Here is a 55,694-nt window from a genome sequence, read left to right on the forward strand (position 1 = left end):
GGCGGCGTTCAGGCGGTAAATGCGTGGGCGCTTGGCGTACAGCTGTTGTTCCTGGGCCAGTTCGGCTTCCAGGCTGGAGATTTCGTCGGACAGTGTCGAACTGTCGAACGTCGGTGCCGGCTTCACGGGCTCGGGTTGCGGCTCGGTCTTGGTTTTCTCGCGCTGGACGGGGGCTTTTTGTGGCTTGGGTGCGACGGTGGTCACCGTGGGCTTGGGCGTGGCCTGTTTGACTTCAGGCTTGGGCGCCGGCGGCGGTGTGACCTTATTGACCTTGTTGTCCTGGAAGGGCGCCACTTCGGTGGTCTTGGGGATCGCTTTCTTGTCCAGGGTGCCACTGCCCTGCTGGTTGTCCTGGGCGAGAAAGTCGGCCTTCTCGGGCTTCTTTTCGCTCTTGAACGTGGCGAGCGTGATTTCCAGGGTCTTGGTGATCTGCTTGGGCTCGACCATGGTGAAACCCACGCCGAGGATCAAGGCCAGGTGAATCAATGCCGCGAGAAACAGGGTAAATCCGAGCCGATCAGCCGGGCGCACGCCGCTGTGGGAGAGTTCGGAGGGCAGATCGGACGGGAGTGTCATGACAGGAAAACCAACATCGCGCGTTTCACAGGTCGGGCATGATAGCGCAATGTTGGTGTGTGTCCGGCTGTTCTATATCACTTGGCCTGCAGCTTGCGTTCGATGGCGGCCATCAACATTTCGCCGATGTTCGTGCCAAATGCGTTGTCGATCTCGCGAATGCAGGTCGGGCTGGTGACGTTGATTTCGGTGAGGTTTTCACCAATCACGTCAAGGCCGACAAACAGCAAACCCTTTTCCCGCAGGGTCGGGCCAACTTGGCTGGCGATCCAGCGGTCCTTGTCGGACAACGGCCGCGCTTCGCCACGACCACCGGCTGCCAGGTTGCCACGGGTCTCGCCCGCCGCCGGAATACGCGCCAGGCAGTAATCCACCGGCTCGCCGTCGATCATCAGGATGCGTTTGTCGCCGTCCTTGATCGCCGGCAGGTAGGCCTGGCCCATGATCTGCTGGGTGCCCAGGGCGGTCAGGGTTTCGAGGATCACCGACAGGTTCGGGTCGCCGGCGCGGTGACGGAAGATCGAGGTGCCACCCATGCCGTCCAGCGGCTTGAGGATCACATCACCGTGTTTGGCGGCAAATTCACGCAGCACGTCGGCACGACGGCTGACCACGGTGGGCGGTGTGCACTGCGGGAACAACGTGGCGAACAGCTTTTCATTGCAGTCACGCAGGCTTTGCGGCTTGTTGACGATCAGCACGCCGGCACGCTCGGCCTGCTCCAACAGGTAGGTGGAGTAGACGAACTCCATGTCGAACGGCGGGTCCTTGCGCATCAGGATCACGTCGAGGTCGCTCAGGGGGCTGTCGATTTCGTCCTGCAGTTCGAACCACTTCTCGGGGTTGGCAAACACCTGCAGCGGGCGCATGCGTGCACGGGCCTCGCCGTCGCCCTGGTAAAGGTCGCGCTGTTCCATATAGAACAGGCTCCAGCCGCGGGCCTGGGCGGCCAGGAGCATGGCCAGCGAGCTGTCCTTTTTATAGGAAATGCTGGCGATAGGGTCCATGACAATGCCGACGCGAACGCTCATGGGGGATTTCCTCTAGCAAAATTGGGGCGCATAAAAGTGGCGTCAGAGTGGCGCTGCGGCTGTTGTGGGTCAAGGAAAAACCACCGGGCGGGTGCCTCGATAGATTGCTCCCCGAGACTGTGCTAAAAAGACTGCCACGGCGCAGCAGCCCTTGAATTCCAAGGCCTGCGGCGCTCATCCTGTGCAACATCAGGCAGTACACACCGAAAACCGATTCGCTGTGGCGATGGTAGAGCAGATATGGAACAGCATTCCAACGCCTTGAGAGTGATGGTGATCGACGACTCGAAGACGATCCGCCGCACCGCCGAGACGCTGTTGAAGAACGTGGGCTGCGATGTCATCACGGCCATCGACGGTTTCGATGCCCTGGCCCGGATTGTGGATCATCACCCACACATTATCTTTGTCGACATCATGATGCCGCGCCTGGATGGCTATCAGACCTGCGCCCTGGTGAAGAACAACCCGGTGTTCAAGTCGATCCCGGTGATCATGCTGTCCTCCAAGGACGGCCTGTTCGACAAGGCCAAGGGGCGCATCGTGGGTGTCGATCAGTTTTTGACCAAGCCTTTCAGCAAGGAAGAACTGCTGAGTGCGATCAAGGCCTATGTGCCCGGGTTCGCCGCAGTGGAACAAGCACACTGACGCCGCCTCACAAGGGCCGGTGCCGACCAATGTAGTGGGGAAAACCATGGCACGTGTTCTGATCGTCGACGATTCGCCGACCGAAATGTACAAACTGACCGGCATGCTGGAAAAGCACGGCCATCAGGTCCTCAAGGCCGAGAACGGCGCCGACGGCGTGGCCCTGGCTCGCCAGGAAAAGCCTGACGCCGTGCTGATGGACATCGTGATGCCGGGCCTCAATGGCTTCCAGGCCACCCGACAGCTGTCCAAGGAGCCGGAAACCAACGGCATCCCGATCATCATCATCACCACCAAGGATCAGGAGACCGACAAGATCTGGGGCGCACGCCAGGGTGCCAAGGATTACCTGACCAAGCCTGTGGACGAGGAAACCCTGATCGCCACCCTGAACAAGGTGCTGGCCGGCTGACGGCACGCCATCATGACCGAGTCGCAAACCGCCTTCGAGTTGCTGCTGGACATCGACCGCCGCTGCCGCCTGCTGGCCGCCGACCTGCCATCCCAGGAAACCCGCCTGCAACGCTGGAGCGGGATTGGCTTTCGCCTGGGGCAGCATTGGTATGTCGCGCCCATGGGCGAAGTCGCCGAAGTCCTGCATGAGCCGCGCTGCACTTTAATGCCTGGGGTCAAGGCCTGGGTCAAGGGTGTTGCTAACCTGCGCGGGCGTTTGCTGCCGGTGATGGACCTCGGCGGCTTCCTTGGCCTTGAGCTGTCCAAGGCGCGCAAGCAACGGCGGGTGCTGGTGGTGGAATACAACGATCTGTTTGTCGGGCTGCTGGTAGACGAGGTGGTGGGGATGCAGCATTTTGCGCAAGACGCCTTGCTGGCGAGCCCCAGCCCCGGCGCGCCATTTATCCAGGGCCAGTTCGACGGCGAGCCGCTGTGGCAGGTCTTCAGCCCCTTCGCCCTGGCCCAGGCCCCTGGCTTCATGGATGTCGCCGCATGACCACCGCTACTACGCCCAAACCCCAGGCCGGCTCACGTAGCCGTTCACAGATCATCGTGCTGTTTATCGCGCTGATCGTGTTCATCATGCTGCTGTTCGCCAACTTCGCTTACCTCAACACCCAGTCCACCTACGACAAACAGTACATCGGCCACGCCGGTGAACTGCGCGTGCTGTCCCAACGCATTGCCAAGAATGCTACCGAGGCCGCCGCCGGCAAGGCCGCCGCATTCAAGCTGTTGGGCGATGCGCGCAACGACTTTGCCCGACGCTGGGGCTACCTGAAAAAAGGCGACCCGGAAACCGGCCTGCCTGCTGCGCCCAGTGCGGTCCGCGCCGAAATGCGCGCGGTGCAGACGGACTGGGAAGCGCTGTTGAAAAACACCGACGCGATCCTCGCCAGCGAACAGACCGTGCTGTCCCTGCACCAAGTGGCCGCGACCCTCGCCGAAACCGTACCGCAATTGCAGATGGAGTCGGAAAAGGTCGTCGACATCCTGCTGCAACGCGGCGCGCCGGCCAGCCAGGTGGCCTTGGCCCAGCGCCAGTCGCTGCTGGCCGAGCGTATCCTGGGCGCGGTCAACACGGTGCTGGCCGGTGACGAAACCGCCGTCCAGGCCGCCGACACCTTTGGCCGCGATGCCAATCGCTTCGGGCAGGTGCTCAATGGCATGCTCAACGGCAACCCCGGGCTGCGCATCACCCAGGTCGAAGACCGCGATGCCCGCGCGCGGCTGGCGGAAATCGCCGAGCTGTTCGAGTTTGTCTCCGGCTCCGTGGATGAAATTCTCGAAACCTCACCGCAGTTGTTCCAGGTCCGCGCCTCGGCGAGCAATATTTTCAACCTGTCGCAAACCCTGCTCGATGAAGCCTCGCACCTGGCCACCGGTTTTGAAAACCTCGCCAGCGGACGCAGCTTCGACACCATCGGCGGCTATGTGCTGGGCCTGTTGGCGCTGGCCTCGATCATCCTGATCGGCCTGGTGATGGTGCGCGAAACCAACCGCCAACTGCACGAGACCGCCGAGAAGAACGAGCGCAACCAGAACGCGATCATGCGCCTGCTCGATGAAATCGAAGACCTGGCCGACGGCGACCTCACCGTGACCGCCTCGGTGACTGAAGACTTCACCGGCACCATCGCCGACTCCATCAACTATTCCGTGGACCAGCTGCGCGACCTGGTGGCCACCATCAACCTCACCGCCGGGCAAGTGGCGGGCGCCGTGCAAGAGACCCAGGCCACCGCCATGCACCTGGCCCAGGCCTCCGAGCATCAGGCCCAGCAGATCGCCGAAGCGTCCACCGCGATCAACCAGATGGCCCAGTCCATCGACCAGGTGTCGGCCAACGCGGCCGAATCCTCGGCGGTGGCGGAACGTTCGGTGGAAATCGCCAACAAAGGCAACGAGGTGGTGCACAACACCATCCACGGCATGGACAACATTCGCGAACAGATCCAGGACACCGCCAAGCGCATCAAGCGCCTGGGCGAGTCGTCCCAGGAGATTGGCGACATCGTCAGCCTGATCGACGACATTGCCGACCAGACCAACATCCTCGCCCTCAACGCCGCGATCCAGGCGAGCATGGCCGGGGATGCCGGGCGCGGCTTTGCGGTGGTGGCCGATGAAGTGCAACGGCTGGCCGAGCGTTCGTCGGCGGCCACCCGGCAGATTGAAACCCTGGTGCGCGCGATCCAGGCCGACACCAACGAAGCCGTCATCTCCATGGAACAGACCACCACCGAAGTGGTGCGCGGTGCACGGCTGGCCCAGGACGCCGGGGTGGCGCTGGAAGAGATCGAAGGCGTATCGAAAACCCTGGCCGCGCTGATCCAGAGCATCTCCAACGCGGCACAGCAACAGACCTCATCGGCGGGGCAGATCTCCCTGACCATGAACGTGATCCAGCAGATCACCACGCAGACGTCATCGGGCTCCACTGCTACCGCCGAAAGCATCGGCAACTTGGCGAAGATGGCCAGCCAGTTGCGCAGGTCGGTGTCGGGTTTCACCCTGCCTGCGGCCAAACAGGTTGATGATTGAAATGCGATCCAAATGTGGGAGGGCTTGCCACCTCCCACACTAGATCTCCATTGGCTTTGAGATCCAGGCAACCCACGAATTCTAAGCGGAGCAGTTATGGTTGATCGGCACGACTACGTGGCCCTCGAATGGGTCAAGGGCGACATTGCCGAAACCCTGAAACAGGCCCGTTCGGCGCTGGATGCATTTGTCGAGACCCACGACGATGGCGTGATCAGCCAGTGCCTGGACGCTATCCACCAGGTGCATGGCGCGCTGCAAATGGTCGAGTTCTACGGCGCGGCGCTGCTGGCCGAGGAGATCGAGGAGCTGGCCCTGGCGCTCCAGGCCGGGCATGTCGGCCAGCGCGAGGAAAGTATCCGCCTGCTGCAACAGGCCCTGGGCCAACTGCCGTTGTACCTTGACCGGGTGCACAGCGCCCGCCGTGATTTACCGCTGGTGGTGCTGCCGCTGCTCAACGACCTGCGCAGTGCCCACGGCGAAAGCCTGCTGTCGGAAACCAGCTTGTTCAGCCCGCCGCTGCTGTCGATTGCGCCGCTTGCCGATGACACCCTGGCCCAACGCGCGCCGGCCGACCTTCAGGCGCAACTGCGCCAGTGGCATCAACTGTTGCAGCAAGCCCTCGCCGGGCTGCTGCGTGAAGACCACGGGCCGAGCAACCTGGAAGACATGGCGCGGGTGTTCGCGCGCCTCGAGGCGCTGTGCCAGGGCGCGCCGCTGTTACCGCTGTGGCAAGTTACGTCGGCGCTGGTCGAGGGCATGCTCACTGGCGTGGTCGCCAACAGCCCGGCACTGCGCAGCCTGCTCAAGGCCAGTGACAAACAACTCAAGCGCCTGCTGGCGCAGGGCATCGGCGGGATCAACCAACCCGCACCGGATGAACTGCTCAAGAGCCTGTTGTTTTACGTCGCCAAAGTCACCCGACCGACCCCGCGCATGCAGAGTCTGAAAGAGCGCTACAGCCTGGATGAGGCCTTGCCCGACAGCGCAGTGGTGGACGCCGAACGCGCGCGCCTTGCCGGGCCGGATCGCAACGCCATGGGCTCGGTGCTCGGTGCGTTGTGTGAAGAGTTGGTGCGGGTCAAAGAGCGCCTCGACCTGTTCGTGCGCAGCGACCGCCAGCACACGAGCGACCTTGACGCGTTGCTGGCGCCCCTGCGACAGATTGCCGATACCCTCGCGGTGCTGGGGTTTGGCCAGCCGCGCAAAGTCATCATCGACCAGCTGGCGGTGGTATTGAGCCTGGCCCAGGGGCATCGCGAGCCCAACGATGCGGTGTTGATGGACGTCGCCGGCGCGCTGCTCTATGTGGAAGCCACGCTGGCGGGAATGGTCGGCACCGTCGAGCCGGAAGGCCACGAAGAAAGCCGCCTGCCCACCACCGACCTGACCCAGATCCACCAGTTGGTCATCCGCGAATCCTGCCAGTGCCTGCAGCAAGCCAAGGAGCTGGTGATCGACTGTATCGAAGCCGATTGGGACCGCCAGCGCCTGGAATCCCTGCCGGAACTGCTGAGCCAGGTGCGCGGCGCGCTGGCGATGATCCCCTTGCCCCGCGCGGCCAGCCTGATGCGCGGTTGCACCGATTACGTCGACGAACAGTTGATGGTCAACGACAGCCCGCCGTCGGAGCTGCAACTGGGGCATTTCGCCGATGTGATCAGCAGCCTGGAGTATTACCTCGAACGCATGCTCCAGGACCCGGACGCCGCCGGTGAACGGGTGTTGGAAATGGCCACCCAAAGCTTGGCTGCGCTGGGCTACCTGCCCGCCGAAAAACCCTGGCGCCAGGCGCTGGCAGCACCCGATGGCGCGCTGTCGAGCGAGGTTGCGCCCAGCCAGTCCCAGTTCGACGCACTGGCCAACCCCACTTCGGGCCTCAATCCGCCGGCCTTGCAACGCCCCGGTAGCCTGCTGCCGCCGCCGGCCGATGAAGCGCCCATCGACGATGAACTGCGCGACGTCTTCCTCGAAGAAACCGAGGAAGTCCTTGAGGTGCTGCACCGCCACCTGCCCAACAGCGCGGACAAAACCGCCCAGGGCGAAATGCGCCGCGCCTTCCACACCCTGAAAGGCAGCGGCCGCATGGTGCGCGCCCTGGTGCTGGCAGAATTGGCCTGGGCCGTGGAAAACCTGCTGAACCGTGTGCTCGAGCGCAGTGTGGCCCTCGGCCCCGAGATCCAACAGGTGCTGGATGACGCCGTGGCCCTGCTGCCAGCATTGATCGCCGACTTCGCGACGGGCGAGCAACACCAGCGCGATGAGGTCGACGCCCTGGCCGCCCGCGCCCACGCCTGGGCCAACGGCGCCGCAGGGGCGGCCGCAGAACCCCACGATCCGATGTTGCTGGAGATCTTCCGCAACGAAGCCCAGAGCCATCTGGACAGCCTCAACCACTTCCTGCAACAGGCCGCCGAGCATGTGCCGCTGCAAGTCAGCGATGAACTGCAACGCGCCCTGCACACCCTCAAGGGCAGCGCCTACATGGCTGGCGTGTTGCCGATCGCCGAGCTGGTGCGCCCACTGGATCACCTGACCCGCGAATACAAGGCCCATCGCCTGCCGCTGGACCTGGACGAAGTCGAGTTGCTGCTGGAAGCCGAAGGCCTGTTCCAGCGCGGGTTGCGTCAACTGGACCGCGATCCCCTGGTGCCGATCAAGGGCGCAGATGACTTGATCCGCCGTACCCAGGCCCTGCTCGACCATCAACTGGCCGCGCTGCTCGACGCCCCCAACACGGGGTTGCGGATCAAGCGCGACCCGCAACTGATCGCCAACTTCCTGGCCCAGGGCATGGACATTCTGCTCGACGCCGAAAGCCTGCTGCGCCGCTGGCAGCAACACCCCGGCGAACGCCAGGAACTCACCGCGCTGCTGGATGAATTGACCACGCTGGGGGAGGGCGCCCATGTCGCCGACCTGCACGCCATCGATGAACTCTGCGAAGCCTTGCTCGACCTCTACGGCGCCGTGGAAGAAAGCAGCCTGGCGGTCAGCGAGCGGTTTTTCCATGAGGCCGAACAGGCCCATGAAGCGCTGATCAACATGCTCGATCAATTGGCCGCCGGCCAGGAAATCATCCCGGCACCGGCACGTGTACACGCCCTGCGCGAACTGTTGGACGATGCACTGGACCCTTCTGCCACCGGCCTGATCAAAAGCGACGGCAGCCGCGCCCTGAGCATCTCCGAACTGGGCGCCGCCACCGCGCAACTGCGGGATGAAACGTGGATCGACGATGAACTCGTGGAGATCTTCCTCGAAGAAGCCGTGGATATCCTCGACAGTGCGGGGCAGTCCCTGAAACGCTGGCTGCTGGAGCCGGACAGTGCCGCGCCGTTGTCGTCTCTGCAGCGCGACCTGCACACCCTCAAGGGCGGCGCGCGCATGGCCGACATCGGACCGGTGGCCGACCTGGCCCATGAATTGGAGTGCGTGTACGAAGGCCTGGTGGATCGGCGCTACAGCTACTCCAGCGAGCTGTCGCAGGTGCTGATGGCCAGCCATGAGCGACTGGCCCTGCAACTGGAGGAACTGCAGCACCATCAACCCTTGAGCGACAGCGCCGAACTGGTCGCCCGGTTGCGCGCGCTACGCCAGGGCGGCATGCCGGCTGCACAGGCCGCTCCACCTGCGGAAACGCCGGGCACCGACCCCGAGTTGCTGGACATCTTCCTCGAAGAAGCCGTCGACATTCTCGACAGCTCCGGCAGCGCCTTGCTGCGCTGGCAGGCCGAGCCGAACAATCGCCAGGAAGTCGAAACCCTGCTGCGCGACCTGCACACCCTCAAGGGCGGCGCGCGCATGGTCGAGATCGGGCCGATCGGTGACCTGGCCCATGAGCTGGAATTTCTCTACGAAGGGCTGTCCGCCGGTTTGCTCGCGCCGTCCGCCGAACTGTTCGCGTTGCTGCAGGGCTGCCACGACCGCCTGGCGCAGATGATCGACGCCGTGGCGGATGGGCTGCCGGTGGGTTCGGTGGACAAGCTCATCGAACGTATCAAGAGCCTGGTGCACCCCAGCGATGAGCCCGTGACGCCCGTGGCGCTGCCCGCAGGCAAGGCCGAAGCGGTGGTTGATCCCGGCGTCGACATGGTGAAGATTTCCGCTGAACTGCTGGACGACCTGGTCAACCTGGCCGGCGAGACCTCGATCTTCCGTGGTCGTATCGAGCAGCAAGTCAACGACGCGCGCATTGCCCTGCATGAGGTGGAAACCACTATCGAACGCATGCGCGACCAACTGCGCCGCCTCGACACTGAAACCCAGGGGCGCATCCTCAGTCGTCAACAGGCCGAGGCCGAGCGCCTGGGCTATGAAGAATTCGACCCGCTGGAAATGGACCGTCATTCGCAGTTGCAGCAACTGTCCCGGGCGCTGTCGGAATCGGCCTCCGACCTGCTCGACCTCAAGGACACCCTCGACCGCCGCAACGAGGACGCCCATGGCCTGTTGCAGCAACAGGCGCGCATCAACACCGAGTTGCAGGAGGGCCTGATGCGCACGCGCATGGTGCCCTTCGAACGCATGCTGCCGCGCCTCAAACGCATCGTGCGCCAGGTGGCGGGCGAGTTGGGCAAGGACGTGGAATTCATCGTAGGCAATGCCGAGGGCGAGATGGACCGCAATGTGCTGGAGCGCATGGCGGCACCGCTGGAACACATGCTGCGCAACGCCGTCGACCATGGCCTGGAGTCCCGCGATGCGCGGTTGCTGGCCGGCAAGCCGGAGAAGGGCCGCATCACCCTGGACCTGACCCACGAAGGCGGCGATATCGTTTTCGACATGCGCGACGACGGTGCCGGCGTGCCCCTGGAAGCGGTGCGGCGCAAGGCGATCAAGCGCGGTTTGCTCGCCCCTCATCAAGAGATGAGCGACCGTGATGTGTTGCAGTTCATTCTGCAGCCGGGGTTCTCCACGGCGGAAAAGATCACGCAGATTTCCGGGCGTGGCGTGGGCATGGACGTGGTGCACGAAGAAGTGCGCCAGCTCGGCGGCTCGATGTTCATTGACTCGACACCGGGGGAGGGCGTGCACTTTCGCATCCGCCTGCCGTTTACCGTGTCGGTCAACCGAGCGTTGATGGTGCACTGCGCGGACGATCAATACGCGATCCCGCTCAACACCATCGAAGGTCTGGTGCGGGTGCTGCCCCATGAGCTGGCGGGGCACTACCAGCAGGATCCGCCGTGTTATGAATATGCCGGCCAACGCTACGAGCTGTTTTACCTGGGTGACCTGCTGCACACCGTCGGTCGCCCGAAATTACTGGGCCAGTATCAACCCGTGCCGGTGTTGCTGGTGCAGTGCAACGAGCGCCGTGTGGCGGTGCATGTGGACGCCATGGCCGGCACCCGGGAGATTGTGGTCAAGGGCCTGGGCCCGCAGTTTTCCGGGGTGCAGGGGTTATCCGGCGCGACCATCCTGGGGGATGGGCGCGTGGTGTTGATCATCGACCTGCTCGCGCACATCCGCGCCCGGCAACCGGCCTTGCCGGCCCAGCCGGTGGATGCTCCGTTGATCCTCAACGACCCGCTGAAAAAGCGCCCGCTGCTGGTGCTGGTGGTGGACGACTCGGTCACCGTGCGCAAAGTCACGAGCCGCCTGTTGGAGCGCAACGGCATGAACGTACTCACCGCCAAGGACGGCATCGACGCCCTTGCCGTGCTCGAGGAACATACCCCCGACCTGATGCTGCTCGACATCGAAATGCCGCGCATGGACGGCTTCGAAGTGGCCATCCAGGTGCGCAACGACCCCCGGCTGATGCGCCTGCCGATCATCATGATCACCTCCCGCACCGGCCAGAAACACCGCGACCGCGCCATGGCCATCGGCGTCAACGACTACCTGGGCAAGCCGTACCAGGAATCGGTGCTGCTCGAAAGCATCGCCTACTGGAGCAAATCCCGTGCTTGACCACCGCACCAGCCAACTCACCGGACTGCTCCTGCCCCTGGCCGACCGCCACCTGATACTGCCCAACGTCGCCATCGCCGAGTTGATCGACTTCCAACGCGGCGAACCGGCCAGCGATGCACCGCCGTGGTATTTGCGGCAAGTGACGTGGCGGGATCGGCAAATCCCGTTGATCAGCTTTGAAGCGGCGTGCGGCGAGGCCGGCGTGACCGGCGAACGCTCGCGGATCGTGGTGTTGAATGCACTGGGCGGGCGCCCGACGTTGAAGTTCATTGCACTGGTGATCCAGGGGATTCCACGGTCGTACAAGCTCGATAGCGAATTGAGCTACGTGGACGTGCCGCTGTGCCCGCTGGAACTGGCGGCGGTGCAGGTGGGGGAACATGTGGCGAAGGTGCCGGATTTGATGGGGCTTGAAGCCTTATTGGTCGAGTCCGGACTGGCCTGAATCTAAGTCATGTGAGGATCCCCTGTGGGAGGGGCATCTGAATGTGATATTGCGTAGCAGCTGTCGAGCCCCGGCGAGGCTGCGTTTGCGGCCCGTCTGACACACCGCTGACGCAGCCTCGCCAGGGCTCGACAGCTGCTACGCAGGGAGACCTGCTCAAGCCCTCAATCAATCCGCGCAAACCGCTCAATCAACGGCTGCTCCCGATGCTCGGCCTGCCACAAGTCGTAGGCACTTTGCATCGATAGCCATAGTTGCGCAGTACTTACGCCGGCTCGCTCCAACCGGACGGCAAGGTCCGGGCTGACGGGAGCGTGGCCATGCAAGATCCTTGAAAAAGTTTCGCGGGCAAAGCCAAGACGTTTAGCCATTTCGGTGATGGTGATGCCCAAGGCTGGGACCACGTCCTCAAGCAGAATTTCACCTGGGTGAGGTGGGTTGTGCATACCCATATCGATACCTCCACTCAGTGGTAATCAAGATAATCAACCAGTTCGACCTGATCGTCGAACATTCGAAAAATGATGCGCCAGTTACCACTTATGCTGACGGACCAGTAGTCGATCAGGTCGCCCTTCAAACGGTGGAAGCGCCAGCCGGGCAGGTCCAGTGCATCTGGGTGCTCGGCCTTGTCCAGAATGAGCAGCACGCGGCGCAAGCGCTTTGCATGATTTGCGTTGATGCCTCTGGTTGAACCGGTCTCATAGAACGCCCTGAGTCCTTTATGTTTCCAGCTGACGATCATGGCGCGATTGTGATGTGATACATCACGCTCTGCAATGGCCTTGCATCGGGATTAACGATCGGGTTCATGATGCCTGCCCGTAGCTATTCGGAGCGAAAAGGCTAGGGACAACGGTTCCGAGCAACAACCTGAAAAGTCTGTCAGATAATTCTCTTCTGAGTGTCGATGATCGTTCCCACGCTCCGCGTCACCCTATTGCAAGGCTTTGGCCTTGCGCTGGCTGGCGGCTGCGACTGGGGCTTCGGATTTTTCCTGCAAGATTTTTGGTTGTGCATGAACTTGTCGCCTGCAGCCCGCGCGCCTAGTCTTCCTCCCGTCATCGCAAAAAACGGTGACACGGACGTGCAAGTCCGAGAAACCTGTTTAGGCGCTCAAAACGCCTAGATCCAAAGGCGTTCCTTAATTATTCATTCAGGAACTGCACATCATGTCGAACTCATCCTCTACCAACCTCTTCACCGTAAACCCCCACCAAAACACCGAAACCCTGCTGGTCAACGCCAGCGAAACCCTGTCCTCCCTCAATGCACTCACCTGCAACCTGGCCTTCGACCTGGACACTTCCCAGCGCGCCATCATGCTCGGGATCCAGCAAATGGCCGAGTTGGGGCAGTTGTTGGTGGATCGGGCGCTGGAGCAGGTCAGCCCTTCGCTGGAAAAGGTCCCAAACAGGGACTGATCAGCCCCTGTTTGGGACCGCTATCTAACAGGCATCACTGAACAAATGTGGGAGGGGCGGTGCGACGATTCGACTTGCCCCCGATGGCTGAGTGTCAGTTGATACATCACTTAGCTGACCCTCCGCTATCGGGGGCAAGCCCCCTCCCACATTTAGATCATCTTTTGGCTCGGCTCAGCGTTTACTGATGCTCCATTACTCCAGCCGTAACGATCCGCCGCCCAGCTTGATTGATGGCCCCTTGAATCACTCCTAAGGTACAGCCCACGACAGCAAACCCGTGGAGCGACCATGACAACAATAACTACCCCCGACTCGCGCTGGACGCGGCGGCGTGACGAGAAGCAGCGGCGGCTCGGGCGGGTTTTGCAGTATGCAGACGGGGCGGTTTTGCCCAGTGACAGGATCGTCGAGGCGCTTGAGGCGCTGATCCTCCCCGGCGACCGAGTGGTGCTGGAAGGCAACAACCAGAAGCAGGCCGACTTCCTCTCGCGCTCTCTGGCCAAGGCCGACCCGGCCAAGCTCCACGATTTGCACATGATCATGCCCAGCGTCGGGCGGTCCGAGCACCTGGACCTGTTTGAAAAGGGCATCGCGCGCAAGCTGGACTTTTCCTTCGCCGGCACCCAATCCCTGCGCATCAGCCAATTGCTCGAAGACGGCCTGCTGGAAATCGGTGCGATCCACACTTACATCGAACTCTATGCACGGCTGGTGGTGGACCTGATCCCCAACGTCGTACTGTCCGCCGGTTTCATGGCTGACCGTGCCGGCAATATCTACACCGGCGCCAGCACCGAAGATACTCCGGCGCTGATCGAACCCGCCGCGTTCAGCGATGGCATCGTGATCGTGCAGGTCAACCAGTTGGTGGATGACGTCAGCGACTTGCCCCGCGTCGACATCCCCGCCAGTTGGGTGGATTTCGTGGTGGTGGCCGACAAGCCGTTCTACATCGAGCCGCTGTTCACCCGCGACCCGCGCCATATCAAGCCGGTGCATGTGCTGATGGCGATGATGGCGATCCGCGGCATCTACGAAAAACACAATGTGCAGTCGCTCAACCATGGCATCGGCTTCAACACCGCCGCCATCGAATTGATCCTGCCCACCTACGGTGAATCCCTCGGCCTGAAGGGCAAGATCTGCCGCAACTGGACCCTCAACCCGCACCCCACGCTGATCCCCGCCATCGAAAGCGGCTGGGTGGAAAGCGTGCATTGCTTTGGCACCGAACTGGGCATGGAGAACTACATCGCCGCGCGCCCGGATGTGTTCTTCACCGGCCGCGACGGTTCGATGCGTTCCAACCGGATGTTCTGCCAGCTGGCCGGGCAATACGCGGTGGACCTGTTTATCGGCGCTACCCTGCAAGTCGACGGCGACGGCCATTCCAGCACCGTGACCCGTGGCCGCCTCGCCGGTTTCGGTGGGGCGCCGAACATGGGCCACGACCCGCGCGGTCGTCGTCACGGCACGCCGGCATGGCTGGACATGCGCCACGGCGACGCGCCGGAAGCGCTGCTGGAGCGCGGCAAAAAGCTCGTGGTGCAGATGGTCGAGACCTTCCAGGAAGGCGGCAAGCCCACCTTCGTCGACACCCTCGACGCCGTGGAAGTGGCGCGCAAAAGCGGCATGCCCCTGGCGCCGATCATGATCTACGGCGACGACGTCACCCACCTGCTCACCGAAGAAGGCATCGCCTACCTGTACAAGGCGCGGTCCCTGGAAGAGCGCCAGGCGATGATCGCCGCCGTCGCTGGGGTGACCGCCATCGGCATGCGCCACAACCCCAAGGACACTGCGCGCATGCGCCGCGAAGGCCTGATCGCCTTGCCCGAAGATTTGGGCATCCGCCGCACCGACGCCACCCGCGAGTTGTTGGCCGCCAAGAGTGTGGCGGACCTGGTGGAGTGGTCCGGTGGCCTGTACAACCCGCCCGCCAAATTCAGGAGCTGGTAAATGCGCGCACTTAAACTGCACGAACTCAGCCTCGCGGATCGCCTGGCGGATATGGCCGTCGATGCGCTGATCGATGAAGCCGACCTGTCACCCAAGCCCGCCCTGGTGGATCGTCGCGGCAACGGCGCCCACAGCGATTTGCACCTGGGGCTGATGCACGCTTCGGCGCTGTCGCTGTGGCCGATGTTCAAGGCAATGGCCGAGGCCGCGCTTGAATTCGGTGAAGTCGGTTTGCCCCTGCGCGAAGCCCTCGGCCGTATCGGGCGCGAAGGCGAACAGGCGATGCTCGTCACCACCCACGGCGTGAACACCCATCGCGGTGCGATCTGGGCCCTCGGCCTGCTGACCGCAGCGGCTGCCCTGGAACCGCGTACCATAACGCTGAACGCCGCCAGACTGGCCCTGCTCAACGACCGTTACGCGCCCCAATCGATGAGCCACGGCGCCCAGGTCGCGCAACGCTACGGCGCACGCGGTGCCCGTGAAGAAGCGCAATTGGGTTTCCCCGCCGTGACCCAACGCGGTCTGCCGCAACTGCACAAAAGCCGCCGTCAGAACGTCGGTGAACAGAACGCGCGTCTTGACGCCTTGCTCGCGATCATGACCGAGCTTGCCGACACCTGCGTGCTCTACCGCGCCGGCACCGCAGGCCTGCAGGCAATGCAACACGGCGCCCAAGCGGTGCTCGACGCTGGCGGCAGCGCCACCCTGGCCGGGCGCCGCAGCCTGCACGAACTGGACAACCAGCTCTTGGCCCTGAATGCCTCCCCCGGTGGCGCCGCCGACCTGTTGGCCGCCTGCCTGTTTATCGACCGCCTCGACGGAGCGTTGTGATGGAAACCTTATCCTTTGAATTCCCCGCCGGGCAGCCGCCAACAGGCCGTGCGCTGGTGGGCTGCGTTGGCTCGGGCGACCTGGAAGTGCTGCTGGAACCGGGCACGGCCGGCACGCTGACCATCCAGGTCCAGACCTCGGTGAATGGCGCCGAACAACGCTGGCAGCACCTGTTCGAACGCATCTTCCAGGAGCAGACGCCTCCGGCCCTGAACATTGATATCCACGATTTCGGTGCCACCCCCGGCGTGGTGCGTTTGCGCCTGGAACAGGGTTTCGAGGAGATCGGCCATGACTGACTTGCTGGCTAAACACAGCTTCGTGGAATTGGGGGCGCGGCAGCGGGCCAAGGCCTTGTTGGATGCCGGCACCTTTCGCGAACTGATCGACCCGTTCCAGCGCGTCATGTCGCCCTGGCTCAGCCGCCAAGGGGTGGTGCCCCAGGCCGATGACGGCGTGGTGATCGCCAAGGGCAGCATCGGCGACTTGCCTGTGGTGATTGCAGCCATTGAAGGCAACTTCCAGGGCGGCAGCCTCGGTGAAGTGGGCGGCGCGAAAATCGCCGGCGCCCTGGAGCTGGCGGCCGAAGACAACCGCAAGGGCATCCCGACCCGCGCCGTGCTGCTGCTGGAAACCGGCGGCGTGCGCTTGCAGGAAGCCAACCTCGGCCTGGCCGCGATTGCCGATATACACGCGGCGATTGTCGACCTGCGCCAGTACCAGCCGGTGATCGGCGTAGTGGCGGGCAGCGTTGGCTGTTTCGGCGGCATGTCCATCGCGGCCGGGCTGTGCAGTTACCTTGTCGTCACCCGCGAAGCGCGCCTGGGGCTCAATGGTCCGCAGGTGATCGAACAGGAGGCCGGGTTGGAAGAGTACGACTCGCGCGACCGTCCCTTTATCTGGAGCCTCACGGGTGGCGAGCAACGTTTCAACAGCGGCCTGGCCGACCGTTACGTGGCCGACGATGCGGCGCAGATCCAGCAGACTGTCAGCGCGTTGTTGCAGCAGGGCCTGCCCGCACGACAACGCAGTCGCCAGGCTGATGATTACCTCGCACGCTTGGCCGAGTTGGACGCCGTACCGCAAATCGACCCGGCGACGGTGCGCGAGCTGTATCAAGGAGAACGCTCATGAGAGGCTTGCAGTGGTTCAACGCATTGAGCGCCGGCGCTCCAGTTGTAGACGATTTACCGGCGTCGCTGAGGGTGGCCGACGGTGTATTGGGTGAGCAACAGGTGCGCTTTGTCGCCGTGGTGACCGACGCGCAAAACCGCTTCCCTCGGGCGCGCAATGGCGAAGTCGGTTTGTTGGAGGGCTGGGGTTTGGCCAAGGCCGTCGATGAAGCCATCGCCCGGGGTGACAAGCGCCCGATCATCGCCATCGTCGACGTGCCCAGCCAGGCCTACGGCCGTCGTGAAGAAGCCCTCGGCATCCATCAGGCCCTGGCCGCTGCCGCCGACAGTTATGCTCGCGCGCGCCTGGCCGGGCACCCGGTGATTGCGCTGCTGGTGGGCAAGGCCATGTCCGGTGCGTTCCTTGCCCATGGCTACCAGGCCAACCGCCTGATTGCCCTGCGCGACCCCGGCGTGATGGTGCACGCGATGGGCAAGGCCTCGGCCGCGCGGGTGACCTTGCGCAGCGTTGAAGAGCTGGAAGCCCTGGCCGCCAGCGTGCCGCCCATGGCCTATGACATCGACAGCTATGCCAGCCTCGGCTTGCTGTGGGAGACCCTGTCGGTCAGCCAGATTGAACAGCCCACGGCGGACGATGTGGCGCGGGTCAGTGATTGCCTGGTGAATGCGATCAAGGACGTCGGCAGCGCCGATCTGCGCGGACGCCTCGGCGCGACCAATCGCGCAGCGTCCAGCCAGGTTCGCCAACTGCTGCGGGAACAATGGTGAACGCCCACGACTTGCTCTGGGGCATGACCCCGGCGCATGCGCCCGCCGATGCTCCGACCTGGGTGCTCGAAGCGCTCGGCGCCGGCCATCCCGTGGTGGTGCGCCGCGCCATTGCCGCGCCGGGGCATGTGGCGGTCGGCGTGCGCGGGCGTTTGCGTGAGCAGCGGTTCGCCGCCGAGATGCCGCTGGCGGCGGTGCAGCGGCGTGTTGCACCGGAAGCCCTGCGCGACGTGGTTTCGTCACGGGATTTACCCGCGCTGCAAGCGCTTGCTCAATTGCGTTCGGTGCTGGTGCACGAGGCATGGGGCGTCAGCGGTAGCGCAGGCTTTGAATTGGCCACCGGCATCGAAGCGCTGCATGCCCAGAGTGATCTGGATTTGATCCTGCGTACGCCCAAGCGCCTTGAACGCAGCGATGCCGAGGACCTGCTGGCGAGCCTGGACACGGCGGTGTGCCCTGTGGACCTGCAACTGCAAACCCCGTTTGGCGCCGTGGCCTTGCGCGAATGGGCTGGCGGATCACGTCGCGTGCTATTGAAAACCATCAGTGGCGCGCACCTGGTCGACGATCCCTGGCAGGCCGTGGCATGAGCAGCCTCCTGGTGTTTCCGGGGCAGGGTGCCCAGCGACCAGGCATGCTCCAGTCGCTGCCCGAACCTGTGCTGGAAGAAGCCAGCGATGCCCTGGGCGAAGACGTGCGCCGGCTCGATTCAGCGCAAGCCCTGGCCAGTACCCGCGCCGTGCAACTGTGCCTGTTGATCGCCGGCGTCGCCCACGCCCGCCTGTTGGAGCGCACCCCGGATTACGTGGCGGGCCTGTCCATCGGCGCCTACCCGGCGGCGGTCATCGCCGGGGCCCTGGATTTTGCCGATGCGGTAAAGCTGGTCAGCCTGCGCGGCCAACTGATGCAAAGCGCTTATCCACACGGCTACGGCATGACCGCGATCATCGGCGTGGAGTTATCCACCGTCGAAACACTCCTCGCCGACATCCACAGCCCCGAAACCCCGGTGTACCTGGCCAATATCAACGCCGATAACCAGACTGTGATCGCCGGCAGCGACGAGGCCATGAAGCGTGTCGCCGCGCGCATCAAGGGCAACGGCATCGCCAAGCGCCTGGCTGTCAGTGTGCCGTCCCATTGCGCGCTGCTGGCGCAACCGGCCGAGGTCCTGGCCCAGGCAGTTGTCCCGCTCAAGGCGCCGCGCATCACCTACCTGAGCAGCACCCGCGCGCGGCCGATCCACCATCCCGAACACCTGCGCGACGACCTGGCCTTCAACATGTGCCGCGTCGTTGACTGGCGCGGCACCGTGCAAGGCGCCTACGAGCGCGGTGTGCGCCTGCAAATCGAACTGCCCCCGGGCGCCGTGCTCACCGGCCTGTCACGCCGCGTGTTCGAACAAGGCACCGTGATCGCCTGCGAAGGTGCACGCCTGGATACCTTGCAGGCCCTGCTGGAAGAGGAGGAGCGCCGCCACCGATAAAGCACCACCCAAGGCTGTCGAAGCACAAAAACAACAATTTCGATCGAGCACTTCGAGGACAACAACAATGATTATTTACGGTGTGGCATTGCTGGCGATCTGCACGCTGGCAGGTGTGATCATGGGCGACATGCTCGGCGTGTTGCTGGGCGTCAAATCCAACGTGGGCGGGGTGGGCATCGCCATGATCCTGCTGATCTGCGCTCGCCTGTGGATGCAAAAACGCGGCGGCATGACCAAGGAGTGCGAGATGGGCGTGGGCTTTTGGGGCGCCATGTACATTCCTGTGGTGGTGGCGATGGCCGCGCAGCAGAACGTCGTGACCGCCCTGCACGGCGGCCCGGTCGCGGTGCTGGCGGCGATTGGTTCTGTGGTGGTCTGTGGTTGCACCATCGCCTTGATCAGCCGTACGCACAAAGGCGAGCCCCTGCCCGCCGAAGAGCCGTTGATCGTGCCTGCGGGAGGTCGCTGATATGTGGGATCTCATCGAAAAAGGCCTGGAACATAACGGCCTGATCACCGCGTTTGCCTTTGTTGGCGTGGTGATGTGGATTTCCGTGGTGCTGTCCAAGCGCCTGACGTTCGGGCGTATCCACGGCTCGGCGATTGCCATCGTCATCGGCCTGGTCCTGGCCTGGGTCGGCGGCACCCTTACCGGCGGGCAAAAAGGCCTGGCCGACCTGGCACTGTTCTCCGGCATCGGCCTGATGGGCGGCGCGATGCTGCGCGACTTCGCCATTGTTGCCACGGCGTTCGAGGTACAGGCCACCGAAGCGCGCAAGGCCGGGATGATCGGCGTGATTGCGCTGCTGCTGGGCACGATCCTGCCGTTTATCGTCGGCGCCAGCATGGCCTGGGTGTTTGGCTATCGCGACGCGATCAGCATGACCACCATCGGCGCGGGTGCCGTGACCTACATCGTCGGCCCGGTGACCGGTGCGGCGATTGGCGCGACTTCGGATGTGATGGCGCTGTCCATCGCAACCGGGTTGATCAAGGCGATCCTGGTGATGGTCGGCACCCCGGTGGCGGCGCGTTGGATGGGCTTGGACAACCCGCGTTCGGCGATGGTGTTTGGGGGCTTGGCCGGCACCGTGAGCGGCGTGACGGCAGGGCTGGCGGCGACGGATCGGCGCTTGGTGCCGTATGGCGCGTTGACGGCGACGTTCCATACCGGGCTTGGGTGTTTGCTGGGGCCTTCGTTGCTGTACTTCATTGTGCGTGGGTTGGTGGGCTGACCTTGGGGGTTGCGGTGACTGGTCTGGCGCTATCGGGAGCAAGCCCCCTCCCACATTTTGACCGCATTCTCATGTTGGAACTCGGTCAAGTGTGGGAGGGGCGGCGCGACGATTCGACTTGCCCCCGATAGCGGTCTCAGGCCTGCCGATTGGCATACATTCGACACTCCGCCAGCAACGCCAGTAAATTCGGATCACGCTCCTTGGCCTTCAGGAACACCACGCCGATATGCTGCTGCAACCGATACCTGGGTTGCAGCGGTATCAGCTTCACGCGGTTCTCGTACACCGCCGCAATCCTTCCCGGCAGCAACGCATAACCCACCCCCGAACTGACCATGCTCAGCAGTGTGAAGATGTCATTGACCTGCATCGCCACCTTCGGCTCGAACCCCGCCTGCTTGAACACCCGGTTGCCATCCTGGTGGGTGGCGAAGCCTTGGGTGAGGGTGATGAAGGTGGCGTCGCGCACGTCGGCCAGGTCGATTTCCTGGGTGCGGTCGAAGGGCGAGTCGGCCGGGGTGGCGAGGAAGATGTCGTCGCAGAACAGCTCGATCTGTTCGCAGTCGGGGTCGTTGGCGTGTTCGTCGAGGGAGATGAGGATCGCGTCGACTTCCATGTTCTTGAGCTTGTACAGCAGGTCGAAATTGGAGCCGAGGATCAGGTCGATATTGAGTTCGCTGCGCCTGATCTTCAGGCCCATGATCAGTTGCGGCACGGTCTTGACCGTCAGCGAATACAGCGAGCCGAGCTTGAAGCGTTCGGCGGAGAAACCGGCGGCTTCGCGGGTCAGGCGTACGCTGTCGACCACATCGGCGATGAGTTTCTGTGCGCGTTCTTCCAACACGTAGGCGCTTTCCAGCGGGGTGAGGTTGCGGCCCTCGTGTTTGAACAGCGGGCAGCGCAAGGCATTTTCCAGCGAGTGGATGGCACGGTGCACGCTGACATTGCTGGTTTGCAGCTCGGCGGCGGCGCGGGCCAGGTTGCCAGTGCGCATGAATGCCAGGAAGATTTCCAGTTTCTTGAGGGTGAATTCTTCGTCGATCAGCATGGCCGTGGGCTCTTGTTCGAATGCGTCCGATTGTGCCCGCAAAACCCGGCGGCGTCCTCGGAACGTCACAAGTCGCTTGCACTCTTATGCGCAAGGCTGGACGCTTGCCAGCCAGTTCCAGCGGCTACAGGAGGTCAGTGACAGATGTATCACGGGGAACGATTCAACGCCTGGAGCCATTTGCTCGGTGCAGTCGCGGCGTGTATTGGCGCCGTGTGGATGTTGGTGGTGGCGAGCCTGGACGGCAGCCCCTGGAAAATCGTCAGCGTGGCGATTTATGGCTTTACGCTGATGGTGCTGTACAGCGCGTCGACCGTGTACCACAGCGTGCAGGGGCGGCGAAAAGAGATCATGCAGAAGGTCGATCACTTTTCGATCTACCTGCTGATCGCCGGCAGCTACACGCCGTTTTGCCTGGTGACGTTGAGAGGCCCTTGGGGCTGGACGCTGTTCGGCATCGTGTGGGGGCTGGCGGTGATCGGCATCCTGCAGGAGATCAAGCCGCGCTCGGAGGCGCGCATCCTGTCCATCGTGATCTACGCGGTGATGGGCTGGATCGTGCTGGTGGCGGTCAAGCCGCTGATCGCCGCGCTGGGCACCGCCGGGTTTATCTGGCTGGCGGCGGGCGGGGTGCTGTACACCGTCGGTATCATCTTCTTTGCCCTGGAGCATCGCCTGCGGCATTCCCACGGGATCTGGCATTTGTTTGTGATCGGCGGCAGCCTGCTGCATTTCGTGGCGATCATGCACTACGTGTTATAGGCGCTCCAGCTGCTCCCGAGCCCGGTTGCCGAAGATCTGTAGCAGATTGGCCAGCATATGCGGCGGCGGTTCATCGGCACGGGTCAGGGCGTAGAGGGTGATCGGCAGCGGCGGTGTAAGCGTGCGGATGCAGGTGGTCGCCGTCGATGCGCCGAGGGCGGTAAAAGGGTCGATGACCGTCAAGCCGGCGCCGGACTCCACCATCGCCCGTGCCAGGGAATAGGTTTGCACCGAGATCGTCACCCGAGGCGGCGGGTCGACGCTCTCCAGGTAGTTGTCGAGCTTCGCCGCCAGCGGGTCGGCGCTGGACAGGCCAATCAACGGTGCCCCCGCCAGGTCTGCCAGGGGCAGGGCTTGATGCAGCTCAGCGTCCGGCCAGTAGTTTTTCGACGCCAGGGCCACCAACACACCGTTGGCCAGCACTTGTGTGGTCAACCCGGGATGGCCGGAGAAGCTGAGGGTCAGTGCCAGGTCGATTTCGCGCATCAACAGTTTTTGCACCAGCTCGCGGCTATGGTCGCTGGACAGTTCGCAGGCGATGTCCGGGTAGTCACGCTTCCATTCCAGAATCGCCGGGGGCAGCAGCGACAGCGCCAATGCCGGGATCGCACCAATCCGCACACTTTGCCCCGGGGCGCGGCGCAGGCTCTTGGCCAGGCGCCGCACGCCTTGCAGGCTCGCGGTGACTTTTTCGACTTCACTTTCCAGCGCCAGGGCTTCGGGCGTGGGCTGCAATTTGCCGCGTACCCGCAAAAACAGCGGGAAACCCAATTGTAACTCGGCATGTTGCAACACCTTGGTCACCGCCGGTTGGGAGACATGCAGCAACTGCGCGGCGGCGCTGATGGAGCCGGTCTGGCGGATGGCCTGGAAGATTTCGATATGACGCAAGCGCATGGCAGGTCCATAACCTTTGTTTATAGGTACCCCATCTTTATTCATTGTCGGCGGCCTGTCACCTGCACCTACGCTGGGGCTTTCTTGGATCAAGGGCTGGGGGTGTTGAATGGCCAGGCAGGTTTGCATCATTGGCGGTGGCGTTATCGGCCTGGCGAGTGCCTACGCGTTGGTACGTGCAGGTCATGAAGTGACGGTGATCGACGCGCGTGACACCGTGGGCAGCGAAACCAGTTTCGCTAATGGCGGGCAATTGTCCTATCGCTACGTTGCACCGCTGGCGGATGCAGGGGTGCCGTTACAGGCCATTGGCTGGCTGCTGCGCGGTGACTCGCCGCTGAAGCTGCGCCCACGTCTGGACCCTCAGCAATGGCGCTGGATGGCCGCCTTCATCGGCGCCTGCCGTGGCTCGGTGAATAAGCGCAACGCCGCGCACTTGCTGCGCCTGGCGAGCCTGAGCCAAAACACCTTGCAGCAATGGCGCGTCGACGATCGCCTGGACACGTTCAATTGGCGGCGTAACGGCAAGCTGGTGACCTTTCGCAATGCCGATACCTTTGAGCGTGCGCGCAGCAAGGTCACCGACATCCTGCAACAACAGGTGCTGTCGGCCCTGGATTGTGCGCGCCTGGAACCGGCGCTGGCACAGGTGGCTGATCAGTTTGTGGGCGGTATCTACACGCCCAACGAGGAAGTGGCGGACTGCCATGCCTTTTGCCAACGCCTGGCGCAAAGGCTCGAAGCGTCGGGGCGCTGCACCTTTCTGCTGGGGCGCAAGGTCACCGGGATTCGCCACGCCGACGGTGTGGTACAGGCCATCGAATTGGGGGGCGAGGTGATGCCGGTGGAGCAACTGGTGCTCGCGGCGGGCCATCGCAGCGCCGAGTTGGCATTGCCCGGCGTGTCACTGCCACTGTATCCACTCAAGGGCTATAGCCTCAGCGTACCGATTGGCGCACAGCATCAGGCGCCGAATGTGAGCATCACCGACTACGACCGCAAGATGGTCTACGCGCGTATCGGCGAACAGCTGCGGGTGGCGGCCATGGTGGATATCGTCGGCTTTGACGCCAGCCTTGAGCCCAAGCGCCTGGCGTTGATCAAACGCCAGGCGGTCGAGACATTTCCTACAGCTGGTGACTATGCCCATGCTGTGGAATGGGCGGGTATGCGTCCCGCCACCCCGACCGGAGTGCCGTTGATTGGTGCCAGTGTCTATCGCAACCTGTGGTTGAACCTGGGCCACGGCGCCCTCGGCTTTACCCTGGCGTGCGGCAGCGGCCAATTGCTGGCCGAGTTGATCGGCCATCACCTACCTTCCATTGATATGCAGGGCCTGGCGCCCCGCGCCGCGTGAGGATTGAACCATGACCATCAACCGAATCAGCAGCAACGACCGGCTGTCCGGCGCCGTCACGTTCAAGTATCTGGTATTCCTTTCGGGCCAGGTGCCCGGCGAAGGCCAGGATGTGGCGACGCAGACCCGCGAAGTGCTGGCCAGGATCGATGCGCTGCTGGCCCAGGCCGGCAGTGACAAGGATCATTTGCTCAATGCGACCATTTACTTGAAAGACATCGGCAGCGGTTTTGCGCCGATGAATGAGGTATGGGCCGCCTGGCTATCGCCCGGGATGGCGCCGACGCGCACCACCCTGCAAGCGGAACTGGCGCGGCCGAGCGTGCTGGTGGAAATCAGCGTGATTGCGGTACGAAAATAACGTCAAAAACCAACGGAGAATAACAATGAAAAAAATCCTGTTGACCGGCTGCATCGGCCTTTTGCTGGGAGTACACGCCCATGCCAGCCAGGCGCCGCTGGACGGTACGCTGGGCAAGATCGCCAGCACCCAGTCCATCACCCTGGGTTATCGCGATGCGTCGGTGCCGTTTTCCTACGTGGGGGATCACAGCGGTAAGCCGATGGGCTATTCGGTGGACCTGGCCGGCAAGATCGTCGAGCGTATCCAGCAGAAAACCGGGGTGGCTGACCTGAAGGTGAAGTACAACCTGGTGACCTCTCAAACGCGGATTCCGCTGGTGCAGAACGGCACCGTCGACCTGGAGTGCGGCTCCACCGGAGTCACGGCCGAGCGGCAGAAACAGGTGGCATTTTCCTACGGGTTTATTTACGTGAAAGGCCAGTTGCTGACGGCTAAGAACAGCGGCATCAAGGGCTTCGCCGACCTGGCGGGCAAGAACGTGGTGACTACCGCCGGCACCACCAACGAGCGTTTTCTAAAGAGCTACAACGCTGAGCACAAGAGCAATATGTTCGTGATCAGCGCCAAGGACCACGGCGAGGCGTTCAAGATGCTCGAGACAGGCCGCGCGGCCGCGTTCTATATGGACGATGCATTGCTCTACGGCGAACGTGCCAAGGCCAAGGACCCACACAACTGGGTGGTGGTGGGCGAGGAGCAGTCGCGGGAGATCTACAGCTGCATGGTGCGCAAGGATGACCCGCAGTTTCTTGCGGTGGTCAACGAGACCCTCGGCGACCTGTACCGTTCGGGGGAGATCAACGGGATTTACCAGCGCTGGTTTGAACAGCCGATTCCGCCCAAGGGCTTGAACCTGGAATTCCCGATGACCAGTGAGTTGAAGGCGATCATTGCCAAGCCGATCAGCGATCCGGTGGAGTAAGAAGGGGTAACCCAATCAAAAATGTGGGCTAGAAGTCGCCCCACAGCTGTTGGGCGACCGCCAATGCCACCACCGGCGCAGTCTCGGTGCGCAACACACGCGGGCCGAGGCGGGCGGCGTGGAAGCCGGCGCCTTGGGCCGCTTCGACTTCCCCATCCGTCAATCCACCCTCGGGCCCGATCAGGAACGCCAGGCTCGCAGGCTTGGCATGGCTGACCATCGGCTCGGCCACCGGGTGCAGCACCAGTTTCAGGTCCGCCTCGACCTGCTTCAACCAGTCCGCCAGCAGCAACGGCGGGTGAATCACCGGCACCGTCGAACGCCCGCACTGCTCGCACGCGCTGATCGCCACCTGGCGCCAGTGCAGCAGGCGTTTGTCGGCGCGTTCGTCCTTCAGGCGCACTTCGCAGCGGTCGCTGAAGATCGGCGTGATGGCGTTGACGCCCAGTTCGGTGGCTTTCTGAATCGCCCAATCCATGCGCTCGCCCCGGGACAGGCCCTGGCCGAGGTGGATGTGCAGCGGCGATTCGGCCTGGCCGGCGAAGCTTTCGGTCAGTTGCACGGTGACGCGTTTCTTCCCGACTTCCAGCAGGCTGCCCAGGAATTCCTGGCCGGAGCCGTCGAACAATTGCACGGCGTCACCTTCGCCCATGCGCAGCACGCGGCTGATGTAGTGCGCCTGGGCTTCGGGCAGCTCGTGATCGCCGAGGCTCAGCGGGGTGTCGGTGAAAAAGCGGGACAGTCTCATGTCGGTTCTCTGGAAAAAGGTGTAGGTATGCCGACAATCAACCCGGATCGCGGAAACCAGGGTGGAAATCCTTCGGCACCGCCACGCTGACTTTACTGTTGGTGGCGATATCGATGCCTTCGCTGGCGACTTCGGCGAGGAAGTCGATCTGCTCCGGTGTAATCACATAGGGCGGCAGGAAATACACCACGCTGCCCAACGGCCGTAACAGCGCGCCGCGTTCCAGGGCATGTTCGAACACCTTGAGGCCACGGCGTTCCTGCCACGGGTAAGCGGTCTTGGTGGCCTTGTCCTGGACCATCTCGATGGCCAGCACCATGCCGGTCTGGCGTACTTCCGAGACGTGCGGATGGTCGACCAGATGGGCCGTTGCCGTGGCCATGCGCCGGGCCAGGGCCTTGTTGTTTTCGATGACGTTGTCTTCTTCGAAAATATCCAGGGTCGCCAGGGCCGCCGCGCACGCCAGCGGGTTGCCGGTGTAGCTGTGGGAGTGCAGGAAGGCGCGCAGGGTCGGGTAGTCGTCGTAGAACGCGTCGTAGACGTCATCGGTGGTGACCACGGCGGCCAACGGCAGGTAGCCGCCGGTCAGGGCCTTGGACAAACACAGGAAGTCCGGGCGGATGCCGGCCTGTTCACAGGCGAACAGGGTCCCGGTGCGGCCGAAGCCCACGGCGATTTCATCGTGGATCAGGTGCACGCCATAGCGGTCGCAGGCCTCGCGCAGCAGCTTGAGGTACACCGGGTGGTACATGCGCATGCCGCCGGCGCCCTGGATCAGCGGCTCGACGATCACGGCGGCGACGCTGTCGTGGTGCTCGGCCAGGGTCTGTTCCATGGCCAGGAACATCGTGTGCGAGTGTTCTTCCCAGCTCATGCCCTCGGGGCGCAGGTAGCAATCCGGGCTCGGCACCTTGATGGTGTCCAGCAGCAGCGCCTTGTAGGTCTCGGTAAACAGCGGCACGTCGCCCACCGACATCGCGGCGATGGTTTCGCCGTGGTAGCTGTTGGTCAGGGTCACGAAGCGCTTTTTATTCGGCAGGCCACGGTTGAGCCAATAGTGAAAACTCATCTTCAGCGCGACTTCGATGCACGACGAACCGTTATCGGCATAGAAGCAGCGGGTCAGGCCTTCGGGGGTCATCTTGACCAGGCGCTCGGACAGCTCGATCACCGGTTGGTGGCTGAAACCGGCGAGGATCACGTGTTCCAGCTGGTCGACCTGGTCCTTGATGCGCTGGTTGATGCGCGGGTTGGCGTGGCCGAACACGTTGACCCACCAGGAGCTGACGGCGTCGAGGTAGCGCTTGCCTTCGAAGTCTTCCAGCCAGACGCCTTCACCGCGTTTGATCGGGATCAGAGGCAGTTGCTGGTGGTCTTTCATCTGGGTGCAGGGATGCCACAGCACCGCGAGGTCGCGTTGCATCCACTGGTTGTTCAAGCCCATCGGTGATCTCCTCGAAGCGGTCCTGCGAACGGCGCAGGTGAAACAATCGCGCAAGCCTATGCAATGGTGGCCCGGGTCACAAGCCATTGTGGGGAATTCGGAGTAAACGTAGGACGGACTGTCACGTTTCTTAGGAATAGTCCTTAATCCTTGGTTAACTTATTGTGCATAGGCTCCAGATCGTATTTCTCGATATTTCAAAGCGAAATTTTCCGCTTTAATTCGATAGGTAAATCGCTAGTCTTGGGCGCAGCTCTTACGGGATTAAGTACATGCAGCTACGTAACTCACCGGCCCGTTACGGCTGGGTCAGTATGGTTTTGCACTGGGGCGTGGCCCTGGTGGTGTTCGGCCTGTTCGCCCTGGGCTTGTGGATGGTGGGTTTGGACTATTACAGCGCCTGGCGCAAGGACGCACCGGACCTGCACAAGAGCATCGGCATCACGCTGTTTGCCATCATGCTGGTGCGTATTGTCTGGCGCCTGATCAGCCCGCCGCCTCCGCCGCTGGCCAGTTACAGCCGCTTGACCCGTATCGGTGCCGCGTTTGGCCACGCGTTCCTTTATCTCGGGCTGTTTGCCGTGATGATCGCCGGTTACCTGATTTCCACCGCAGACGGTGTCGGTATCCCGGTGTTTGGCCTGTTCGAAATTCCTGCCGTGGTTTCCGGTCTACCGGACCAGGCAGACACAGCCGGCGTGGTGCACCTGTACCTCGCCTGGGTGTTGGTGGTCTTCGCCGGCCTGCACGGCGTGGCTGCGTTGAAACACCACTTTATCGACCGTGATGCGACCCTCACGCGAATGCTGGGGCGCAAAGCCTGATGTTCAACCTCGACTCACAAGGAATAGAAAGCATGTTGAAAAAGACCCTCGCCGCTCTGGCAATCGGTACAGCGCTGCTGTCTGCAGGTCAGGTGATGGCTGCCGACTACAAGATCGACAAGGAAGGCCAGCACGCCTTCATCGACTGGAAAATCAGCCACCTGGGCTACAGCTACATCCACGGTACCTTCAAGGACTGGGATGGTACGTTCAGCTGGGATGCCGCCAAGCCTGAAGCCAGCAAAATCGCGGTCGACGTCAAAACCGCCAGCCTGTGGTCCAACCACGCCGAACGTGACAAGCACATCGCCAGCAAGGACTTCCTGGATGTCGGCAAGTTCGCCGATGCCAAGTTCGTCTCCACTGCGGTTAAATCCACCGGTGAGAAAACCGCTGATGTGACCGGCGACCTGACCTTCCACGGCGTGACCAAGCCTGTGACCTTCAAGGCCACGTTCAACGGTGAAGGCAAGGATCCATGGGGCGGCGAACGTGCCGGCTTCAACGCCAAGACCACGCTGAACCTGAACGACTTCGGCATCAAGGGCCCAGGCCCGACTTCCCAGACCGTCGATTTGGACATCTCGCTGGAAGGCGTCAAGCAGAAGTAATTTCTGCCCGCACACAAAAAACCGGATCTCAGGATCCGGTTTTTTTTGGCCTGTATTTCCTGTAGTGAGCGAGCTTGCTCGCGCTGGGGCGCGAAGCGGCCCTAATCAGATACACCATGATTCTTCTGGCAGAACACGGTGACAGGTGTTGGGGCTGCTGCGCAGCCCAGCGCGAGCAAGCTCGCTCACCACAACCAGTTCGCTCATCTCAGGGAACGTGTCGGGAGGAGATAAAAAATGCCCCGCATCTTTCGATGCGGGGCATTTTTCATGGCGCTTTGAAACTCAGCGGTTGCGGGTCAGCAATGCCGGTTTTTCACCACGCGGACGGCCTGGCAGTTGATCCAGCTGCTCGGGTGTCGGGAAGCGGTCGGCTTTCGACTCCTTGTGGATGATCTTCGGCGCCGGGCCACCGCGCGGGTTCTGCACGGCTGGCTCGGACAAACGCGGCTGGTCGTCACGGGCCGGGCGGCGGTTGTTGCTGCGCGAATCTTCGCGACGCGCCTGGCCGTCACGCGGTGCACCGTTACGCGGGCCGCTGCGCTTGGCCGGTGGAGTGCCGGTCGTGCCGCCGCTGCTGTTGCGCGGGCCGTTCTGACGACCGCCCTGAGGCTGGCCGCCACGTGGGGCGCCGGCGGCAGCGCCCTGTGCCGGAGCACCTGGACGACGGCCGCGGCCCTGGGCCGGTTTGGCCTGGGGCACGTAGTCCACGCGGTTACCGAAGTTGTCCACGTCGTCGTCGAGGAATTCGTCCGGGGCGCGGTCGGCTGCGGCACGTGGGGGCTGGCTCGGCTGGCGCTGTTCGCGGGCCGGGGTGCCTTCACGGGGCTTCTGCTCACGGGCCGGGCGTTCGCCACGGCCGTTGGTTGGCGCCTTGTCCTTGCCGCCTTTGTCCTTGCCCTTGTCGCGACGACCACCGCCACCACCGCCGCCGTTCGGGCCATCGCCCTTCGGACCGCGTGGGTTACGTGGGTTGCGCACGTCCGGACGCTCGCGCACTTCAGGCTTCTCGGCCTCAACGGCGCTGGCATCGAAGCCCATCAGGTCGCCATCGGCGATTTTCTGCTTGGTCATGCGTTCGATGCTTTTCAGCAGTTTCTCTTCGTCCGGGGCAACCAGGGAAATGGCTTCACCCGAACGCCCGGCACGGCCGGTACGGCCGATACGGTGCACATAGTCTTCGTCGACGTTTGGCAGCTCGAAGTTGACCACGTGTGGCAACTGGTCGATGTCCAGGCCGCGGGCGGCGATATCGGTGGCCACCAGGATGCGCACTTCACCGGCCTTGAAGTCGGCCAGGGCCTTGGTGCGTGCGTTCTGGCTCTTGTTGCCGTGGATGGCGACGGCGGTGAGGCCGTGCTTGTCCAGGTACTCGGCCAGGCGGTTCGCGCCGTGCTTGGTGCGGGTGAACACCAGTACCTGTTCCCAGGCGCCGGCGGTGATCAGGTGCGCCAGCAATGAACGCTTGTGGCTGGCGGCCAGGCGGAATACGCGTTGCTCGATACGCTCGACCGTGGTGTTCGGCGGCGTGACTTCGATGCGCTCCGGGTTGTGCAGCAGCTTGCCAGCGAGGGCGGTGATGTCGTTGGAGAACGTTGCCGAGAACAGCAGGTTCTGACGTTTGGCCGGCAGGCGGGCGAGGACCTTCTTCACGTCATGGACAAAGCCCATGTCGAGCATGCGGTCGGCTTCGTCCAGCACGAGGATTTCCACGTGGGACAAATCGACACTGCCTTGGCCGCACAGGTCGAGCAAACGACCGGGGCACGCCACCAGCACGTCAACACCACGGGACATGGCCTGAACCTGTGGGTTCATGCCGACGCCGCCGAAGATACAGGCGCTGACGAACTTCAGGTCGCGGGCATACAGCTTGAAGCTGTCGTGCACCTGCGCGGCGAGTTCGCGGGTAGGGGTCAGGACCAGTACGCGCGGTTGGCGCGGGCCGTGACGCTGGGATTTGTCCGGATGACCGTTGGGGAACAACCGCTCCAGAATCGGGAGGGCGAAGCCGCCGGTTTTACCCGTACCTGTCTGAGCCGCAACCATCAGGTCGCGACCTTGCAACACGGCGGGAATAGCCCGCTGTTGCACCGGAGTAGGCTCGGTATAGCCCGCTGCCTCGATGGCGCGGACTAAAGCCTCGGAGAGACCGAGGGAAGCAAAGGACATGAGTAATCCTGTTTTAGTTAGGGCTTGGCCCAGAGGGATAATCTTGCCGGGCGTGAATGGCGCTTAGGGGAGCGCAATCCCGTCCGGTCCTGCTGCGTCTGGCGGGCACTCCACCGGCTCGCGCGGGCTGAAAGCTGCGCAGTAGCGGGGTTGGGTGCCTTTTTCAGGACCTCAGCGGCCGGGCGTAAGCCTGGCGGAAAGGCCGGAGTATAACAGAGCAATCACTGTGCGCCGCTTTCCTGCTGCTCAACGGTGTGTCCGGACGCGGTTATGGCGTGGATTCCACCATATTTGGCGCTTAAAGCGGCGTAGGCCGGTTCCTGTTTGAAGCGCTTGAGCTCGGCGGCAAAGCGTTGCACCAGCAGGTCCATCCCCGCGCCACGGCGTACCGCGAGGTATTGCTGCTGGCGGCTGACCACGATGGGCGCCTGGCTGACCTTGCCTTCCAGGCCCAGGGCCTTGATCACATGCTGGCCAACCCGGCGGTCGGTGATCAGCAGGTCGATGCGTCCCAGCAGCAATTTACCGAAGTTGGCCTCGTGGCTGGGGGCCGGCTCGCGGCTGAACCGGGTGGAGTCGCTGAATGGCGCGCCATACAGATAGCCTGGCGACGTGCCGACAGTGAGGCCGTCCAGCTCGTCGAGGCCTTGGACCGGGTGAGGGCGTTCGTTGGCGTAGAACATCACGAACTCCACTTCCGACAACGGTTCACTCGGGTACAGCAGCAGGGCGTCGCGTTCGTGGCTGTGGAAAATATCCAGTGCGCCATCGGCATGACCCTGATCGAGCATGGCCAGACAGCGCTTCCAGGGCAGGAACTGCCATTGCACCTCGACCCCCAGGCGCTGGAACACGATCACCGTGGTTTCGTAGTCCAGCCCGTGCATGGTGCCGTGCTCTTCGTACACATAAGGCGCCCAGGGCTCGGTGACAATGCGCAATTTCTCGCCATAAGCGGCGAGGCTCAAGCAAGTAAAAAGCGTAACGGTCAACAGCTTCAGAATGACGGGCATGCCCCGAGGTTACGATGCTCGTGCGCTAAAGAGAAGCGCTGGCACACGCATCTGCGGGCGACGCTATTTTGGGGGTGAGGTCATCAGGTGTTCATAGATGGCTGCACGTCGCTCGCCCAGAATCAGGCGCACCACTGGGTTGGCGAACCAATGTTCGAGCTGATGCGCATCGACCGGGCCTTTTTGCCGCTCTTCCTGATTCTGCCGGGCCTTGTCCCACCAAGCCGGGCCACAGGCCTGGTCGAATTCATTCTCGTGCTCGTAGCAGCCGTAGAGAATTTCGCGGATGAACTGCTGCTTGCGTTTGGGCAAGGCCAGGGTGATCAGCTTGTACATCAAGCGCTGCAACCGTGGCGGGCGGGGCAGGTGGGCAGACACATTGCGGGTGTCGGCCAGGGCCTGGGCGCAGATGGGGTTCGCGGCGTGCTTGGTGACCCACGCCTTGACCTTGGCCCGGAACAACTGCTTGCGGCTCCAGTAGTGGTGGATCAGGTCGGGGCACTGGCGCACGTTGAGCGTACGGTACGCGGCCACCGACAGGCAGAACTCTTCCAGGGTGTAGGCACCGTGGGCCATCGGGAACAGCTCGTCCATCAACTCGATCGAGCGATCAAGGATGTGCGCGTCTTGCCGGGTCAGGCCCATGACGCCGGAGTTGAGCAGCCACATGTCATCGTCGGCCAGGCCTTTGTCTTCAAGGTGCCTGGCCAGGGCTTCATACAGCACGCTTTCGCGGTTGTCGCCGTACTTGGCGTGGAAGGCATTGCACAGCACGGTACCGGGCGCGACGCGTTCGAACAGCGCCATGGGTGAGTCGTGGAAAAAGGTGTCGGTGTCGATCAACAGCGCCCGTTCCGCTGTTTCCAACACCTGGCGCAACAGCACGTGCTTGGTGCGGAAATGGTAGCCGTGGGGCTCGCTCCAGCGTCTGCGCGTGGCGTCGTCCAGCGTGTGAACCTGTACCGGCAAGCCGCGATAGGGGGCCGGATTGTCGCTGAACACCTGGATGTCCAATGGCATGTCCTGGGGACCGCCCAGGTGGGCCAGGGCGCTGGCGATGCTGAATACGGCTTCCTGATGATAGGTCTCGGCGCCGAATACCAGGTATACCAGTTGCGGGCGGGGAGTCGGGGACGCTGTATTCATGTACTGCAGGCTTCCTTTCCGGGGATATATAGACGAAAAAAACCCCCGTAATAACGAGGGCCGGGTACAGCGATTAAACCGGCCTAACGTGGCAGTTTAAGGTTGTTCCAGATCGCGAGGCTTGGTTCAGCCTGGTTCAGGGTATAGAAATGCAGGCCTGGTGCGCCACCTTGCAACAATTCTTCACACATATTGCTGATCACCTGTTCGCCGAACGCCTGGATGCTCTTGACGTCGTCGCCATAGGCTTCCAGTTGCTTGCGCACCCAACGTGGGATCTCAGCACCGCAGGCGTCGGAGAAGCGCGCCAGCTTGCTGTAGTTGGTGATTGGCATGATGCCCGGCACGATCGGGATGTTCACGCCCATGGCGCGTACACGCTCGACGAAGTAGAAGTAGCTGTCGGCGTTGAAGAAGTACTGAGTGATCGCGCTGTCGGCGCCGGCGTTGGCCTTGCGTACGAAATTCTGCAGATCGTCTTCGAAATTGCGCGCCTGGGGGTGCATCTCCGGGTAAGCGGCCACTTCGATATGGAAGTGATCGCCGCTTTCTTCACGAATGAAGCTCACCAGGTCATTGGCGTAGCGCAGCTCACCGCTGGCCATGCCCATGCCGGATGGCAAGTCGCCACGCAGGGCAACGATGCGCTTGATGCCGGCGGCCTTGTATTGAGTGAGCAGGCCGCGCAGGTCGGCCTTGCTGTCGCCCACGCAGGACAAATGCGGAGCGGCGGGAATGTTGACTTCGCTTTCAAGCTGCAAGACGGTGTTGATCGTACGATCGCGGGTCGAGCCGCCGGCGCCGTAGGTGCAGGAGAAGAAGTCGGGGTGGTAAGTGGCCAACTGCTTGGCAGTCGCCATTAGTTTTTCATGTCCAGCATCGGTCTTGGTGGGGAAGAACTCGAAGCTGTAGCGACGGTCTTGGGACATGGTCATACCCTTTGAAACTCAGAAGCCGACTGTGCAACCCATCTGCACTGTAGGAGCGAGCTTGCTCGCGAAGAACGTCAACGATAACGCGTAGAAACAGGATGTACGCGGTGTCCTTGAGTTTTTCGCGAGCAAGCTCGCTCCTACAGGTAGAGCAGGTTGGGCTGATTACTTAGTAGCGATAAGCGTGCGGCTTGAACGGACCTTCGACGGTCACGCCGATGTAGTCGGCCTGGGTCTTGGTCAGCTGAGTCACCACGCCGCCGAAGCCGCGGACCATTTCCAGGGCCACTTCTTCGTCGAGTTTCTTCGGCAGTACTTCCACGGTCAGGCGCTCGGCTTTCTGGGCTGGCGACAGGTCGGCGTATTTCTGGCCGAACAGGAAGATCTGGGCCAGTACCTGGTTGGCGAACGAGCCGTCCATGATGCGGCTTGGGTGGCCGGTGGCGTTGCCCAGGTTAACCAGGCGGCCTTCAGCCAGCAGGATCAGGTAGTCGTCGTTCTGTGGGTCGAAATCGCCAGCGCCGGTACGGTGAACCTTGTGTACCTGCGGCTTCACTTCTTCCCATGCCCAGTTCTTGCGCATGAAAGCGGTGTCGATCTCGTTGTCGAAGTGACCGATGTTGCACACCACGGCGCGCTTCTTCAGGGCCTTGAGCATGTTGGCATCGCAGACGTTGACGTTACCGGTGGTGGTCACGATCAGGTCGATCTTGCCCAGCAGGGCCTTGTCGATGCTGGCTTCGGTGCCGTCATTGACGCCGTCGAGGAACGGCGACACCACTTCGAAACCGTCCATGCAGGCTTGCATGGCGCAGATCGGGTCGACTTCGGAGACTTTAACGATCATGCCTTCCTGGCGCAGGGATTGGGACGAACCCTTGCCCACGTCACCGTAGCCGATCACCAGGGCTTGCTTGCCCGACAGCAGGTGGTCGGTGCCGCGCTTGATGGCATCGTTCAGGCTGTGACGGCAGCCGTACTTGTTGTCGTTCTTGCTCTTGGTCACCGAGTCGTTGACGTTGATGGCCGGGATTTTCAGCTCGCCCTTGGCCAGCATGTCCAGCAGGCGGTGCACGCCGGTGGTGGTTTCTTCGGTCACGCCGTGGACGCGGTCGAGGATCTGCGGGTACTTCTTGTGCAGCAGCTCGGTCAGGTCGCCGCCGTCGTCGAGGATCATGTTGGCATCCCAAGGCGCGCCATCCTTCAGGATGGTTTGCTCCAGGCACCACTCGTACTCTTCTTCGGTCTCGCCTTTCCAGGCGAATACCGGGATACCGGCGGCGGCGATGGCGGCAGCGGCCTGGTCTTGCGTCGAGAAGATGTTGCAGGACGACCAACGCACTTCGGCACCCAGGGCAACCAGGGTTTCGATCAGCACGGCGGTCTGGATGGTCATGTGGATGCAGCCGAGGATCTTCGCGCCCTTGAGCGGTTGCTCGGCGGCATACTTGCGACGCAGGCCCATCAGGGCTGGCATTTCGGATTCGGCGATAAAGGTTTCGCGACGGCCCCAGGCGGCGAGGGACATGTCGGCGACTTTGTAGTCGTTGAAATCTGCAGGCGTAATTACAGCGCTCATGAAGAGCCTCCATTCGTAGTGTGCGAATGGGCGCCGTTGTGCGTTTAGTATCAGGCCAGGGCAACCAGGCCGGACAACGCCCCATCCGAGCCTGACAGGTTGAACCTGCTGCAGCGCCCCTCGGACAGGTGGCGGGAGAAACGGTATCAACTGAAGATGACCGTTTTGAAGCGGTGCGATTATAGCCGCGTACGCGGCACTTCCCAAGCCTTTCTGTCGGTCATATGAAGATCGCACATGAGGTTGATAGGCAATGGCGCATAGAGCTTGGGGGCAGGCTCTGCCATGATGTTGCCCATCATTCGGCAAGACGCTTTGGAGTGACCATGAACTTCCACACCCGCAAATGGGTAAAACCCGAAGACCTCAACCCCAACGGCACCCTGTTCGGCGGCAGCCTGCTGCGCTGGATAGACGAAGAAGCGGCCATCTACGCCATCGTCCAATTGGGCAATCAGCGCGTGGTGACCAAGTACATCTCCGAAATCAACTTTGTCAGCGCCTCGCGCCAGGGCGACATCATCGAACTCGGGATCACTGCCACCGAGTTTGGCCGCACCTCCATCACCCTCACCTGTGAAGTGCGCAACAAGATCACCCGCAAAAGCATTCTCACCGTGGAAAAAATGGTCTTCGTCAACCTGGGCGAGGACGGTTTGCCCGCCCCTCATGGACGCACCGAGATCAAGTACGTCAAGGACCAGTTCCAGGACGATGGCATCCGCGAGTAACTACATGTCACCCGTTTGATTCTGTTGCCGGGTTGTTCCGGCTGGATCTTTCCCAGGCTCTCTCATCACTCAGGATTACACCCCTGCAGAGAGAGTCGGCTCATGAAAGTGCTCAATCCGGTCACCCCTGTTCAGACGCCTTTGCATGGAGATGACAACGCCAGCGCCGATCACACGGCGAAGACGTTGTTGGTGGACAGTGGCGGCGATCGCAATCTGACCCTCCTTCGCGATCCTCAAGGGCGGGTGGAGGTGGTGTTATCGCCGCCGCCCATCACGCATTTGGTGCTCAGTGGTGGTGGCGCCAAGGGCGTCGCCTTCTCGGGAGGTGTGCAGGCACTGGAAGACGCACGGCAATTGGAAGGCATTCGAGAGATCTCCGGTTCCTCTGCCGGCGCGATTTCTGCAGCCTTGATTGCCAGTGGCATGGGGGCGGCAGCATTCGATGGGCTGTCGGACACCATCAATCTGCCCAGTCTGCTGAACAGCAAAGACTCTGTGACGGCCTGGTTGCAGGAAGCCAGTTCGACGCTTGGCAAGCATGTGGGGCGCTTGCCGGGCCTGGTCGGCAACATTTCCCAGTTGCTGGTGACCCTGCTGCCGCGTCTGAAAACCGCTGCCGTTCCGCTGGAGGACATGATCCGCGACGAGTCGCGCAAGGCGCTTCTTGGTCATATTGCCGACTCTCCCAGAGAAACCCGGCCCGCCGAAGTCATGCGCATTGCTGACAAGCTCAGTGCCGGTGGCGCGCCCACGTTTGCCGACCTTGAGGTGTTAAGCCGCACTATTCCAGCGGTCAAGCAACTCAATATCACGGGGACTGGCATGTTTGGTGGGCGCCCACAGTTGGTAGTGTTCAACAGCAGTTTGACTCCGGACATGGATATCGCCCGCGCCGCGCGTATTTCGGGTTCGTTGCCCGTCCTGTTCAAAAGCCCTGTGGAACAAGGGCATGCCTTCCAGATGGCATCTGAAACCACGGCCTTTCAGGACGGTGGCCTGTTGCTCAATACACCAGCGCCAGGCGTGGTGGACCGATTGTTTCCCGAGAGCCCCCTGAGCAAGTCTGAGTCGCTGATCATCAAGTTCGAGTCGGACGCCGTCGGGGCACCAGCCCAAAGTGGCGGTTTTATCAGCAGCCTGGCCGACTGCATCACAGGAACACCCCACTCGGCCGCCGAGGCTTACCAGGATAAAAGGCTCGAAGCATTTGCCGAGCAGACGCTGGCGTTGCCACTGAATACCGAAAAAGGCGATTTTCGCGGCCTGCTCAGCGGTACGGTCAACTTCACCATGAAGGATGAGTACAAGCAGCACCTGCAGGAAAAGGCGCGTGAGGCGGTGGAGGGGCATCTGCAGCGTCGTGCCGCGACGCGTGAGTCTCACTCGTTCGGTACGCTGGATGAAGCGGTGCTTGCGATGGATGATAAAACACTGGCCAGTGTGCAGCCGGCGTTGCAGAAAGACACGGCCGCAGCCAGCGTGCTGATGTTTCGAGAAGAAGCGAAGCAGGTGCTGCACGCCCTGGACCGTGCGATTAATGAGGTCGATAACTCCCATGATAGCTTGCTGTTCACACCGAAGTTGTCGTCGGCAGTTCGTAATCTGGATGCACTTGCCCGCAGTCCCGAGAAAACCGAATGGTTGGGACGGCGCTTGAATGATACTGGCCAACACAATTTCCAGGCGTTGCTGCAAATGGCTGCCAAGCAGGGCGACACCTCTTCCAAAGTCATGACCTGCGCCGTTGCCGAAATGAAACGGCGCGATATTGCGGTACGTGCCGAGAGCTTTACGCGGGAGGTCATCTACCCCTCGTTGTTCCGACCAGGCCAGCCGGCGTCCAATGTTGAACTGTTACAGCGCGCAGCCCGAGACTTGGCCAAGGCCACTACGCCACTCGCGTTCAACCGTGTGCTTGATGACCTCAGCGAAAATTACCAGGCGCGCAACAAACCCTGGGGCACGCCTTCCAGTTCCACCACTGTGGAGATGGCCAAGGCTTGGCGCATGCCGGTTTAGTTGTCTGGCCACTGAACAGCTACCGCGCCAGCCTGTCGTAGCTACAGGCACCCCTCGGACTCTGGAACATCATGGCCACCAACGAAGACGGCAAGACCCCCAACCTGTCGCAGGAAGAGCAACAGGACGTGGACAAGAACCAGCCACCCCGTGCTGCGGTGCTCCACGAAATCATCCGTACCCAGGGCGACCAGGAGTTGGAGCGCAGTGTCGCCGCCTTGTGGTGGTCGGCCCTGGCCGCAGGCTTGACCATGGGCCTGTCGCTGATGGCCATGGGGCTGCTCAATTCACGCCTGCCGGACGGCGAAGCGTTCAAGGTGATCGCCAGCTTCGGCTACTGCGCAGGCTTCCTGGCGGTGATCCTGGCGCGCCAGCAACTGTTCACCGAAAACACCCTGACCGCCGTGTTGCCGGTGATGAGCAAACCTACACTGGCCAATGCCGGGCGGCTGATCAGGCTCTGGAGCGTGGTACTGGTGGGCAACCTGTGCGGCACGCTGTTGGTGGCCTATGTGATGCTGCACCTGCCGATCTTCGACACCAAGACCGACATGGCCTTCCTGGAAATCGGGCGCAAGATCATGGAAAACGACGCCGGCCAGATGTTCGCCAAGGGCATCGTCTCCGGCTGGATGATCGCCACCATGGTGTGGATGATCCCTTCGATGGAAAGCGCCAAGATGTGGATCATCATTCTGATCACCTACCTGATGGCCCTGGGGGATTTCACCCATATCGTGGTGGGGTCGGCGGAAGTCTCATACCTGGTGTTTGCCGGTGAGTTGCCCTGGAAGGATTTCTGGCTGGTGTTTGCCGGCCCAACCCTGGCCGGCAATATCATCGGTGGCAGCTTTATCTTTGCGTTGATCAGCCATGCGCAGATTCGCAGCGAGAGTAGCTTGCCGGGCAAGCACGCTGCGGACCCGAGGCATCCGCAGCGGATCAACAAGGATCAGTGAACGTCAGGTGTGGCCTGGGGTTCGCCCTGGGTCACGCGCTTGACCAGCTTGCCGATGCTCAGCCCCTGCAACAGGATCGACGACAACACCACGATGTAGGTGATGCTCAGCAGCAGATCGCGCTCCGGGCCCAGTGGCAGGGCCAGCGCCAGTGCCACCGAAACCCCGCCGCGCAGGCCGCCCCAGGTCAGGATACGGATGGTGCCGCGTGGCACCGTGCGCCAGCGCCGCAGCAACAGGATCGCCGGGGCTACGGTCAGCAGGCGCGACAGCAGGATCGCCACCGCCAGCAAACTGGCTGCGAACACGTGCAGCCAGTTGAACGGCAACAGCAGCAGCTCCATGCCGATCAGCGCAAACAGCAGCGCGTTGAGCATGTCGTCCAGCAATTCCCAGAAGCCGTCCAGGTAGCGCCGGGTCATGTCGTTCATCGCCAGCTTGCGTCCCAGGTTGCCGATGATCAGCCCGGCCACCACCATCGCGATCGGTGCGGAGACGTGCAGTTCGGTGGCCATCGCCGAGCCGCCGATGACCAGGGCGAGGGTCAGCATCACTTCGATCTGGTGCTGTTCGATGCTCTTGATCATCAGGTACACCAGGTAGCCGATCAGCCCGCCGAAGACCACGCCACCCACTGCCTCATGGGCGAACAGCATGGCCGTGGCGCCCACGGTTGGCGTCTCGCCCAGCTGCGCGATACCCAGCAATACGGTAAACACCACCACCGCCGTGCCGTCGTTGAACAGGCTCTCACCCACAATCGTGGTCTTCAGCGGTTTCGACGCATTGGCGGTTCGCAGCACGCCCAGTACCGCAATGGGGTCGGTGGGCGAGATCAGTGCGCCGAACAACAGGCAGTAAAGGAAACTCACGTGCCAGCCAAACAGGGCGAAGATGTAATACGCCAGGCTGCCGATCACCACAGTGGCGATCAACACGCCGAAGGTGGCCAGCAGGCCTATGGGCCAGCGGTAGCTGCGCAGGTCGTTCAAGTTGACGTGCAAGGCGCCGGCGAACAGCAGGAACGACAACATCCAGTTCATCAGCAGGTCGCCGAAGTCGATCTGGCCGATCAGTTGCTGGATGCGTACCTCCAGGCCTGGGTAGCCGAGCACGCTCAGGCCTTGCAGGATCAGGGAGAACAGCAGGGCCGTGACCATCACGCCGATGGTGGGCGGCAGGCCGATAAAGCGGAAGTTCACATAGGTGAGCAGGGTTGTGAGGCAAATAAAGGCGGCGACAAGTTCAAGCATCCGGGGTCCTTGGAAGGTGGGGGTGGGTTGTTAATGGGGGATGGACCGCAGTGGCGGCATGAGGTTGCAAGGTCTTGGGTGAAAGTGCGGTAGAACCTTTCGGTGTCGCGCGGCTCATAGCGGTTAGGTGCGACATTGGGTTTTTAGTGCTAGAACTCTAATCGCTGCATAAAACGACAAAAGGACTGAGTGATGACGGCTGCTTTCTGGTGTGTGTTGATCGCGATTTTCCTGCCTTACCTGTGCACGGGCGTGGCCAAGTTCAGTGGCGGCAAGTTCGGGCCGCGGCAGAACCACGACCCGCGTGCTTTCCTGGATACCCTTGAAGGGTTTGCCAAGCGCGCCCACAGTGCGCAGCTCAACAGCTTTGAAGTCACCCCCGCCTTTGCCGCCGCGGTGATTATCGCCCACCTGGCCGGCACGGCCGAACTGGTGACCATCAATGTGCTGGCTGTGCTGTTTATCACCAGCCGCCTGCTGTACATCATTTGCTACCTGGCCGACTGGGCGATATTGCGCTCACTGGTGTGGGCGGTGGGCATGGCATTGATTGCGAGCTTCTTCTTCGTGTCGATCTGAACCGGTTTCTGTAGGAGCGAGCTTGCTCGCGAAGAACGAACAGACGACGCGGGCTGCCAGAAAGTGCTGCATTATCGTTGACGTTTTTCGCGAGCAAGCTCGCTCCTACGGTGTGTTTTCGGCGAGTGTCAGGTTCCGGTGGGTGCATCCGGCACCTGCGGCAACGCCGCGCCCTTGGGCCACAGCATCCAGATCTGTCCTTGCTGCTTCATATTTCCCGCCAGCTCTCCGGCAGCATCACCCGTGCCCCAGAACAAATCCGCGCGCACTTCTCCGGTGATTGCACCGCCGGTGTCCTGCGCGGCGACCGGGCGTGCCAATGGCGAGCCGTCGGGCTTGGTAGTCGACAGCCACAACAGGCTGCCCAACGGAATTACCTTGCGATCCACTGCTACGCTGTAGCCAGCGGTCAACGGCACATTCAGCGAACCGCGCGGGCCTTCATTACTGTCGGGGCGAGCGCTGAAGAATACGTAGCTGGGGTTGCTGGCCAGCAGTTCCGGGATGCGCTCCGGGTGCGCCTTGGCCCAAGCGCTGATGGCACCCATGGTCACGTCTTCTTTCTTCAGCTCGCCTTGCTCCACCAGCCAACGGCCGATAGGGCGATACGGGTAGCCGTTCTGGTCGCCGTAACCGACGCGCAGTTGGCGTCCGTCCTTGAGTTGAATGCGCCCCGAGCCCTGGATCTGCAGGAATTGCAGGTCCATTGGATTGGTCAGCCAGGCAATTGGCTTGGCGGTGGAGCCTTGGCCGTTGATGGCGCTGGCATCGTCATAGGGCTTGAGTACGCGGCCTTCGAGGCGGCCGCGCAGGCGCTTGCCCTTGAGCTCCGGGTAGATGCTTTCCAGATTGACGATGATCAGGTCATCCGGTACGCCATACACGGGTACGTGAGCGGCGGCGGTCTTGGTCAGGCTGCCGGGGTAGACCGGTTCGTAGTAGCCGGTGATCAAGCCGTTGGGGGTGTTGTCAGCCGAACGCAGGCCGAACACATCCAGGCGCTCCTTGAGAAAACCGCGCACCGCCACGGCATTGCCGGGCACGCTGGCTGCTGCGGCACAGGTCGCGCCCCATACCGGGTCTGCCTTGAGGCGCTGGCAGGCGCTGCGCCAGGATTCAAAACCGGCCAGTAGGTCGGCGTCGGACACGCTCGGCAAGGCCTCCCAAGGGGCATTCACGTAGGTGGCCACGGCGTGGGGTTTAATTGTTTCATCTTTGCCGGCGTCTTTGCCCGCGTCGCAGCCTGCCAGCAGCGCAAACATCGGCAGAGCCCATGCCAGCCGGCGGCTCCAGTGTTTCAGTGTGAGATTCATACAAACAGTTCCTGAAGCGATTGCCCGCGCCGCAGCGCCTGTGGACAACCCTTATTATTAATAGGGCTATTGGTCTTTACGAGCAGGGCGAGGATACTGGCCGCCGTTTCCCGTGACCCTGAGCCGCCATGACTTTTAAAAAAGTGACGCTTGTGCTGTTGGCCTGCCTGACACTGTCCGCCTGCGGCGGCGTCGATCCGAATTCGCCCCTGGGCCAGCGCAAGGCGATCTTCAAGCAGATGCTCAAGACCTCTGAAGACCTGGGCGGCATGCTGCGCGGGCGCATTGCCTTCGATGGCGCGAAATTCGCCGAAGGCGCGGTCAAGCTCGATGCGCTGTCCCATGAACCGTGGAAACATTTTCCGAGCGTACGCGAAGAGGATCACACCAGCGCCAAGGACGACGTGTGGCAAAAACAGGCGCAGTTCCAGCAACTGGCACGCGACCTGGAAGCGGCCACCGGTGAGCTGGTGATCGCCAGCCAGGTGCAGCCCTACAAGGCCAGCAACCTTACGCCTGCCGTACAGAAAGTCGAAGATGCCTGCAGTGCCTGCCATAAACAATTTCGCGACCACTGACCGGTTTTACTGGTCGAGTTCTTCCACGGCGTCCTGCAGTTCCTTGCGTGACTCGGCGAGTTTGTCCTTACGCTTGTTGATCTTGTCCGCGTCGCCTTTTTTCATCGCCTTGTCGAGGTCGGCCTGACGGCGGCTGACCTCGTGCTTGGCGTCGAGTACCTTGTTTTCGCGCTCCTTCCTCAAGGCGGCATCCGTGCAGTTGGCGGTGACTTCGCTCAGGGCTTTTTCCAGGCCGGCTTGCTGGTCGCTGTTGCCGTGGGCCTTGGCCTGTTCGAGCTGGGTGCTGATGGCCTGGCGTTTGGCGGCACAGCCGGTGAGTGGGGTGGCTTCTTCGGCGGCCAGCAGTGGCGTGGCCATGAAGCTTGCGACGGTCAGCAGGGCAAAAGGGGCGAGGAATTTCATGTGGAGCTCCAGGTGTGCAAATAGCAGGGTGAATTCTGCTGTGATTCAAAGGTGGCTGGGACGGGTTCAAAACCCGTCTATTCCGGCCACGCGTAATGTTTCAGCCAATGTCTGTACGTGTGGGTCGCGAAAAAAAGCGCTCAGTTGCGCCGCGCGGCCCGGGCCGATGCCATCGATGGCCAGCCAGGCCTGGGTGTCTCTGGCGACCAGCGTCTGCCAGTCACCTTCCAGGTTGTTACGTGCCGCAGGCGGCACACCCAAGGCCTTGAGCCATTGTGCGAAGGGGCGTTGCCGAGCGCTGTGGAGGCCTTCGAGCAGTCGTGCGCGGCTGCGCTCACCAAAGCCATCAATGTTAGCAAGCTCTGCCGTATCCAGGGTTAACCAATCGAGAAAGCCTGCGATTAGACCGGCCTGGATCAATATGTTCCACGTCTCGCGGCCTATGTGCGGTAATGCCAGGCCCTGGTTGCCGCTCAGCCAGGTAAGGCGTGCGAGGAGCTGTTCTTCGCAGCCGGGCTCCAGCTGCCAGCAACTCAAGGCGTGAAAGTCCCGAGGGTCGGGCACTGGCAGTTCGACCCTGGTGGTATTGCGCAGGATCACCTGGTCCAGTCGAGGGATCACTTGGCCCGCCAGGCTGACGGACACCTGGTCGCCCGGGCGAATATCCAGGGCCTGCCAGCGCTTCAACGAGCCGGCGCTGACCCGGCTGATCAGGCGGTCGTCCAGGCGCACCGGCTCCAGTTCCAGAATCGGGGTGATGCGTCCGGTGCGGCCGATCTTGAACTGCACCTGGCGTACCAGGGCCAGGGCCTGGGAGGCGGGGTACTTCCAGGCGACAGCCCAGTAAGGCGCACTGGGCTGCCAGCGTTCAGCGGGTGCGCGCTGCGCCTGGTGCAGCACCACGCCGTCACTGGCAAAAGGCAGGGGGTGGTTGTACCAATAGGTGCGCCAATGTGCTGCTTCGATGATGTCCTGGACGGGCTGGCTATAGCGCTGGCTGTCGGTGAACCCCCAGCGTGCCAGGGTGGCCAGGCGCTCGGGAAACGCCGCAGGGCCTTCGGGCCAGGCCCAGATAAACAGGCCGATACCGGCAGCGTCGGTGTCGCTCAGCTGTCGGCGATTCATCAGCCCGGCCACCCTGCTGCGCGCGTTGAGCCCACCGGTTGTCGATTGCACATGCTCGTCGAGGCGCCAATAAAGTTCGCCTTGCAGCACCAGGTCAATGGGTTCCGGCAGTTGCTGGACAATGCCGGGGATCTTGCGCGCGGAGGTCGACCAGTCCTGGCCCAGCTTGCCATCGCCACGGCTGATCAGCTGTTTCAAGCGACCCTGGCGGTACACCAGGGTCACCGCAACGCCGTCCACCTTGGGTTGGATCCATACATCCCGGCGCGTGCCCAGCCAGGCGCCCACGGCTTGCTCATCCAGGCGCTTTTCGAGGCCGGTATGGGCGATCGGGTGAGGCAAGGTGCCCCGTGAACTGGCCAGCGGGTTATCAGGCGCCGTGGGGGTGGGCATGCACTGGCGCCAGTGGGCCAGACGCTGGCGGGCCTGATCGTAGAGTTCATCACTGACGGGGGATTGGCCGAGGCGGTGGTAACTGTCGTCCCACAGGCGGATTTGTTCGGCCAGGGTGTCGACCTGGGCACGGGCCTCATCGGGGCAGTTTTCAGCCCAGGCCGAAAAGGGTAGAGCGCTGAGTAGCAGAACAATCAGTAAACGCATCATGAGCATCCTTGCTCGGAAGGGGCGCCCAGCCTAAATGATCCCTTCACCCACAAAAAAGCCCCGACGCTGCGGGGCTTTTTACCGGGTGTTTCGGCTTACTTGAACAGGCCGCCCAGCGCTTTCACGGCATCAGGCTTATCAGCCTTGGCTTCCTGCTTGGCGTCGGCTTTGGCCTGGGCTTGGGCGAGTTTGTCACAACCTTTGTTGATCTGGTCTTGCGCCGCTTTGAAGGCCTTCACTTTCAAGCTGTCTTTGCTGGCTTCGGCCGCATCGATCTTGGTTTGCAGGTCTGCGGATTGCTTTTGGCAGTCGCCGGAATTGCCGACACCCAGCTGGGAGCCCAGGGCGCCACTCAATGCGCTCAGGTCGGCGGCGTGGGCCGGCAGGGCGAACAGGCTGAGCAGAAGGGCGGCAGGGGCGAGCGTGGAGATGCGCATGAAAAACCTCAATGTTCGATTGCCTGCGCACTTATGAGTCCCGGGCTGGCGCAGGGCAATATCCAAATAAGGTGAAGGCCCGAGAGGGCGCGGATTCTAGAGGGCCATTATTGTGCCTGCAAGCTTTGGATCCAAAAAATGTGAAGGCGGTCCCGCAGGCAATAAAAAGCCCCGCCGGGCAAACCCGGCGAGGCTTTATGTACCGTGGGCGATTACAGGCCGGCGGCAGTGCGCAGGTCGTTGGCGCGGTCGGTTTTTTCCCAGGTGAAGGTGGTGAAGGTGTCGTCGCCGACGGTCTTCTGCGCAGGGGTACGACCGAAGTGGCCGTAGGCTGCGGTTTCCTGGTACATCGGGTGCAGCAGGTCGAGCATGGTGGTGATCGCGTAAGGGCGCAGGTCGAAGATCTCGCGCACCAGCTTGATGATCTTGTCATCGCTGATCTTGCCGGTGCCGAAGGTATTCAGCGAGATCGACGTAGGCTGGGCCACGCCGATGGCGTAGGACACCTGAATCTCGCAACGCTCGGCCAGGCCGGCAGCAACGATGTTCTTGGCCACGTAACGACCGGCGTAGGCGGCCGAGCGGTCAACCTTGGATGGGTCTTTACCGGAGAACGCGCCACCGCCGTGACGGGCCATGCCGCCGTAGCTGTCGACGATGATCTTGCGACCGGTCAGGCCGCAGTCGCCTACCGGGCCGCCAATGATGAACTGGCCGGTCGGGTTGATGTGGAACTGGGTGTCCTTGCTCAGCAGTTCGGCCGGCAGCACGTGCTTGACGATCAGCTCCATCACGCCTTCGCGCAGGTCGGCGTAGGAAACGTCCGGGTTGTGCTGGGTCGACAGTACGACGGCGTCAATGCCGACCACCTTGCCGCCTTCGTAGCGGCAGGTCACCTGGGACTTGGCGTCCGGGCGCAGCCAAGGCAGCACGCCGGATTTACGCGCTTCAGCCTGACGCTGCACGAGCTGGTGCGAGAAGGTGATCGGTGCCGGCATCAGCACATCGGTTTCGTTGCTGGCGTAGCCGAACATCAGGCCCTGGTCACCGGCGCCCTGGTCTTCCGGCTTGGCACGGTCGACGCCCTGGTTGATGTCGGGCGACTGCTTGCCGATGATGTTCATCACGCCACAGGTCGCGCCGTCGAAACCGACGTCGGAGCTGTTGTAGCCGATGTTGGTGATCACGTCACGAACGATCTGCTCCAGGTCAACCCAGGCGGTAGTGGTCACTTCGCCGGCGATGATCGCTACACCGGTTTTCACCAGGGTCTCGCACGCCACACGGGCGAACTTGTCTTCAGCGATGATGGCGTCCAGCACCGCATCAGAAATCTGGTCGGCGATTTTGTCCGGATGCCCTTCAGACACGGACTCGGAGGTGAAAAGGGAGTATTCGCTCATCTCGATGTTTTCCTGATATTTACCGATGGTGAGTGTCGCCAGTCGGTCGCTGAAAGTGGCGGACCTGGATCTGGAAACCATTACGTAAACCTACATAGAGGCTTTCCCCGGGAACGAGTCCCGCAGCGGTGGCCCAACGGGCCAGATCGTCCTGTTCAAAACCCAACCAGAGATCACCGCAGGCCTCCCTGGCCCAATTCTGGTTGTGGCTGCATAAATCCGTAACCAACAGGCTACCGCCGGGGTGCAGCAACCCGGCCATTTGCTTTAAAGCGTCGGCGGGGGCGGCGAAATGGTGCAAGACCATGTTCAGCACCACGCAATCGGCCTTGATCGTTGTGCTGCTCAGGGCGTCAGCCAACTGCAGGCTGACATTGCCCAATGCCTCGCGCTCACAGAGCTGGCGTGCCAGTTCGAGCATCGCCGGGCTGTTGTCCAGCGCAGTGACCTGCCGAAAGCGGCGTGCCAGTTCCGGCAGGAAGCCGCCATCTCCAGGCCCGACTTCCAGCGCCGTCGCTTCTTCACTGAAGCTCAGCTTATCCAGTAGCGCCAGTACGCTGTCGCGGTATTGGGCCAGACCTGCGATCAAGTCCTGCTGGGCGCGAAATTTCTCGGCAACTCGTGCGAAAAAGTCCTGGCTCGCGGCAGCACGTTGCCCGTGGACCTGGCCGATGCGTGACTGCACGTCATGGGGCAGGCTCAGGCTGTCCACTTCTTCAAGCAAGGCAGCGTGCAACTTGCCGCCGAGCAGGTCGGTATGGGGCAGGGCGCGGCGGTAGAAAATCGCATTGCCTTCGCGACGGGTGGCGACCAGGTCGGCCTGGGCCAGCACCTTCAGATGGTGGCTCATGCCCGACTGGCCGATGGCGAAGATCTGTGCCAGTTCCAGTACGCCGAATGAGTCGTTGGTCAGTGCGCGCAATACGTTCAGACGCAATGGGTCGCCAGCGGCCTTGCACAAGGCTGCCAGCTCTTCGCCGTCGTCAGGACGCAGGGTGGGCACGGGTAGGTTCATAAGGCCAGCAGTCTAGTGACGGGTGAGTATCCCCGCAAGGTCAATATCAAAAAGTTTTGATATTGATCGATAAGTGGCGGTTATAAGCCGCCGCTATAACCTTTGGACGAAGCGGTTAAAGGTTTCTGCAAGCGATTGCCGCCCAAAGCACAGGAAAAACACCTGCAAGTGACTATCTGTCATTGCCCGCAGGCGGTGGCTGAGGGAAAATGCCGATCCTTTTTTCCGTTTCTTTTAATCATTCACTCTTCAAAATCCTCAGGAGAACAGCGATGCCCAGCCGTCGTGAGCGTGCCAACGCCATTCGTGCCCTCAGCATGGATGCCGTGCAAAAAGCCAACAGCGGCCATCCCGGTGCCCCGATGGGCATGGCGGATATCGCCGAGGTACTTTGGCGTGATTACCTGAAGCACAACCCGAGCAACCCGTCGTTCGCCGACCGTGACCGCTTCGTACTGTCCAACGGCCACGGCTCGATGCTGATCTACTCGCTGCTGCACCTGACCGGCTACGACGTCACCATCGATGACCTCAAGAGCTTCCGCCAGCTGCACAGCCGCACCCCGGGTCACCCGGAATTCGGCTACACCCCAGGCGTCGAGACCACCACCGGTCCCCTGGGTCAAGGCCTGGCCAATGCCGTGGGCTTCGCGCTGGCTGAAAAAGTCCTGGGCGCGCAGTTCAACCGCCCTGGCCACGACATCGTCGATCACCACACCTATGTGTTCCTGGGTGATGGCTGCATGATGGAAGGCATTTCCCACGAAGTCGCGTCCCTGGCCGGTACCCTGGGCCTGGGCAAGCTGATCGCCTTCTACGATGACAACGGCATCTCCATCGACGGCGAAGTCGAAGGCTGGTTCACCGATGACACCCCCAAGCGTTTCGAAGCCTACAACTGGCAGGTAATCCGCAATGTCGACGGCCACGATCCGGAAGAGATCAAGACCGCCATCGACACCGCCCGCAAGAGCGCGCAGCCGACCCTGATCTGCTGCAAGACCACCATCGGCTTCGGCTCGCCGAACAAGCAAGGCAAGGAAGACTGCCACGGCGCCCCACTGGGTGACGCTGAGATCGCCCTGACCCGCGAAGCGCTGAAGTGGAACCACGGCCCGTTCGAAATCCCGGCCGACATTTACGCCGAATGGGATGCCAAGGAAAAAGGCCTGGCCACCGAAGCCGAGTGGGACCAGCGTTTCGCTGCCTACTCCGCCGAATTCCCTGAGCTGGCCAATGAGCTGGTACGCCGCCTGGCCGGTGACCTGCCTGCCGATTTCTCGGAAAAAGCCTCGGCCTACATCGCCGAAGTCGCGGCCAAGGGCGAGACCATCGCCAGCCGTAAAGCCAGCCAGAACACCCTGAACGCCTTTGGCCCGCTGCTGCCTGAGTTCCTCGGCGGTTCGGCCGACCTGGCCGGTTCCAACCTGACCCTGTGGAAAGGCTGCAAAGGTGTCTCGGCCGAAGACGCCAGCGGCAACTACATGTACTACGGCGTGCGCGAGTTCGGCATGAGCGCCATCATGAACGGCGTGTCCCTGCACGGCGGCCTGGTGCCTTACGGCGCGACCTTCCTGATGTTCATGGAATACGCGCGCAACGCCGTGCGTATGGCCGCGCTGATGAAGAAGCGGGTGATCCATGTCTACACCCACGACTCCATCGGCCTCGGCGAAGACGGCCCGACGCACCAGCCGGTCGAGCAACTGACCAGCCTGCGCACCACGCCGAACCTGGATTGCTGGCGCCCAGCCGACGCGGTGGAATCCGCCGTGGCCTGGAAGCACGCGATCGAGCGCAAGGACGGCCCTTCGGCGCTGATCTTCTCCCGTCAGAACCTGCAACACCAGGTGCGCACCGAGGCGCAGATCGCCGACATCAGCCGTGGCGGCTACGTGCTCAAGGACTGCATCGGCGAGCCGGAGCTGATCCTGATCTCCACCGGTTCCGAAGTGGGCCTGACCGTTCAGGCGTACGACAAGCTGACTGCCCAAGGCCGTAACGTGCGCGTTGTGTCCATGCCGTGCACCAGCGTGTTCGAAGCCCAGGACGCCGGCTACAAGCAATCGGTGCTGCCGTTGCAGGTCAGCGCGCGTATCGCCATCGAAGCGGCTCACGCCGACTACTGGTACAAGTACGTGGGCCTGGAAGGCCGCGTGATCGGCATGACCACCTACGGTGAGTCGGCGCCGGCGCCAGCGTTGTTCGAAGAGTTCGGTTTCACCCTGGAAAACATCCTGGGTCAGGCTGAAGAGCTACTGGAAGACTAAGTCAGTCTGCGTTGTCTGTACTGGCGCTATCGCGGGCAAGCCCGCTCCCACATTTGGATCGCGGTCTGATGTGGGAGCGGGCTTGCCCGCGATAGCGTCAGAACATTCAACACCGAACTAACCTTGATCGAGAACCCCATGCCCCAACCGCGTCCTTACAAAGTTGCACTCAACGGCTACGGCCGCATTGGTCGTTGCGTCTTGCGTGCTCTGTTCGAGCGAGGGGCGGCAGCCGGGTTTGAAATTGTCGCGATCAACGACCTGGCCGACATGGCCAGCATCGAATACCTGACACGCTTTGACTCCACCCACGGCCGCTTTCCCGGCGAAGTGCGGGTCGAAGGCGATTGTCTGCATATCAACGGCGACTGCGTGAAAGTGTTGCGCAGTGCCACCCCCGAGGGCATCGACTGGGCGGCGCTGGGCGTCGACCTGGTGTTGGAATGCTCCGGTGCCTATCACACCCGTGCCGATGGCCAGCGTTTCCTCGACGCCGGCGCACCGCGTGTGCTGTTTTCCCAGCCGATGGCCAGCGAGGCGGATGTCGACGCCACCATCGTCTACGGCATCAACCAGGATTGCCTGACCGGCAGTGAGCTGCTGGTGTCCAACGCCTCCTGCACCACCAACTGCAGCGTGCCGCTGTTGCGCCTGCTGGATCAGGCGATCGGCCTGGACTACGTGTCGATCACCACCATCCACTCGGCGATGAACGACCAGCCGGTGATCGACGCCTATCACCATGAAGACCTGCGCCGCACGCGCTCGGCGTTCCAGTCGGTGATTCCGGTATCCACCGGTCTGGCGCGCGGCATCGAACGCCTGCTGCCGGAACTTGCCGGGCGAATCCAGGCCAAAGCCGTACGGGTGCCGACGGTGAACGTGTCCTGCCTGGACATCACCATGCAAACCGTCAGCGATACGGATGCGACGGAGGTCAACCGGATCCTGCGCGACGCCGCCACCCGCGGCCCGCTCAAAGGCTTGCTGGCCTACACCGAGTTGCCCCACGCCAGTTGTGATTTCAACCATGACCCGCATTCGGCGATTGTCGATGCCAGCCAGACCCGCGTTTCCGGCCCGAGGCTGGTGAACATCCTGGCCTGGTTCGACAACGAATGGGGCTTTGCCAATCGAATGCTGGATGTTGCGGAACATTATCTGCATATCGCCTCTAAACAACCTCAACAGTAATTCAGGAACTGCCACCCATGACCGTGTTGAAGATGACCGACCTCGATCTGCAAGGTAAGCGCGTACTGATTCGCGAAGACCTCAACGTCCCCGTCAAGGACGGTGTTGTCACCAGCGATGCGCGAATCCTGGCCTCGCTGCCGACCATCAAGCTGGCCCTGGAAAAAGGCGCGGCCGTGATGGTCTGCTCCCACCTGGGTCGCCCGACCGAAGGTGAGTTCTCCGCCGAAAACAGCCTCAAGCCGGTAGCCGACTACCTGAGCAAGGCCCTGGGCCGTGACGTGCCGTTGGTGGCTGACTACCTGGGCGGCGTCGACGTTAAGCCTGGCGACATCGTGCTGTTCGAAAACGTGCGCTTCAACAAAGGCGAGAAAAAGAACAGCGACGAACTGGCCCAGCAATACGCCGCCCTGTGCGACGTGTTCGTGATGGACGCGTTCGGCACCGCCCACCGTGCCGAGGGTTCGACCCACGGCGTGGCCAAGTTCGCCAAGGTGGCGGCTGCCGGCCCATTGCTGGCGGCTGAACTGGAGGCACTGGGCAAGGCCCTGGGCGCTCCGGCCCAACCGATGGCGGCCATAGTTGCCGGCTCCAAGGTGTCCACCAAGTTGGACGTGCTCAATAGCCTGAGCCAGATCTGCAACCAGTTGATCGTTGGCGGCGGCATTGCCAATACCTTCCTGGCGGCAGCAGGCCACCCGGTGGGCAAGTCCCTTTACGAGCCGGACCTGCTCGACACCGCCCGTGCCATTGCCGCCAAGGTCAGCGTGCCGTTGCCGGTGGACGTGGTGGTTGCCAAGGAGTTCGCTGAAACCGCCGAAGCCACCGTCAAGCTCATCGCCGACGTGGCCGCCGACGACATGATTCTGGACATCGGCCCGCAAACTGCAGCCAACTTCGCAGAGCTGCTGAAAGCCTCCCAGACCATCCTGTGGAACGGTCCGGTCGGCGTGTTCGAGTTCGACCAGTTCGGCAATGGCACCAAAGTGCTGGCCAAGGCCATCGCAGACAGCTCGGCATTCTCCATCGCCGGCGGCGGCGACACCCTGGCGGCCATCGATAAATATGGTGTTGCCGACCAGATCTCCTACATTTCTACCGGTGGCGGTGCATTCCTTGAATTCGTCGAAGGCAAAGTCCTGCCCGCCGTTGAAGTGCTGGAAACCCGGGCCAAAGGCTAAGGCTCGTGATCCGGAAAAGGAGTATTCCCATGATCAAGTCGTTGGCAATGCTGATCGCGGTGGGCCTGTTGGCCGGCTGCGGCAGCACGCCAAGCGCAGCGCCGGCGGCAGGCAAACCTGCCACGGAGCAGAAAAAAAGCTGCTACCAGGCTGACTGGCAAGCCGAGACCATGCCGGTGATCAACAAGCGCATCGGCAACGAACGGCTGGAGAAATACGACTCCGCGCCCAACGGTCAGGAACAGGGTTGCCCTTGACGGGTCTGATCAACTAACCGACGGCATCGGCGGCCTTTGGCCCCGCTGCGAGGATTGGCAATGAAAGGCGTTTTCGCCCTGGCAGCCCTGGCCCTACTGGCCGGTTGCAGCAGCATGAACATGTTCAACAAGGCACAGCCTGCCGATAAGTGGACCACCTGGACCTGTGACAGCAAGGCCGAGGTCAACTGGCGCTTCGCCAACCAGGCCCGCAGTGAGGTGGATGTACGCCTCGGCGGTTCCGACCAGGTTTATCGCCTCAAACAGGACGTTGCCGCCTCGGGCGTGCTGTACAGCAACGACCAGTTGGCGTTTCACACAAAAGGTGAGGAAGGCCTGGTTTACTGGGTTGCCACCGACGATTTGATCGGGCGCGGCTGCAAGGCCCAATAAGATTTCAAATTTGATGAGATCCAAATGTGGGAGGGGGCTTGCCCCCGATAGCGGTTTGTCAGCACCCCCATGTGCTGACTGAGCCACTGTCATCGGGGGCAAACTCCCTCCCACATCAGCAATAACGATTCAGCACGCCAGGCATGCAAAGCCTGACCTGCAATAACTTGAATAGCAGCCGCCGCTACGGCAGGCTTGCACGATTAACGACCCTCGACCGGGAGAGACAACACAATGGCACTTATCAGCATGCGTCAAATGCTGGACCACGCAGCCGAGTTCGGCTACGGCGTCCCAGCCTTTAACGTCAACAACCTTGAGCAGATGCGCGCCATCATGGAAGCCGCTGACAAGACCGACTCCCCAGTGATCGTCCAGGCTTCGGCCGGTGCGCGCAAATACGCCGGTGCCCCGTTCCTGCGTCACCTGATCCTCGCTGCGATCGAAGAATTCCCGCACATCCCGGTGTGCATGCACCAGGACCACGGCACCAGCCCTGACGTGTGCCAGCGCTCCATCCAACTGGGCTTCAGCTCGGTGATGATGGACGGCTCCCTCGGCGAAGACGGCAAGACCCCGACCGACTACGAGTACAACGTACGCGTAACCCAACAAACCGTGGCCATGGCCCACGCCTGCGGCGTTTCGGTTGAAGGTGAACTGGGTTGCCTGGGCTCCCTGGAAACCGGCATGGCCGGTGAAGAAGACGGCATCGGCGCCGAAGGCGTGCTGGATCACAGCCAGATGCTGACCGACCCGGAAGAAGCCGCCGACTTCGTCAAGAAGACCCAGGTCGACGCCCTGGCCATCGCCATCGGCACCAGCCACGGCGCCTACAAGTTCACCAAGCCGCCGACCGGCGACGTGCTGGCCATCGACCGCATCAAGGAAATCCACAAGCGCATCCCTAACACCCACCTGGTGATGCACGGTTCTTCCTCGGTCCCGCAGGAATGGCTGGCGATCATCAACCAGTACGGCGGCGACATCAAAGAAACCTACGGCGTGCCGGTTGAAGAAATCGTCGAAGGCATCAAGTACGGCGTGCGCAAGGTCAATATCGACACCGACCTGCGCCTGGCGTCCACCGGCGCAATGCGTCGCCTGATGGCCACCAACCCGAGTGAGTTCGACCCGCGCAAGTTCTTCGGCGCGACCGTGACCGCGATGCGTGATGTGTGTATCGCTCGTTACGAAGCGTTCGGTACTGCGGGTAACGCTTCGAAGATCAAGCCGATCTCGTTGGAAGCGATGTACCAGCGTTACCTGAAAGGTGAGTTGAACGCTAAGGTGAACTAAGCCTCAGGCGTTAAAAAAGAAGCCCGCAGCGATGCGGGCTTTTTTTGTTTTTGATTAGGTAAGTTTAAGAGGCAGGAGATTCGCGGGATAATCGTTTGATTCTGCACTAGCTGACAGGTGCGTGCGATTGTTTTCTGTACAAATATAAATAGACCGCAATGGACAGCGATGCAGTTAAAAGTGCCATGCCCGCAGCCACAACAAAAGGTGCTGGGCGACCACCTGCGATTATTAGCATTGTTCCTAAAGAAGGTCCCGTTATAACGCATAGTATTTGGATGCTTCTGAAAGACATGGATACTCTTCCGATATTGTCAGTAGGGCATAATTGCTGAAGGATTATATTTGAAGATATTATTAGCGTTTCATAACCGAAGCCATTCAAAAACCAAAC

The 55,694-nt window shown here is 62.1% G+C and carries 54 protein-coding genes and 1 riboswitch (2 of these 55 cut by a window edge); of the genes, 33 read left to right on the forward strand and 21 right to left on the reverse strand.

All coding sequences use genetic code 11. The features are described 5' to 3' along the window. Both BB029_RS02520 and gshB read right to left on the reverse strand, forming a co-directional pair. Positions 1-576 carry the 5' portion of an energy transducer TonB gene (locus BB029_RS02520; RefSeq protein WP_065938124.1) on the reverse strand. The gene continues 330 nt to the left of window position 1, outside the view, so 576 of the gene's 906 nt are visible here — the first part of the coding sequence; its start codon is at positions 574-576; its stop codon lies off the left edge, out of view. Between the two features lie 77 nt (positions 577-653). Beyond that, positions 654-1,607, reverse strand: coding sequence for a glutathione synthase (gshB, locus tag BB029_RS02525; protein WP_065923845.1), 954 nt, complete (start codon positions 1,605-1,607; stop codon positions 654-656). 240 nt (positions 1,608-1,847) lie between these two features. Here gshB and pilG point away from each other — a divergent pair, with 240 nt between their 5' ends. From pilG to BB029_RS02555, 6 genes are all read left to right on the forward strand, one after another. Further along, entirely contained in the window at positions 1,848-2,255 is a 408-nt protein-coding gene (gene pilG / locus BB029_RS02530; protein ID WP_027606081.1) for a twitching motility response regulator PilG, read from the forward strand. Positions 2,256-2,301: 46 nt separating this feature from the next. Then, positions 2,302-2,667 carry a twitching motility response regulator PilH gene (gene pilH, locus BB029_RS02535; RefSeq protein ID WP_014720320.1) on the forward strand — a complete coding sequence of 122 codons (366 nt, stop codon included), beginning with the start codon at positions 2,302-2,304 and terminating at the stop codon, positions 2,665-2,667. Between the two features lie 12 nt (positions 2,668-2,679). Then, on the forward strand, positions 2,680-3,204 hold the full coding sequence (locus BB029_RS02540) for a chemotaxis protein CheW (protein WP_065938125.1): 525 nt from the start codon (positions 2,680-2,682) through the stop codon (positions 3,202-3,204). After that, the gene (locus BB029_RS02545) at positions 3,201-5,252 is read left to right on the forward strand and encodes a methyl-accepting chemotaxis protein (protein ID WP_027606079.1); all 2,052 of its coding nucleotides are present in this window, start codon (positions 3,201-3,203) and stop codon (positions 5,250-5,252) included. The genes BB029_RS02540 and BB029_RS02545 overlap by 4 nt, the downstream gene beginning before the upstream one ends. 96 nt (positions 5,253-5,348) lie before the next feature. Further along, entirely contained in the window at positions 5,349-11,171 is a 5,823-nt protein-coding gene (locus BB029_RS02550) for an Hpt domain-containing protein (RefSeq protein WP_065938126.1), read from the forward strand. After that, on the forward strand, positions 11,164-11,619 hold the full coding sequence (locus BB029_RS02555) for a chemotaxis protein CheW (protein ID WP_027606077.1): 456 nt from the start codon (positions 11,164-11,166) through the stop codon (positions 11,617-11,619). Before BB029_RS02550 ends, BB029_RS02555 begins: the two co-directional genes overlap by 8 nt. Positions 11,620-11,783: 164 nt before the next feature. On the opposite strand, the gene BB029_RS02560 is transcribed toward BB029_RS02555, so the two are convergent. Together BB029_RS02560 and BB029_RS02565 are read right to left on the reverse strand one after the other, a co-directional pair. Further along, complete coding sequence (locus tag BB029_RS02560) at positions 11,784-12,071, reverse strand: HigA family addiction module antitoxin (protein WP_065923840.1); 288 nt, start codon at positions 12,069-12,071, stop codon at positions 11,784-11,786. Between the two features lie 14 nt (positions 12,072-12,085). Then, positions 12,086-12,364, reverse strand: a complete 279-nt coding sequence (locus BB029_RS02565; RefSeq protein WP_065938127.1) for a type II toxin-antitoxin system RelE/ParE family toxin — start codon at positions 12,362-12,364, stop codon at positions 12,086-12,088. 427 nt (positions 12,365-12,791) lie between these two features. Here BB029_RS02565 and BB029_RS02570 point away from each other — a divergent pair, with 427 nt between their 5' ends. From BB029_RS02570 to madM, 10 genes are all read left to right on the forward strand, one after another. After that, positions 12,792-13,043 carry a DUF6124 family protein gene (locus BB029_RS02570; RefSeq protein ID WP_141696501.1) on the forward strand — a complete coding sequence of 84 codons (252 nt, stop codon included), beginning with the start codon at positions 12,792-12,794 and terminating at the stop codon, positions 13,041-13,043. 291 nt (positions 13,044-13,334) lie between these two features. Next, positions 13,335-15,005, forward strand: a complete 1,671-nt coding sequence (gene mdcA, locus BB029_RS02575; protein WP_065938129.1) for a malonate decarboxylase subunit alpha — start codon at positions 13,335-13,337, stop codon at positions 15,003-15,005. Then, complete coding sequence (locus BB029_RS02580; protein ID WP_065938130.1) at positions 15,006-15,839, forward strand: triphosphoribosyl-dephospho-CoA synthase; 834 nt, start codon at positions 15,006-15,008, stop codon at positions 15,837-15,839. It abuts the gene before it with no gap. Then, on the forward strand, positions 15,839-16,138 hold the full coding sequence (locus tag BB029_RS02585) for a malonate decarboxylase subunit delta (RefSeq protein WP_065923835.1): 300 nt from the start codon (positions 15,839-15,841) through the stop codon (positions 16,136-16,138). Before BB029_RS02580 ends, BB029_RS02585 begins: the two co-directional genes overlap by 1 nt. Next, positions 16,131-16,973, forward strand: a complete 843-nt coding sequence (locus BB029_RS02590; RefSeq protein WP_065938131.1) for a biotin-independent malonate decarboxylase subunit beta — start codon at positions 16,131-16,133, stop codon at positions 16,971-16,973. Before BB029_RS02585 ends, BB029_RS02590 begins: the two co-directional genes overlap by 8 nt. Beyond that, positions 16,970-17,740 (forward strand): biotin-independent malonate decarboxylase subunit gamma, encoded by a 771-nt coding sequence (gene mdcE, locus BB029_RS02595; protein WP_065938132.1) that lies wholly within the window; start codon positions 16,970-16,972, stop codon positions 17,738-17,740. The genes BB029_RS02590 and mdcE overlap by 4 nt, the downstream gene beginning before the upstream one ends. After that, positions 17,734-18,330 (forward strand): malonate decarboxylase holo-ACP synthase, encoded by a 597-nt coding sequence (locus BB029_RS02600; RefSeq protein ID WP_065938133.1) that lies wholly within the window; start codon positions 17,734-17,736, stop codon positions 18,328-18,330. Before mdcE ends, BB029_RS02600 begins: the two co-directional genes overlap by 7 nt. Continuing rightward, positions 18,327-19,226 (forward strand): malonate decarboxylase subunit epsilon, encoded by a 900-nt coding sequence (gene mdcH, locus BB029_RS02605; RefSeq protein ID WP_065938134.1) that lies wholly within the window; start codon positions 18,327-18,329, stop codon positions 19,224-19,226. The genes BB029_RS02600 and mdcH overlap by 4 nt, the downstream gene beginning before the upstream one ends. A gap of 67 nt (positions 19,227-19,293) precedes the next feature. Beyond that, positions 19,294-19,698, forward strand: coding sequence for a malonate transporter subunit MadL (gene madL / locus BB029_RS02610; protein WP_027606068.1), 405 nt, complete (start codon positions 19,294-19,296; stop codon positions 19,696-19,698). Position 19,699: 1 nt separating this feature from the next. Then, entirely contained in the window at positions 19,700-20,464 is a 765-nt protein-coding gene (gene madM / locus BB029_RS02615) for a malonate transporter subunit MadM (RefSeq protein WP_027606067.1), read from the forward strand. A 136-nt stretch (positions 20,465-20,600) separates the two neighbouring features. Here madM and BB029_RS02620 read toward each other — a convergent pair whose 3' ends face one another. Continuing rightward, entirely contained in the window at positions 20,601-21,515 is a 915-nt protein-coding gene (locus tag BB029_RS02620; RefSeq protein ID WP_065938135.1) for a LysR substrate-binding domain-containing protein, read from the reverse strand. Positions 21,516-21,659: 144 nt separating this feature from the next. Here BB029_RS02620 and BB029_RS02625 point away from each other — a divergent pair, with 144 nt between their 5' ends. Beyond that, entirely contained in the window at positions 21,660-22,277 is a 618-nt protein-coding gene (locus BB029_RS02625) for a hemolysin III family protein (protein WP_065938136.1), read from the forward strand. Here the strand turns inward: BB029_RS02625 and BB029_RS02630 are convergent. Continuing rightward, positions 22,272-23,174: a LysR family transcriptional regulator gene (locus BB029_RS02630; protein WP_065938137.1), complete on the reverse strand. Its 903-nt coding sequence runs from the start codon at positions 23,172-23,174 to the stop codon at positions 22,272-22,274. The two genes, BB029_RS02625 and BB029_RS02630, sit on opposite strands and share 6 nt — an antisense overlap. A 109-nt stretch (positions 23,175-23,283) precedes the next feature. Here BB029_RS02630 and BB029_RS02635 point away from each other — a divergent pair, with 109 nt between their 5' ends. From BB029_RS02635 to BB029_RS02645, 3 genes are read left to right on the forward strand one after another with little or no spacing between them, the layout of a single operon-like run. Beyond that, positions 23,284-24,531, forward strand: coding sequence for a D-amino acid dehydrogenase (locus BB029_RS02635; protein ID WP_065938138.1), 1,248 nt, complete (start codon positions 23,284-23,286; stop codon positions 24,529-24,531). Positions 24,532-24,541: 10 nt separating this feature from the next. Next, on the forward strand, positions 24,542-24,892 hold the full coding sequence (locus BB029_RS02640) for a RidA family protein (protein ID WP_065938139.1): 351 nt from the start codon (positions 24,542-24,544) through the stop codon (positions 24,890-24,892). Between the two features lie 25 nt (positions 24,893-24,917). Next, positions 24,918-25,817, forward strand: a complete 900-nt coding sequence (locus BB029_RS02645; RefSeq protein ID WP_065938140.1) for a transporter substrate-binding domain-containing protein — start codon at positions 24,918-24,920, stop codon at positions 25,815-25,817. A gap of 28 nt (positions 25,818-25,845) precedes the next feature. On the opposite strand, the gene BB029_RS02650 is transcribed toward BB029_RS02645, so the two are convergent. Further along, on the reverse strand, positions 25,846-26,565 hold the full coding sequence (locus BB029_RS02650) for a 16S rRNA (uracil(1498)-N(3))-methyltransferase (RefSeq protein ID WP_065938141.1): 720 nt from the start codon (positions 26,563-26,565) through the stop codon (positions 25,846-25,848). Positions 26,566-26,602: 37 nt separating this feature from the next. Beyond that, a complete protein-coding gene (locus tag BB029_RS02655; RefSeq protein ID WP_065938142.1) occupies positions 26,603-28,009 on the reverse strand; it encodes an adenosylmethionine--8-amino-7-oxononanoate transaminase in 1,407 nt (468 codons plus the stop codon). A 272-nt stretch (positions 28,010-28,281) separates the two neighbouring features. Here BB029_RS02655 and BB029_RS02660 point away from each other — a divergent pair, with 272 nt between their 5' ends. Then, positions 28,282-28,833 carry a cytochrome b gene (locus BB029_RS02660; RefSeq protein ID WP_027606058.1) on the forward strand — a complete coding sequence of 184 codons (552 nt, stop codon included), beginning with the start codon at positions 28,282-28,284 and terminating at the stop codon, positions 28,831-28,833. 32 nt (positions 28,834-28,865) lie between these two features. Beyond that, positions 28,866-29,444, forward strand: coding sequence for a YceI family protein (locus BB029_RS02665; protein ID WP_027606057.1), 579 nt, complete (start codon positions 28,866-28,868; stop codon positions 29,442-29,444). Between the two features lie 285 nt (positions 29,445-29,729). On the opposite strand, the gene BB029_RS02670 is transcribed toward BB029_RS02665, so the two are convergent. From BB029_RS02670 to ahcY, 5 genes are all read right to left on the reverse strand, one after another. Further along, positions 29,730-31,616: a DEAD/DEAH box helicase gene (locus BB029_RS02670; protein WP_065938143.1), complete on the reverse strand. Its 1,887-nt coding sequence runs from the start codon at positions 31,614-31,616 to the stop codon at positions 29,730-29,732. Positions 31,617-31,837: 221 nt separating this feature from the next. Next, positions 31,838-32,629, reverse strand: coding sequence for an ABC transporter substrate-binding protein (locus BB029_RS02675; RefSeq protein WP_065938144.1), 792 nt, complete (start codon positions 32,627-32,629; stop codon positions 31,838-31,840). Positions 32,630-32,692: 63 nt separating this feature from the next. Further along, positions 32,693-33,775, reverse strand: a complete 1,083-nt coding sequence (locus tag BB029_RS02680; protein ID WP_065938145.1) for a hypothetical protein — start codon at positions 33,773-33,775, stop codon at positions 32,693-32,695. A gap of 83 nt (positions 33,776-33,858) precedes the next feature. Next, positions 33,859-34,704, reverse strand: a complete 846-nt coding sequence (gene metF, locus BB029_RS02685) for a methylenetetrahydrofolate reductase [NAD(P)H] (protein ID WP_065938146.1) — start codon at positions 34,702-34,704, stop codon at positions 33,859-33,861. Positions 34,705-34,876: 172 nt separating this feature from the next. After that, entirely contained in the window at positions 34,877-36,286 is a 1,410-nt protein-coding gene (gene ahcY / locus BB029_RS02690) for an adenosylhomocysteinase (RefSeq protein ID WP_065938147.1), read from the reverse strand. A gap of 21 nt (positions 36,287-36,307) precedes the next feature. Then, positions 36,308-36,414: riboswitch (S-adenosyl-L-homocysteine riboswitch) on the reverse strand. Positions 36,415-36,612: 198 nt separating this feature from the next. Here ahcY and BB029_RS02695 point away from each other — a divergent pair. The 3 genes from BB029_RS02695 to BB029_RS02705 all read left to right on the forward strand — a co-directional run bounded on the left by BB029_RS02695 (position 36,613) and on the right by BB029_RS02705 (position 39,998). Then, positions 36,613-37,017: an acyl-CoA thioesterase gene (locus tag BB029_RS02695; RefSeq protein ID WP_065938148.1), complete on the forward strand. Its 405-nt coding sequence runs from the start codon at positions 36,613-36,615 to the stop codon at positions 37,015-37,017. 102 nt (positions 37,018-37,119) lie between these two features. Continuing rightward, entirely contained in the window at positions 37,120-39,039 is a 1,920-nt protein-coding gene (locus BB029_RS02700) for a patatin-like phospholipase family protein (protein ID WP_083236325.1), read from the forward strand. 71 nt (positions 39,040-39,110) lie between these two features. Next, positions 39,111-39,998 carry a formate/nitrite transporter family protein gene (locus tag BB029_RS02705; protein WP_065938149.1) on the forward strand — a complete coding sequence of 296 codons (888 nt, stop codon included), beginning with the start codon at positions 39,111-39,113 and terminating at the stop codon, positions 39,996-39,998. Here the strand turns inward: BB029_RS02705 and BB029_RS02710 are convergent. After that, positions 39,992-41,251 carry a sodium:proton antiporter gene (locus BB029_RS02710; protein ID WP_065938150.1) on the reverse strand — a complete coding sequence of 420 codons (1,260 nt, stop codon included), beginning with the start codon at positions 41,249-41,251 and terminating at the stop codon, positions 39,992-39,994. The two genes, BB029_RS02705 and BB029_RS02710, sit on opposite strands and share 7 nt — an antisense overlap. Before the next feature lie 192 nt (positions 41,252-41,443). On the opposite strand from BB029_RS02710, the gene BB029_RS02715 reads away from it, so the two are divergent. Next, positions 41,444-41,830 carry an MAPEG family protein gene (locus tag BB029_RS02715; protein WP_065938151.1) on the forward strand — a complete coding sequence of 129 codons (387 nt, stop codon included), beginning with the start codon at positions 41,444-41,446 and terminating at the stop codon, positions 41,828-41,830. Positions 41,831-41,958: 128 nt separating this feature from the next. Here the strand turns inward: BB029_RS02715 and BB029_RS02720 are convergent, their stop codons facing one another. After that, entirely contained in the window at positions 41,959-43,143 is a 1,185-nt protein-coding gene (locus tag BB029_RS02720; RefSeq protein WP_065938152.1) for a murein transglycosylase A, read from the reverse strand. Between the two features lie 128 nt (positions 43,144-43,271). On the opposite strand from BB029_RS02720, the gene BB029_RS02725 reads away from it, so the two are divergent. Continuing rightward, entirely contained in the window at positions 43,272-43,721 is a 450-nt protein-coding gene (locus BB029_RS02725) for a cytochrome c (protein ID WP_065938153.1), read from the forward strand. A 6-nt stretch (positions 43,722-43,727) separates the two neighbouring features. Here BB029_RS02725 and BB029_RS02730 read toward each other — a convergent pair whose 3' ends face one another. The 5 genes from BB029_RS02730 to BB029_RS02750 all read right to left on the reverse strand — a co-directional run bounded on the left by BB029_RS02730 (position 43,728) and on the right by BB029_RS02750 (position 48,706). Continuing rightward, positions 43,728-44,123 (reverse strand): DUF1090 domain-containing protein, encoded by a 396-nt coding sequence (locus BB029_RS02730; protein WP_027606045.1) that lies wholly within the window; start codon positions 44,121-44,123, stop codon positions 43,728-43,730. Positions 44,124-44,189: 66 nt separating this feature from the next. Next, the gene (gene ligB, locus BB029_RS02735; RefSeq protein ID WP_065938154.1) at positions 44,190-45,851 is read right to left on the reverse strand and encodes an NAD-dependent DNA ligase LigB; all 1,662 of its coding nucleotides are present in this window, start codon (positions 45,849-45,851) and stop codon (positions 44,190-44,192) included. 95 nt (positions 45,852-45,946) lie between these two features. Then, entirely contained in the window at positions 45,947-46,288 is a 342-nt protein-coding gene (locus tag BB029_RS02740) for a hypothetical protein (protein ID WP_065938155.1), read from the reverse strand. A gap of 212 nt (positions 46,289-46,500) precedes the next feature. After that, entirely contained in the window at positions 46,501-47,691 is a 1,191-nt protein-coding gene (gene metK / locus BB029_RS02745; RefSeq protein WP_065938156.1) for a methionine adenosyltransferase, read from the reverse strand. A gap of 19 nt (positions 47,692-47,710) precedes the next feature. Then, positions 47,711-48,706, reverse strand: coding sequence for a metalloregulator ArsR/SmtB family transcription factor (locus BB029_RS02750; RefSeq protein WP_065938157.1), 996 nt, complete (start codon positions 48,704-48,706; stop codon positions 47,711-47,713). 272 nt (positions 48,707-48,978) lie between these two features. Here BB029_RS02750 and tkt point away from each other — a divergent pair, with 272 nt between their 5' ends. From tkt to fba, 6 genes are all read left to right on the forward strand, one after another. After that, positions 48,979-50,976: a transketolase gene (gene tkt, locus BB029_RS02755; protein ID WP_065938158.1), complete on the forward strand. Its 1,998-nt coding sequence runs from the start codon at positions 48,979-48,981 to the stop codon at positions 50,974-50,976. A 138-nt stretch (positions 50,977-51,114) separates the two neighbouring features. Beyond that, complete coding sequence (gene epd / locus BB029_RS02760; protein ID WP_065938159.1) at positions 51,115-52,170, forward strand: erythrose-4-phosphate dehydrogenase; 1,056 nt, start codon at positions 51,115-51,117, stop codon at positions 52,168-52,170. Between the two features lie 17 nt (positions 52,171-52,187). Further along, a complete protein-coding gene (locus BB029_RS02765) occupies positions 52,188-53,351 on the forward strand; it encodes a phosphoglycerate kinase (RefSeq protein WP_027606038.1) in 1,164 nt (387 codons plus the stop codon). 29 nt (positions 53,352-53,380) lie between these two features. After that, positions 53,381-53,608, forward strand: coding sequence for a hypothetical protein (locus BB029_RS02770; RefSeq protein WP_065938160.1), 228 nt, complete (start codon positions 53,381-53,383; stop codon positions 53,606-53,608). A 60-nt stretch (positions 53,609-53,668) separates the two neighbouring features. Further along, a complete protein-coding gene (locus BB029_RS02775) occupies positions 53,669-54,001 on the forward strand; it encodes an MliC family protein (protein WP_065938161.1) in 333 nt (110 codons plus the stop codon). Positions 54,002-54,235: 234 nt separating this feature from the next. Beyond that, entirely contained in the window at positions 54,236-55,300 is a 1,065-nt protein-coding gene (gene fba / locus BB029_RS02780) for a class II fructose-bisphosphate aldolase (protein ID WP_003177554.1), read from the forward strand. A gap of 106 nt (positions 55,301-55,406) precedes the next feature. On the opposite strand, the gene BB029_RS31755 is transcribed toward fba, so the two are convergent. Continuing rightward, positions 55,407-55,694: the 3' end of an MFS transporter gene (locus BB029_RS31755; RefSeq protein WP_256558119.1), read on the reverse strand. Its footprint extends 930 nt past the window's final position; only the last 288 of its 1,218 coding nucleotides appear in the window; its start codon lies beyond the right edge, outside the window; the stop codon is at positions 55,407-55,409.

Origin of the sequence: Pseudomonas sp. S3E12 (genome assembly GCF_001702295.1) — a bacterium.
Lineage (GTDB): Bacteria > Pseudomonadota > Gammaproteobacteria > Pseudomonadales > Pseudomonadaceae > Aquipseudomonas > Aquipseudomonas marginalis.

Excerpts from the sequence above, each read along its gene's own strand:
- gshB (WP_065923845.1), bottom strand. The coding sequence starts at position 1,607 with ATGAGCGTTCGCGTCGGCATTGTCATGGACCCTATCGCCAGCATTTCC.
- pilG (WP_027606081.1), top strand. The coding sequence starts at position 1,848 with ATGGAACAGCATTCCAACGCCTTGAGAGTGATGGTGATCGACGACTCG.
- pilH (WP_014720320.1), top strand. The coding sequence starts at position 2,302 with ATGGCACGTGTTCTGATCGTCGACGATTCGCCGACCGAAATGTACAAA.
- BB029_RS02540 (WP_065938125.1), top strand. The coding sequence starts at position 2,680 with ATGACCGAGTCGCAAACCGCCTTCGAGTTGCTGCTGGACATCGACCGC.
- BB029_RS02545 (WP_027606079.1), top strand. The coding sequence starts at position 3,201 with ATGACCACCGCTACTACGCCCAAACCCCAGGCCGGCTCACGTAGCCGT.
- BB029_RS02550 (WP_065938126.1), top strand. The coding sequence starts at position 5,349 with ATGGTTGATCGGCACGACTACGTGGCCCTCGAATGGGTCAAGGGCGAC.
- BB029_RS02560 (WP_065923840.1), bottom strand. The coding sequence starts at position 12,071 with ATGGGTATGCACAACCCACCTCACCCAGGTGAAATTCTGCTTGAGGAC.
- BB029_RS02565 (WP_065938127.1), bottom strand. The coding sequence starts at position 12,364 with ATGATCGTCAGCTGGAAACATAAAGGACTCAGGGCGTTCTATGAGACC.
- BB029_RS02570 (WP_141696501.1), top strand. The coding sequence starts at position 12,792 with ATGTCGAACTCATCCTCTACCAACCTCTTCACCGTAAACCCCCACCAA.
- mdcA (WP_065938129.1), top strand. The coding sequence starts at position 13,335 with ATGACAACAATAACTACCCCCGACTCGCGCTGGACGCGGCGGCGTGAC.
- BB029_RS02580 (WP_065938130.1), top strand. The coding sequence starts at position 15,006 with ATGCGCGCACTTAAACTGCACGAACTCAGCCTCGCGGATCGCCTGGCG.
- BB029_RS02585 (WP_065923835.1), top strand. The coding sequence starts at position 15,839 with ATGGAAACCTTATCCTTTGAATTCCCCGCCGGGCAGCCGCCAACAGGC.
- BB029_RS02590 (WP_065938131.1), top strand. The coding sequence starts at position 16,131 with ATGACTGACTTGCTGGCTAAACACAGCTTCGTGGAATTGGGGGCGCGG.
- mdcE (WP_065938132.1), top strand. The coding sequence starts at position 16,970 with ATGAGAGGCTTGCAGTGGTTCAACGCATTGAGCGCCGGCGCTCCAGTT.
- BB029_RS02600 (WP_065938133.1), top strand. The coding sequence starts at position 17,734 with ATGGTGAACGCCCACGACTTGCTCTGGGGCATGACCCCGGCGCATGCG.
- mdcH (WP_065938134.1), top strand. The coding sequence starts at position 18,327 with ATGAGCAGCCTCCTGGTGTTTCCGGGGCAGGGTGCCCAGCGACCAGGC.
- madL (WP_027606068.1), top strand. The coding sequence starts at position 19,294 with ATGATTATTTACGGTGTGGCATTGCTGGCGATCTGCACGCTGGCAGGT.
- madM (WP_027606067.1), top strand. The coding sequence starts at position 19,700 with ATGTGGGATCTCATCGAAAAAGGCCTGGAACATAACGGCCTGATCACC.
- BB029_RS02620 (WP_065938135.1), bottom strand. The coding sequence starts at position 21,515 with ATGCTGATCGACGAAGAATTCACCCTCAAGAAACTGGAAATCTTCCTG.
- BB029_RS02625 (WP_065938136.1), top strand. The coding sequence starts at position 21,660 with ATGTATCACGGGGAACGATTCAACGCCTGGAGCCATTTGCTCGGTGCA.
- BB029_RS02630 (WP_065938137.1), bottom strand. The coding sequence starts at position 23,174 with ATGCGCTTGCGTCATATCGAAATCTTCCAGGCCATCCGCCAGACCGGC.
- BB029_RS02635 (WP_065938138.1), top strand. The coding sequence starts at position 23,284 with ATGGCCAGGCAGGTTTGCATCATTGGCGGTGGCGTTATCGGCCTGGCG.
- BB029_RS02640 (WP_065938139.1), top strand. The coding sequence starts at position 24,542 with ATGACCATCAACCGAATCAGCAGCAACGACCGGCTGTCCGGCGCCGTC.
- BB029_RS02645 (WP_065938140.1), top strand. The coding sequence starts at position 24,918 with ATGAAAAAAATCCTGTTGACCGGCTGCATCGGCCTTTTGCTGGGAGTA.
- BB029_RS02650 (WP_065938141.1), bottom strand. The coding sequence starts at position 26,565 with ATGAGACTGTCCCGCTTTTTCACCGACACCCCGCTGAGCCTCGGCGAT.
- BB029_RS02655 (WP_065938142.1), bottom strand. The coding sequence starts at position 28,009 with ATGGGCTTGAACAACCAGTGGATGCAACGCGACCTCGCGGTGCTGTGG.
- BB029_RS02660 (WP_027606058.1), top strand. The coding sequence starts at position 28,282 with ATGCAGCTACGTAACTCACCGGCCCGTTACGGCTGGGTCAGTATGGTT.
- BB029_RS02665 (WP_027606057.1), top strand. The coding sequence starts at position 28,866 with ATGTTGAAAAAGACCCTCGCCGCTCTGGCAATCGGTACAGCGCTGCTG.
- BB029_RS02670 (WP_065938143.1), bottom strand. The coding sequence starts at position 31,616 with ATGTCCTTTGCTTCCCTCGGTCTCTCCGAGGCTTTAGTCCGCGCCATC.
- BB029_RS02675 (WP_065938144.1), bottom strand. The coding sequence starts at position 32,629 with ATGCCCGTCATTCTGAAGCTGTTGACCGTTACGCTTTTTACTTGCTTG.
- BB029_RS02680 (WP_065938145.1), bottom strand. The coding sequence starts at position 33,775 with ATGAATACAGCGTCCCCGACTCCCCGCCCGCAACTGGTATACCTGGTA.
- metF (WP_065938146.1), bottom strand. The coding sequence starts at position 34,704 with ATGTCCCAAGACCGTCGCTACAGCTTCGAGTTCTTCCCCACCAAGACC.
- ahcY (WP_065938147.1), bottom strand. The coding sequence starts at position 36,286 with ATGAGCGCTGTAATTACGCCTGCAGATTTCAACGACTACAAAGTCGCC.
- BB029_RS02695 (WP_065938148.1), top strand. The coding sequence starts at position 36,613 with ATGAACTTCCACACCCGCAAATGGGTAAAACCCGAAGACCTCAACCCC.
- BB029_RS02700 (WP_083236325.1), top strand. The coding sequence starts at position 37,120 with ATGAAAGTGCTCAATCCGGTCACCCCTGTTCAGACGCCTTTGCATGGA.
- BB029_RS02705 (WP_065938149.1), top strand. The coding sequence starts at position 39,111 with ATGGCCACCAACGAAGACGGCAAGACCCCCAACCTGTCGCAGGAAGAG.
- BB029_RS02710 (WP_065938150.1), bottom strand. The coding sequence starts at position 41,251 with ATGCTTGAACTTGTCGCCGCCTTTATTTGCCTCACAACCCTGCTCACC.
- BB029_RS02715 (WP_065938151.1), top strand. The coding sequence starts at position 41,444 with ATGACGGCTGCTTTCTGGTGTGTGTTGATCGCGATTTTCCTGCCTTAC.
- BB029_RS02720 (WP_065938152.1), bottom strand. The coding sequence starts at position 43,143 with ATGAATCTCACACTGAAACACTGGAGCCGCCGGCTGGCATGGGCTCTG.
- BB029_RS02725 (WP_065938153.1), top strand. The coding sequence starts at position 43,272 with ATGACTTTTAAAAAAGTGACGCTTGTGCTGTTGGCCTGCCTGACACTG.
- BB029_RS02730 (WP_027606045.1), bottom strand. The coding sequence starts at position 44,123 with ATGAAATTCCTCGCCCCTTTTGCCCTGCTGACCGTCGCAAGCTTCATG.
- ligB (WP_065938154.1), bottom strand. The coding sequence starts at position 45,851 with ATGATGCGTTTACTGATTGTTCTGCTACTCAGCGCTCTACCCTTTTCG.
- BB029_RS02740 (WP_065938155.1), bottom strand. The coding sequence starts at position 46,288 with ATGCGCATCTCCACGCTCGCCCCTGCCGCCCTTCTGCTCAGCCTGTTC.
- metK (WP_065938156.1), bottom strand. The coding sequence starts at position 47,691 with ATGAGCGAATACTCCCTTTTCACCTCCGAGTCCGTGTCTGAAGGGCAT.
- BB029_RS02750 (WP_065938157.1), bottom strand. The coding sequence starts at position 48,706 with ATGAACCTACCCGTGCCCACCCTGCGTCCTGACGACGGCGAAGAGCTG.
- tkt (WP_065938158.1), top strand. The coding sequence starts at position 48,979 with ATGCCCAGCCGTCGTGAGCGTGCCAACGCCATTCGTGCCCTCAGCATG.
- epd (WP_065938159.1), top strand. The coding sequence starts at position 51,115 with ATGCCCCAACCGCGTCCTTACAAAGTTGCACTCAACGGCTACGGCCGC.
- BB029_RS02765 (WP_027606038.1), top strand. The coding sequence starts at position 52,188 with ATGACCGTGTTGAAGATGACCGACCTCGATCTGCAAGGTAAGCGCGTA.
- BB029_RS02770 (WP_065938160.1), top strand. The coding sequence starts at position 53,381 with ATGATCAAGTCGTTGGCAATGCTGATCGCGGTGGGCCTGTTGGCCGGC.
- BB029_RS02775 (WP_065938161.1), top strand. The coding sequence starts at position 53,669 with ATGAAAGGCGTTTTCGCCCTGGCAGCCCTGGCCCTACTGGCCGGTTGC.
- fba (WP_003177554.1), top strand. The coding sequence starts at position 54,236 with ATGGCACTTATCAGCATGCGTCAAATGCTGGACCACGCAGCCGAGTTC.